This is a genomic window from Actinomadura nitritigenes (assembly GCF_017573545.1).
GTDB lineage: Bacteria > Actinomycetota > Actinomycetes > Streptosporangiales > Streptosporangiaceae > Spirillospora > Spirillospora nitritigenes.
Map to the genome: position 1 here is coordinate 226392 of NZ_JAGEOK010000013.1, position 53870 is coordinate 280261.

The window sequence follows — 53870 nt, forward strand, 5'->3', positions numbered from 1 at the left end:
GGGCTGAGACCGGTACGACCATCGGCGTACCCCTCGCATGGCCGAACGGCCATGTGCCAGAGCGCGCGCGGCGGGCTTTTCGGGGGCGTCAGCGGTAGGAGCCGAACGTCATGGAGCCGGCGAACGTCCCGTCGGGCGCCGTCGCGGACAGCCCGATCGTCGCCGGACGGTCCTGCTTGCCCGACCACAGGTCGAGCGAGACGCCGACGTCGTCCGGGACGACCTTGCGGACCTCGTCCGCGGACTCCTTCGGCAGCAGGCCGTACACGCTGCCCATCAGCGCCTGCGCGAGGTAGTGGGTGCGGCCGCCCGTGTCCGGGCCGGTCACCACGTTGCCGGGCACCCCGCGGATGATGTAGGTGAACTGCCGCGGGTCCGACCCCGTCCGCAGCTTCTCCAGCTGCGCGGCGCTGAGCTTGGACTTCGTCCACTTCTCGCCGTCGAACCCGGACAGCGTGCTCCCGCTCACGATCACCTTCTGCGTGATCTTGCTGAGCGTGCCGTCCTTCATCGTCTGCGTGACGCCGACCGCGTTCATCGAGAACGCGGGCCACAGGCTGATCGTCGCGGTCTCGGACGCCTGCTTGTAGTCGCCGCCCGTCCCGATCGTCAGCTTCACGCTCGTCTTGCGGACGAACGACCTCAGCTCGGGGCCCGGCTTCGGCGACGGGTTCGCCGCGGTGCCGCCCGGTCCGGCCGTCCGCCCGCCCGGCGCGCCGGCGCCCGCGCCGCCGCCGGTGCCCGGTGCGCCGGAGGCGGACGGCGCCACCGCGCCCGACGCGGCGTTGTTCGGGTCGGCCGGATCCGCCTGCGCCATCTGCGCGCTCGGCGGCAGGGCGCCCGAGTCCTTCGACGACATGACGCCGGTCTTCACCGCCATCAGGATCGCGGTGGGCACCACGGCCACGGCCGTGACGGCGGAGACGGCGATGATCCGGTCGGTTCGGCGCTTCACAGGGACGATTCAACACCAAACACACCAACCACAACAAAACAATCCGTCCAATAGGATTGTCCTGATCCGGCCCCGGAGCGCGGTATCCCGCAGGTCGGCGGCATGATCACGGCGCGGCGCCCCCCGACCCGGCCCCCTGCGCGACGGAGCCTCAGCCCTCGGCGAGGCGGTCGCGGAGCACCGACTTGCGGACCTTGCCGGTGCCGGTGCGCGGCAGCGCGTCGACGTACTCGATGCGGCGCGGCGTCTTGAACCCGGCGAGCCTCGCCCTGCACGCGCCGATCAGCTCCTCGTCCGCCGGCCGCGCGCCGTCGGCCACGATCACCGCGCACACCGACTGGCCCCAGCGCGGGTCCGGCAGCCCGACCACGGCGACCTCCCCGACGCCCGGGACCGTGCGCAGCACGTCCTCCACCTCCCGGGACGAGACGTTCTCGCCCCCGGTGACGATCACGTCCTTGAGGCGGTCGACCAGGTAGAGGTAGCCGTCCTCGTCGACGCGGCCGACGTCGCCGGTGCGGAACCAGCCCCCCGCGAACGCCTCCGCCGTCGCGTCCGGATCGTCCCAGTAGCCGGGCGTCACCTGCGCGCCCCGCACCACGACCTCGCCGAGCGCGCCCGGCGGGACGGGCGCCCCGTCCTCCCCCACCACCCGGATCTCGACGCCCTCGGCGGGACGTCCCGCCGACGCCGCCAGATCCGGCCGCGACGCGATGGCGGCCCGGTGGTCGTCCGGGGACAGGAACGTCGCGTTCCCGGACAGCTCCGTCATGCCGAAGCCCTGGTTGAGGTCGCAGCCGAGCACGCCGTGCACGCGGCGCAGCAGCGGGACCGGCATCGGCGCCGACCCGTACGAGACCACCCGCAGGCCGCCGCGCAGCACCTCCAGCGCCGCCGGGTCGTCGCCCAGGTGCGCGAGCAGGTCCTCCAGCATGGTCGGCGCCAGCGACACGTTCGTGACGCCGTGCCGGCGCACCGCCTCCACCAGGTCCGCCGGACGGAACCGCCGCATCACCACGGCATGCCTCCGGTACAGGTGATGCAGCATCACCTGGTAGCCCGCCACGTGGCAGAGCGGGAACGGCGTGCAGAACACGTCGCCCGGACGGACCGGCCGCCCCGACGCCGACACCCGCAGGCCCGCGAGCAGGCTCCCGTGCGTGAGCCGCACCCCCTTGGGACGGCCCGTCGTCCCGCTGGTGAACATCAGCCACGCGACGCCGTCCGGGCCCGTCTCCGTGCGGGCCAGACGTCCCGGCGCGTCCCGGGGCAGGTCGGTGACGAGCACGAGCGGAGGACGATCGTCGCCGAGCTCCCCCTCGGCGGCGAGCCGGTCGAGCAGGTCCGTCTCGCCGAGCACGAGCGACGCGCCGCTGCGCGCGATTTGGTCGGCCCACTCGCGCGGATGCAGCCGCTGGTTGAGCGGCACGAGGACGCGGCCGTCGCGCGGCACCCCGTAGTAGGCGGCCACGTACTCCGGCCGGTTGTGCGCGAGCAGCGCCACGCGCGCCCCCGGCGGACACCGCTCGCCGAGATAGGCGCTGAGGGTGTCCGTCCGCGCGCGCAACTCCCGGAACGTCCAGGTCGTCCCGTCCACCGACAGCGCCGGAGCGTCGGGGGCGGCGTCCGCCGCCGCGTCGAGCACGTCGTAGAGCCGGTGAAGGTCCCCGCGCGGCGATCCGCCCATCACGCCCCTCTCCTCGCGATCCGGCGACGCAATCTACCGGCCGGCCGGACCGCCGGACCCGCCGATGCCGCTCAGCGGAACGGGCCCCGCAGACGCAGGCAGGGCGCCTCCGGAATGGAGACGCCCTGCCGTTTCGCCCGTTTCACCCGCGGGCGGGGAAGCCCGTGATCAGGCCTCGTCGAGCTCCGCGGTGAGGTTGCGGACCGCGTTCGGGTCGACGGGGATGCTCGGCCCCATCGACGTCGTCAGCGCCGCCTTCTTCACGTACCGGCCCTTGGCCGCGGACGGCTTGAGCCGCTGGATCTCCTCGACCGCCGCCGCGTAGTTCTCCACCAGCTGGCGCTCGTTGAACGACGCCTTGCCGATGATGAAGTGCAGGTTCGCGTGCCGGTCCACCCGGAACTCGATCTTGCCGCCCTTGATGTCGCTGACGGCCTTGGCCACGTCCATCGTCACGGTGCCGGTCTTCGGGTTCGGCATCAGGCCGCGCGGACCGAGCACCCGGCCGAGGCGGCCGACCTTGCCCATCTGGTCCGGCGTCGCCACGACCGCGTCGAACTCCAGGAAACCGCCCTGGATCCGCTCGATCATGTCGTCCGACCCGACCAGGTCGGCGCCGGCCTCGCGGGCCTCCTCCGCCTTCGCGCCGCCCGCGAACACCAGCACGCGGGCGGTCTTGCCGGTGCCGTGCGGCAGGTTGACGGTGCCGCGGACCATCTGGTCGGCCTTGCGGGGGTCGACACCGAGCCGCAGCGCGACCTCGACGGTCGCGTCGAACTTGGTGACGGTGGTCTCCTTGGCCAGCTTGACGGCCTCGACCGGGCTGTACAGCCGCTCCCGGTCGATCTTCTCGGCCGCCGCGCGGTAGCCCTTGCTGCGCTTCATGCTCGTTCCTCCAAGGAACTCGTGGTACGGGCCGCGCCCGGCCCTGCCACTGGGTGGTGAACTACTTGACCTCGATGCCCATCGACCGCGCGGTGCCCGCGACGATCTTCTCCGCGGCCGCCAGGTCCTTGGCGTTGAGGTCGGGCATCTTGGTCGTGGCGATCTCGCGGATCTGGTCCGCGGTGACCGAGCCGACCTTGGTCTTGTGCGGCTCGCCGCTGCCCTTCTCCACACCGGCGGCCTTCAGGATGAGCTGCGCGGCCGGCGGGGTCTTGGTGACGAACGAGAACGACCGGTCCTCGTAGATGGTGATCTCTACGGGGATGACATTGCCGCGCTGGGACTCCGTGGCAGCGTTGTACTGCTTGCAGAAGTCCATGATGTTGACGCCGTGCGGGCCGAGCGCGGTACCCACCGGCGGCGCCGGGGTGGCCTGGCCCGCCTGGAGCTGGACCTTGACCAGCGCGGCGATCTTCTTCTTCGGAGGCATGCGAACCCCTATGTCCCATGTATCGGTGGTTCCGACTCCCGGTCACCCGGGCAACACGGCGCTGGGACGCGTCCGCCGTGTAGGAACCGCTGGAATCTCCCCGCGTGCGCGGGGCCGATCGGTGCCGCTCGTCCGACGATCGGGACGAGCACCGGGCCGTCCCGCCGAGGCGAGGACGGCCCGTCAAGAATACGTGCTGATCGGACCGCGCCGTCCGGGCGGCGGTCAGATCTTGGAGACCTGGTTGAAGCTCAGCTCGACCGGGGTCTCGCGGCCGAAGATCGACACCAGCACCTTGAGCTTCTGCTGCTCGGCGTTGATCTCGTTGACGGTGGCGGGGAGGGTGGCGAACGGGCCGTCCATGACGGTGACCGACTCGCCGACCTCGAAGTCGACGGTGGCGGCGACCTTGGCCTGCTCCTTGGCCTTGGCGACGCCCTCCTCCGGCTCGGGCGCCAGCAGGTTCGCGACCTCGTCCAGGCTCAGCGGGGACGGCTTGTTCAGCAGGCCGACGAACCCGGTCACGCCCGGCGTGTTGCGGACCGCGGCCCACGACTCGTCGGTCAGCTCCATCCGGACGAGGATGTAGCCCGGCAGGACCTTCTCGTTGACCTTCTGCCGCTTGCCGCCCTTGATCTCGGTCACCTCGTGCTGGGGGACCTCGATCTGGAAGATGTAGTCCTCCATGTTGAGGGTCTGGGTGCGGGTCTCGATGTTGGTCTTGACCCGGTTCTCGTACCCCGCGTAGGAGTGCACGACGTACCAGTCGCCCGGCTGGAGGCGCAGCTGCATCTTGAAGTCGGCGTACGGGTCGGCGGGCGGCTCGGCCTCGGCCTCTTCGGCCTCGCCTTCCTCGTCCTCGCCCTCCGCGCCGGCGGGCACGTCCGCGGCGTCCGCGCCCTCGACGGCCTCGGCGAGGTCGGCGGCGTCCGCGGCGGCGTCGGGCGCGACGCCCTCGCCCTCGAGCTTCTCGTCCGCGGGCTCGGCCTCGCCGGCGGCGACGGCGGCCTCGGCCGCGTCCTCGGCGGGCTCGGCCGCCTGGCCGGCCGCAGCAGCCGCGGCGGACTGGGCCTCGTCAACGGCCTCGTCGTAGGGCGGCTGTGAGGGCTCGGACACGGTGACTCTCTCTCCGGACGTCTGCGGTGATGGATTGGCGGTGCTTCTCGGCGGGTGGTGCGGCCGGGCGGCGGTGGCCGCTCCGCGACCGGCCTCAGCCGAAGATCTTGTAGATCCCCTGCTGCAGGCCGTAGTCGAAGCCGGACACGATCGCGACCATGATGAGCACGAACACCAGGGACACCGTCGTGTAGGTGACGAGCTCCCGGCGGGTCGGCCAGATGACCTTGCGCAGTTCGGCGATGACCTGGCGCACGAACAGCGCCGGAGTGGTCCGCGTGGGAGCGGACTTCCCCTTGCCCTCGTCCTTGGCCGCGGCCTCGCCGCGCGTCTCAGTCGCCATTGCCGCCGTTCACCTCATAGGTCGTGTTCCAACCACCGAGTGGTTGTCGCGCGGACCCGCGCCGCGGAACGCCACGGCGGGTGCCGTGGCGCGGCCGGCACCGGTGCGCGCACCGCACCTCGCAGGGCAGGAGGGACTCGAACCCCCAACCGCCGGTTTTGGAGACCGGAGCTCTACCAATTGAGCCACTGCCCTTCATTCTCCGGCTAAGGAGAACACCCCGGCCGCGGGACCGGGTCGGTGCCGTGCCCCAGCTTACGGCCTCTTGGGGATGCCCGTGTGCGGACAGGGTCGTATGCCGGTGACGCGTCACTAGGGAGAGGAGTCTACGTCGCCGAGGGCTCCGCGTCGAACCGGACGGCGCGGAAACCCGCGCGGCCGCCGCGAACGCCGCGCCACCGGCCCCGATATATCGCTCAGGTCATGGCCTCGCTTCTGTAACGATAGGGATATGAGCATCGACCGTCCTCGCATCTCCAAGCGCATCGCCGCGATATCCGAGTCCGCCACGCTGGCCGTGGACGCCAAGGCCAAGGCCCTGAAGGCGGCGGGCCGCCCGGTCATCGGCTTCGGCGCGGGCGAGCCCGACTTCCCGACGCCGGACTACATCGTCGAGGCGGCGGTCACCGCCTGCCGGGTGCCCCGCTTCCACAAGTACACGCCGGCGGGCGGGCTGCCCGAGCTGCGCGCCGCCATCGCCGAGAAGACCGAGCGGGACTCCGGCTACAAGGTGGACGCGTCGCAGGTCCTGGTGACCAACGGCGGCAAGCAGGCGGTGTACGAGGCGTTCGCGGCGCTGCTCGACCCGGGCGACGAGGTGCTCGTCCCGACCCCGTACTGGACGACCTACCCCGAGTCGATCAAGCTGGCGGGCGGCGTGCCGGTGGACGTGGTCGCCGACGAGACCACCGGCTACAAGGTGAGCGTCGAGCAGCTGGAGGCGGCCCGCACCGACCGGACGAAGGTGCTGCTGTTCGTCTCCCCGTCCAACCCGACGGGCGCGGTCTACTCGCGCGGCGAGATCGAGGCGATCGGCCGGTGGGCCGACGAGCACGGCCTCTGGGTGATCACGGACGAGATCTACGAGCACCTGGTGTACGGGGACGCCGAGTTCCACTCGATGCCCGTCGTGGTGCCGGAGCTGGCCGACCGCACCCTGGTGCTGAACGGGGTGGCGAAGACGTACGCGATGACCGGCTGGCGGGTGGGCTGGCTGATCGGCCCGGCGGACGTGGTGAAGGCCGCCGCGAACATGCAGTCGCACGCGACGTCCAACGTGGCGAACGTCTCGCAGGCCGCCGCGCTCGCCGCGGTGACCGGCGACCTGTCGGCGGTCGCGGAGATGCGCAAGGCGTTCGACCGGCGCCGCCAGACGATCGTGCGGATGCTGAACGAGATCCCCGGTGTGGTGTGCCCGGAGCCGGAGGGCGCGTTCTACGCGTACCCGTCGGTGAAGGCGCTGCTGGGCAAGGAGATCCGCGGCCGGCGCCCGGAGACGTCGGTGGAGCTGGCGTCGCTGATCCTGGAGGAGGCCGAGGTCGCGCTGGTGCCCGGCGAGGCGTTCGGCACCCCCGGCTACTTCCGCCTCTCCTACGCGCTGGGCGACGACGACCTCGTCGAGGGCGTCTCCCGCGTGGCGAAGCTCCTGAACGAGGCGAGCTAACCCGAGCAGGAACACACCGGCCCCGGACGCGGAAGCGTCCGGGGCCGGTGCTCTCTTGGACAGCGCCTCGCACAGCGACCCCGACCCGCACCCCAGCCACGCGACGACCTCGACCGTCGCGATCGCGAGCGAAGCCAAGTTCGAGCCTGCGAGAACTTGATCGCGCAGCGAGCCCCCAGGGCGAGTCGAAGCGATGCAGCGGTCGCACGCATCGCCCGCCGAAGGAAGGCCTCCAGGGCCTGACGCCAAGGGCGATGCAATGAACAGGGAAGGCTCCGGCGGGGTGTCCTGGCGGCCCCTCTCCGCCATTCGAGGACGCCCCCGCCGGAGCGTGGCCTAGGGGCGGACGCCTTCCGCGATGCGCATGAGCTGGTCCTTGACGGCGCCGCCGGCGGTGACGGTGACGCCGGTGCCGGGCTTGGCGATCCAGGAGACCTGGCGTCCGGACCCGGGGCGGTCGCCGGTGAGCGCCGGCATGCCGCGGACGGTGGTGCGGGTCGGGACGCCGCCGACGGGGGCGAGGTCGGTGAGGCCGACGCCGCTGCCCTTGACGAGGGCGATCTGCACCCAGCCGGCCGTCCCGTCCCATTTGCATGTGGTGGTGCGGCGCTTGGCGTCGCCGGTGGCCGTGCAGGGGCCGGTGGCGGCGAGCCCGCCCGGCAGGTAGGTGACCCACCCCGGGAGCTTCACCGCGGGTCCGGGCGCGCCGGGCCGCTCGCCTCCCCCGCCGGCGGTGCCGCCGGGCCGCGGGTGCGCGGACGGCTTCGGCGTCGACCCCGCCTCGGGCCTCCCCTCTGGCGACGGGGACGCGGGGAGGCCCGAGGCGGACGGCCGTTCCGGCTGCTCGAGGACCGCGGGCCCGCCCGTGGGGCGGGAGGTCGCGGAGTCCCCGGCAGGTGTGGCCCGGAACGACTGGTAGGTGGGCACCAGGGCGAGCGCGGCGACGGACGCGGCGGCGACGCCGACGGTGGCGCGGATCCGGTTCGTGCGGCGCCGGTGGCGGCGGCGCACGTCGGCCACGAGCGAGGGCGGCGCGGCCGTCCCCGCCACCTGCTCGGCCATGGCCGCGCGGAGTTCGCTCTCCAGGTCCATCGTTCAGCTCCCCAGTGGCGCCAGGTTCGCGCCGAGTCGCTCCCGGAGTCTGGCGAGCCCCCGGGATGCCTGGCTCTTCACGGTGCCGACGGAGCAGCCGAGCACGCGCGCGGTCTCCGCCTCCGAGAGGTCCTCCCAGAAGCGCAGCACGAGCACGGCCCGCTGGCGGGCGCCGAGTCTGCGCAGTTCGTCCATGAGCGTCCCCCTCAGCTCGACGGCGTGGGTGCCCGAGAGCGTCGGCGTCTCGGGCGGTTTCGCCATGTGGATCTCCCGCAGCACCTTCCACCGCCGGGACCGGCTGATCACCAGGTTGACCAGGATCCGGCGGACGTAGGGCTCGGGGTCGGTGTCGGCGTCCAGCCGCCCCCAGTGCCGGTACGCCTTCTCCAGCGCGGTCTGCAGGATGTCCTCGGCGTCCTGCCGGGCACCGCACATCAGCGAGGCGGTGCGCAGCAGGGCATCGCCGCGTTCCGCCACGAACTCAACGAACGACTCGTCGTCTCGACGCCCCACTGTGCTCCGTCCGGGTGGAGGGGATCCCGCGTCCTGGGCGGACGGCCCCGCGCCTGGCCGTCCGCCCGGGTCTTCCTGCTACTGCGCCTGCCGCAGCGCGGTGGCGATGTCCTTCGGCCCGCCGGTGAGGACGGGGCTGCCGTTGACGAACAGCGAGTAGCCGCTCGGGTCGAACACCAGGACCCCGCCGCCGCGCGGCCCCTGGTAGGCGGCGACGCCGTCGACGGTGATCGGGGTGCCTCCCTCGGGGAGCTTCAGGGCCTGCCGGAGCTGATTCTGCGTCATCCCGGCGGGGGTCTTCAGGGTTTCGACGGTGAGCCACTGGCCGGCCTTGCCGGTCCACTTCTGGGTGACGGCGCAGATGTTGAGCTTCTTGAGGTCGCCGGTGCCGGGGGTGGCGGACACGTACTTGAGGCCCTTGGCGAGCATGACGGTCCGCTCGACGGTGCCGCCGACCTTCACGGCGGGGGCGAGGGTGCGGCAGTCGAGGGCGGGCACGCCGGGCAGCGCGGGCTTGCCGGGGACGCTCGCGGACGGCTTGGCGGCCGGGGCGCCGGCCTTGCGCAGCGGCCTGGTGGACGGCGCGCAGGCCGGCAGGTCCGGCCGGCCGGACGGGAGCGAGGTCGGCTGGGCGCCGGGGGCGACGACGCCGGGGACGCCCGGGTTCGGGACGTTGACCGCGGGCTTGCCGGCCTCGGCCTTCTTCTTCAGGGCGTCGGTCTGCTTGCGCAGCTTCTCCGTCCCGGGCAGCTTGCTCGCCGGCACCTTGCCCGCGGGCAGCTCGCCGGTCTTCGGCAGGCCGGTCGCGGGCAGGTCGCCGGTCTTCGGCAGCTTGCCGTCCGCGGGGAGCTTGCCGGTCTTCGGCAGCTTGCCCGTCTTCGGGAGCGCGGGGAGGCAGGTCGGCGCGGTCTTCGGCGCGGCGTCGACGACCCGGTGCGCGGCCGGCAGCTTCGAGTCGCCGGACTGGAGGTCCGCGTTGTGGTGGGAGCCGGTCATGGCCCACGTGGCGCCGCCGCCCACGGCCACGGTCCCGATGGCGCCCGCCGCGATCAGTGCGGCCTTCAGCGTGATCATCTCTGAGTCCCTCTCTGCCCGTCCGGTGTTCTCCTCTTGCGCCCCTCGTATACGCGCGACCACGGAACGGGGTTGCACGCGGTTCCCAAGTTTTTTCGGTGATGTCCACGGGCGCGGATGGCCGCCGGGTGCCATGCGGGGTAGTCCGGTGTGATGATCCTGGTGGGGCGGGGGTTCAGCGGGTCGAACGATCCGGCAACATTGGTCCATGGAGGCCCGTACCGTGTCACCCCGCCCGCCGCAGGACCGTTCCCCGCGAGAGGATCCGGAGCCGTCCCGCATGGAGCCCGCCGCCGCGCGGCCCGGCTCCGGCCGCCCGGACGTGGCCCTGCTCCCCAAGGCGCACCTGCATCTGCACTTCACCGGGTCGATGCGGCATTCGACGCTGGTGGAGCTGGCCGCCGTGCACGGCGTCCACCTGCCGGACGCCCTGGTGGAGGACTGGCCGCCGAAGCTGCGCGCGACCGACGAGCGCGGCTGGTTCCGTTTCCAGCGGCTGTACGACATCGCCCGTTCCGTCCTGCGGACGCCCGACGACCTGCGGCGGCTGCTGCGGGAGACGGCGGAGGACGAGGCGGCGGAGGGGTCGGGCTGGCTGGAGATCCAGGTGGATCCGAGCGGGTACGCGGCGAAGTTCGGGGGGCTGACGCCGACCGTCGAGCTGGTGCTGGACGCGGCGCGGGAGGCGGGCGAGGCCGCGGGCGTCGGGATCGGCGTGGTGATCGCGGCGAACCGGACCCGGCACCCCCTCGACGCGAAGACGCTCGCGCGGCTGGCCGTCCGGTACACCGGGCGGGGCGTGGTGGGGTTCGGGCTGTCCAACGACGAGCGGCGCGGCCGGGCCTACGACTTCGAGGGGGCGTTCCGGATCGCCAAGCGGGGCGGGCTCCTGTCGGATCCGCACGGCGGCGAGCTGCTCGGCCCGGCGAGCGTCCGGGAGTGCCTGGAGACGCTGGACGCCGACCGGATCGGGCACGGCGTGCGGGCGGTGGAGGATCCGCGGCTGCTGTCGCGGATCGTGGACCGGGGCGTGACGCTGGAGGTGTGCCCGGCGTCGAACGTGAGCCTGGGGGTGGCGGCGACACCGGAGGACGTCCCGGTGCGGCGGCTGTTCGAGGCGGGCGCGTCGATCGCGCTGGGCGCCGACGACCCGCTGCTGTTCGGGTCGCGGCTGGCCCGCCAGTACGACCTCGTCCGCGACGTGCACGGCTTCTCCGACGCCGAGCTGGCGGAGCTGGCGCGGCAGTCGGTGCGGGCGTCGGCCGCCCCGGACGACGTCCGCAAGCGCCTCCTGACCGGCATCGACGCCTGGCTCGCCTGAGCGCCTCCGGCGCCGGCGTGCGGCGAGCCGTCGTCATCAGAGGGTGATGACGACGGCTCGCCGCACGGTGAGCGGGGTTCAGGCGGGCGTCTCGGCGGGCTCGGGGGCCTGGACCGGGACCTGCTCGGCGTGCCCCGGGACCTGCTCGGCGTGCCCGGGGAGTGCGGGGATGAGCAGCGCGGTGACGGTTCCGGCGGCGAGGGCGGCGACGGCGAGCCAGAGGGCGGGCCGGAGGCCGTCGAGGAACGCCTGCGGGGTGGTGAAGTCGCCCCGGGCGGCGAAGACGGCACCGAGGACCGCGATGCCGAGGACGGTGCCGAGCTGGCGCAGCGAGTTGCTGACGCCGGACGCGACGCCGGCCAGTTCGGGCGGGGCGAAGCCGAGGACGGCGCGGGCGATGGGCGGGAAGAACAGCCCCATCCCGATGCCGGCGAGGACGAACGCGGGGACCATCTCGCCGTAGGAGATGGTCGGCGACAGGACGGCGGCGAGCCAGCCGAGGCCGGCGGTCTGGAACGCCAGCGCGAGGGCGAGCACGTTGCGGACGCCGATGCGGGCGATGAGCGGCGCGGTCAGCGGGGCGACGAGCAGCGGCATGCCGGTCCACGGGAGGGAGCGGACGCCGGCGTCGAGCGGGCTCATGCGCAGGACGCCCTGCATGTACTGGATGAGCAGGAACGTGGCGCCGAACATGGCGAACGACATGACCAGCGAGAGGACGTTGACGAGGCTGAACCCGCGGCTGCGGAACATCCGCATCGGCAGGACCGGCTCGGCGGCGCGCAGCTCGCGGGCGATGAAGGCGACCACCAGCACGGCTCCGGCGATCAGGGAGCCGAGGACCTGCGCGCTCGTCCAGCCGTGCTCGTTGGCGCGGACCAGGCCGAGGACGAGGCCGAGGACGCCGCCCGCGATGAGCACGGTCCCGGCGAGGTCGAGGCGCTTGGCGGCGCCGCGGCTCTCGGTGAGGAACCCGGGGGCGAGGGCGAGCAGCACGGCGCCGACGGGGACGTTGATCCAGAAGATCCACTGCCAGGTGGCGGCCTGGGTGACGGCGCCGCCGAGGACGGGGCCGAGCGCGACGCCGAGGCCGCTCATCATGCTCCAGGCGGCGAGCGCGACGCCGCGGCGGGCGGGCGGCACGGCGGCGGCGAGGAGGGTGAGGGTGAGCGGCAGGACGATCGCGCCGCCGGCGCCCTGGACGGCGCGCGCGGCGATGAGCGTGCCGATGTTCGGGGCGAGCGCGGCGGCGGCGGACGCGCCGGTGAAGACGGCGAGGCCGCCGATGAACATCCGGCGGCGCCCCCACCGGTCGGCGATCGCGGCGGCGGGCAGCAGCAGGACGGCGAACGTGAGCGTGTAGGCGTTGACCGTCCATTCGAGGCCCTCGAGGCCGGCGCCGAGGTCGGTCCGGATGTCGGGGAGGGCGTTGGTGACGATGAGGTTGTCGAGCGCCACCATGAACAGCGTGATGCCGGTGACGATGAAGGTGCGGAGGGGGTGCGGCCTGTTCATTAGTTATCACTCACTAACTTCAGTGGGCAAGAAAAAAGGGATGGGGACGGCGGGTCGCCGGTGCCGTCCCGCCTACGACTCCTCCTCCGGCACCGTGGCGGTCGTGTCGAGATCGGCTCCCCGCAGGCTCTCCGCCCAGTCGCGCAGCGATTCGGGGAGTTCCATCTCGCCGGGGACGTACGGGACCTTGAACGCGGTGAGCACGTTGATCAGCATCCCGATGGACATGAAGCGGGTGACCTCCGCCGGCTTCACGCCGGACACGTCGGCGATGAGCCGCCACAGCCGCGCCCACCGGGCGTGGCCGATCCGGCTGATCTCCTCGTCCTCCACGGCGGCGGCGTAGAGCTGCAGCTGGAAGCGCAGGATGTCCGGGTCCTCCCTGAGGGTCCGCCGGTAGGCATCGGCCATCGCGATGGTCGCGTCCTTGCCTCGGAGGCCGCCGGCCGCGTCGCGGAGCAGGTCCTCCAGGTCGGCGAAGCAGCGGTCCGCGGCGGCCAGGAACAGCGCGCGCTTGGTCGGGAACAGCCGGAACATGTACGGCTGCGAGACGCCGACGCGCTCGGCGATGGCCGCGGTGGACGTGCCCTCGTAGCCGCCGCGCGCGAACTCGGCCATCGCGGCCTTGATCGCCATCTCGCGGCGCTCGCCGGCGCTCATCCTCGGGCTCATGGAGAGAAAGTTAGTGTCCAATCACTAACTTCGTCAAGTGCCCGGCGACGTCTTCTCGCGTCCCCCGTCCGCGGCTCAGCCGGCGATGCCCTCGACCAGCAGCAGCACGCCGAAGATCGCGAACCCGGCCGCCGCGCCGTACCTGATGACCCGCTCGGGCAGCCGCTTGCCCAGCATCTGCCCGACCACGATGGCCAGCGCGTCCGCCGCGACCATCCCGACCGTCGAGCCGAGCCAGATGCCGGTGAGCCCGAGGACGCCGCCGTGGTCGGCGGCGAGGGTGATCGTCGCCAGCATCGTCTTGTCGCCCAGCTCGGCGAGGAAGAACGCGGTGCCGACGGCCAGGATCGCCGAGCCGCCCGCCTTGCGGGCCTTGTCGCGCTCCTCGTCGTCCAGCTCGTCGCCGCGCAGCGTCCACAGCGCGAAGCCGAGGAACGCCAGCCCCGCGAGGATCGAGATGGGGCGGGTCGGCAGCGCCGCGCCGAGCACCGCGCCGACCACCACGCTCGCCAGGTGCACCAGCGCGGTCGCGGCGGTGATGCCGATCAGCACGGGCATCGCGCGGAAGCGCGTCGCGAACGTCATGGCCATGAGCTGGCTCTTGTCGCCGAGCTCCGCGACGAAGATCACGGCCAGGCTGATGATGAATGCGGTGACCACCGGGTCCCTCTCGCTCGGATGCCGGGCGGAGGGCGGGGAGCCGTTTCGGGCGCACGACCTCGGCCCGGCACGACTGCCGGGCCGAGGGTCTCGTCCGCCTCCCGCGGAGGCCCGCGCGACCGGGCGCCACCCGCGGCGCCAGCATGTCGATCACGCGATTGGGACTACTCCCCCTCGACGCGTCGCAGGCTATCAAGTCCCGCGCCGAGAACGTCGGAGCGCCTGCCGTACCCCGGTCACCGCCGGGAGCTGCGAGGACGTCTAGCCGGGCGGCCTCCCGCCCTGCTCCTCGGCCTCGCGCCGGGCCTCGGCGAAGCCCTTGCGGACGCGGACGGTCGTCCGGTGATCGGGCCCGAGGACCCGTTCGGCCTCGCCGAGGACCCGCTCGTACAGCGGCAGGGCCTCGTCCAGCCGTCCCTCGTCGCGGTAGAGGGCCGCGAGGTTGTTGCGGACCGCCAGCGTGCGCGGGTGCGTCGCCCCCACCGCCTTCTCCAGGTCGGCGAGCGTCCCCTCCAGCACGGGGATCGCCTCGCCCGCCCGGCCCGCCTCCTGGTACGCCGAGGCGAGGGTCGCACGCAGATGCAACGTGACGCGATGAGTCTCGCCCAGCGCGCGGGTGCTCGCGGGGAGGTGCCGTCGAAGGAGCGCGATCGCGTCCGCGCTCCGATCCGCCTGCGCGTAGGCGGCGGCCAGGTTCGCGCAGGCGGTGAAGGTCTCGGGGTGCGCGCGGTCGAGCGCGGCGGTGCGTTCGGCGAGGGCCTGCTCGAAGAGCGCGACCGCCTCCTCCGTGCGCTCGGCGCGCAGGTAGGCGGCCGCGAGGTTGTTGCGGACGGTCAGCATCTCCGGATGCCTCTCCCCCCGCGTCCGTTCGAGGTCGGCGAGAGTGCGCTCCATCAGGGGAATCGCCTCTTCCGTCCGGTCCGCCTCCACGTACGCGGCGGCGAGGTCGTTGCGGGCCCGCAGCGTGTCCGGGTGCGCGTCGCCCAGCAGGCGTTCGCCGTCGGCGACGAGCCGCTCGCCCGTCTCCAGCGCCCGCACGGCCTCGCCGTTCTCCAGCAGGCGCTGGAACGCCCACCCCCGCAGCCCGAGCATGCTCTCGGCCAGGTCCCGGTCCCCATCACCGAGGTGAGGCGTCAGGTGGTCGTCGAGGGCGACCGCGTGCCGGGCGATGACCGCGGCCCGCGGGCCCTTGAGCAAGGGTTCGGCGAGGGTCGCGGCGGCGGCCCGCAGCAGGTCGCAGGTCGCGCCGCCGAGGGCGGTCATCCCGCCCTCGGCCGCGAGCCAGTGCCGGACGGCCCGCCGGACCACCGGGTGCGCGGTCACGACGGGAGCGTCGCGGTCGCAGGTCAGCAGGGCGGCGTCCGCCAGCCGGCGGATCGCGTCGTCGACCGCTCGCGGAGCGACGGTGTCCGTGGAGAACAAGCCCTCGGCCCCGGCGATGCGGAGGAGTTCACGGGAAACGCCCTCGCCGGACGCCAGCGCCAGCACGCCCATCACGCGGACGCACAGGTCCGTCACGCCCGCCGCTGCCGCCGCCTCCAGGGACAGCAGGATCGCCTGGCCGGCGCCGTCCAGGTAGAACTCCCGGTCCTCGTCGCCGCGGTCGTCCAGCCGGGCGAGGAAGGCACCGCCTTCGGTCCGCCACGCGTCGACGGCGAAGGCGCGCACGCGCTGCGCCATGATCGTGTCGCCGGCTCCGGCCAGCTCCGTCAGCAGCTCCGTGACGGCGTCGAACCGGCCGGCGCGTGCGGCGTCGCTGCACCAGTCCCGGAGATCCAGAACCCTGCCGCGGCCCATGAGGAACGCGGCCAGCGCGAGCAGATCGTTCATCTGGCCATGGGCGGCGGCCCGCCGCAAGAGCTCCTCGGCCTCGGCGGAGTCGCCCCGTGCCGCGCGGACGAGGCCGAGGTGGGCGATGGCGCTCAACGGGGCGCAGTCCTCCTCGAGATAGTCGCCCCTGATCCACGAGAGCCTCGTCTCGTACGGTCCGAGCTCGAAGCGGAGGGTGCGGGCGAGCAGCGTCCGCCTCGCTTCGATCGGCCCGCCGTCCGCCGCCCGCCGGTACCACCGTTCGGCTTCGCCGAGGTCGCCGCGCTGCTCGTGGAACTCGCCGAGGCGGACCATGGACTCGCCGTCCCCGAGCTCGGCTCCCCGCCGGGCCCAGCGTTCCGCCGCCTCCGCGTCCTCCAGCAGATCGAACATGATCGACAGGTTCCGCGCGGCGTCGGGGCGGCCGGCGCCGGCGGCGCGGACGAGCCAGGGCTCGGCATCGGCCGCGCGTTCGGGGAACCGGTCGCCGGGGCCGTCGAAGAGGAAGAACGAGCCGGTCAGCGCCCACACCGCCGGGTCGTCCGCGGACTCGGCCCAGCGCGCCTGCATCCGCCGGAAGACGTCCTCCCGGCCCGCTCTGCGCGCGGCCAGGGCGACCAGGTTCAGGTCGCCCGGATCGAGCTCCTCCAGCAGGGCGGTCCAGACGGCGTCCCGGACCGGTCCGAGGTCGTCGGCCCGGTCCCGGGAGTCGGTCAGGTAGTCGAACGCGCGGTAGCGGCCGCCCTCGTGGCCGACCAGGCAGGAGCTCGCGCCGCGGACGCTCTCGGTCGCCCAGGCCAGGCCGTCCTCGACGCTCGGCAGGCCCGGCCGGTGGGCGTCGCGGGGATCGAGGTGGTCCTTGTGGAGCCGCTCCAGGACCGCGAGGGGAAGCGGCGCTTGGCAGCCCGCCCGGCGGCAGTGCACCGCGGCCGACGTCAGCGCGGCGCCCACGAGCGCCGCGCCGCCCTCGGCGGCCCGCCCGAGGCGCCAGCGTTCCAGGATGGCCGGCCCGGCGCACAGGTACTCGCCGAACCCGCTCTCGCCGGCATGGTCGAGGGCTTCGGCGATGCGGGCGTCGTGCCGGAACGACTCGGCGCCGTCGCGTTCGGCGTCGCTGAGGCCCGTGTCCAGCGTCAGGACGGCGGCCGACGCCAGCAGCGCGCGGACGCTGCGGGCGAGCGTCTCCCCGGAGGGGGACGACGCGGTGGTCAGGTCCAGCAGGGCCTGCGAGCGCAGGGTCGCGATGATCACCACGTCGGAGCGTCCGCCGGGGCACAGCCTGGCGACCAGTTGCTGGTCCAGCTGCTGGCCGACCTCCCCCGCGCCGAGGAAGCGGTCCAGGTCGTCGAGCCAGACGACCGTGTCCCGCGGTTCCGCTCCGGACTCGGCGAGGGCGCGGAGCGCGGCCGCGTTGCGGGGCACCAGCAGGTCGTGGCCCGGGAACGCGCCGCGCACCGCCTCGAAGGCCGTCCTGGTCTTCCCCGCTCCGGACCGGCCGCGGATCACGACCAGGCCGCCCCGGCGCAGCAGCCCGTTCAATTCCGGGTCGAGGTCTCTCGGGACGTACGGCGGCTGCTCACCGGCCGGCTGCCGGGGGACCCGGATGGCCGGGTGCACCCCGAGGGCCTCCGGATCGGCCTCGTCGACGCGTGGGACGCGCTCGCCCGACGCCAGCAGGAAGCCGTTCCTCAGCGCCGCCTCGGCCGCCGCGCCACGGTCGTCGTCGTGCTGGAGTTCCGGGACGCGGGCAAGCGCGTCCAGGTCCTGTTCCAGGTCGGTGTAGCGCAGCCGCCAGCCGCCGCGATCGGCGAGGTCGGGCGGAAGCACCCGCCCCGCTCCCGCTTTCAGGCAGGCGTCCACGATCGCCTGCACACGCTCCCACTGCGGGAGTTTCCTGATGTTGCCGTTGAGGAGGTCCGACAGCGACTGCGGGCTCACATGCACCGCGCCCGCCAGGGCCTTCTTCTCCAGCCCGGACGCTTCTTGCAGCCGCCGCAGCCTCGCGCAGAAGCGGGCCAAAGGCTCCGGCGCGGTTCCCTTGGACGGCCCCACCGCCGAACCTCCTCCGGCGTCCCTCGCATCCGGTCCGCTCCGGAACGAGCGGCTGCCGGACACCGCCCGACCTGCGGGGATCCGCGGGACTCCGGAGTGCTCCGGAGCGGGAGCCGGCCGGGGCGCGCTCGCTTCAGGATCGTGCCATGAAGCCTAAGTCGCCGACGGCCGGCCGGGCCAGGGCCGCAGCCGCACTGGCCGTGCTCGCCGCGGTTCCGCATCTGGCCATCGTGATCGCCGCAGGGGCGGCGCTGCTGGCGCTGCTGGCGTACGCCGGCATCGCGCTGCCGGCCGTCTGGTCCTCCAGTCCCGCGCGGCGCAGGGCCGCGAGGGCGGTGCTCAGCGAGGTCCTGGGCGCGCCGGCGCGCCGGTTCAGAGGGTGACGCCGACCATGACGGGCTCGTTCACCAGCTCCACGCCGAACGCGTCGCGGACGCCCGCGCGGACCTCCCGCGCCAGCGCCAGCAGGTCCTCGGTGGACGCGCCGCCGGGGTTCGTCAGCGCGAGCGTGTGCTTGGTGGAGATCCGCACCGGCCCGCGCGCGTGGCCCTTCGCGAACCCCGTTTTGTCGATCAGCCATGCGGCGGACGTCTTGGTCCGCCCGTCCGGCTCCGGGTAGCGCGGGAACGCCGCGTCCGGGCCGAGGCGCTCGGCGACGCGGCGCTCCAGCGCGGCGAGCTGGTCCGGGGTGAGGATCGGGTTGGTGAAGAACGAGCCGGCGCTGCGCGAGTCGGGGTCGGCGGCGTCCAGGACCATGCCCTTGCCGCGCCGCAGCTCCAGGACGGCGTCGCGCGCCTCCTTCAGCGACACCCGCTCGCCGGGCCGCACGCCGAGGCGCCTCGCCAGCTCCGCGTACGCGATCGGCTGCGACTCCTCCGTCTCGCGGAGCGCGTACGTCACGTCCAGCACCACGTACCGGTCGCTGCCCTTGAACACGCTGTGCCGGTAGGTGAAGCGGCACGCGTCGCGGTCGAGCGTGACACACGCGCGCGCCTGACGGTCATACGCGCGGACCTCCACGATCGTCTCGCTGACGTCCTGCCCGTACGCGCCGACGTTCTGGATCGGGGTCGCCCCGACCCGCCCCGGGATTCCGGACAGGCACTCGACGCCGGCCAGCCCGTCCGCCACGCAGCGCGCGACGAACGGGTCCCAGTCCTCGCCGGCCCGCACCCGGACCAGGACGGTGTCGCCGTCGCCGGCGGCGCGCTCGACACCGCGCGCGCCGACGTGCACCACGGTCCCGGGGAACCCGGCGTCCGCCACCACGAGGTTGCTGCCGCCGCCGAGCACCAGCACCGGCTCGCCCTCGTCGTCGGCCTTGCGGACCGCCGCGACCAGCTCCGCCTCCGACGTCGCCTCGACGAAGCGCCGCGCCGGACCGCCCAGCCGCAGCGTGGTGTACCCGGCCAGGTTCACCTCTTCCGCGAACACCGCCACCGTGCTGTCCCCTCCCCGTACGTGCACGTCCGCACCGGCCGGACGCCCGGCCGGTGCGTGCCCCGGCGCGCCTCAGGCGAGCCGGACGACGGCCTTGGCGCGCGTGAGGACCTTCTGGTCGCCCGACCTGGCGGTGAGCGCCACGACGACCTTGTTGTCGTCGAGCTTCTCCTCCACCTTGCCGCTGATCTCCAGGGTCGCGCCGCCCTCGTCGGGCACCACGACCGGCGTGGAGAACCGTACCCCGTAGTCCACCACGGCGCCCGGATCGCCGACCCAGTCGGTGACGAACCGGCCGCCCTGCGCCATCGTGAACATGCCGTGCGCGATCACGTCCGGCAGCCCGACGGCCTTGGCGAAGCTCTCCCGCCAGTGGATCGGGTTGAAGTCGCCGGACGCGCCCGCGTACATCACGAGGTTCGCGCGGTCGACCGGGTAGGTCTGCGCGGGGATCTCGGTGCCGACCTCGACGTCTGCGTAGTTCACCTTCGCGGTCATCAGGCCCCCCGCTCCACGATCGTGTTGTAGGACTTGCAGATCAGCTCGCCCTCGACGGTCTTCACGTCCGTCTCGACGACCATCTTCTCGTTGTTGCCGATCGACCTGATCTCGGTGATCGTCGAGGTGCAGGTCACCACGTCCCCGGCGCGCATCGGGCGGGTGTACTCGAAGCGCTGCTCGCCGTGCACGACCATCGCGTAGTTGAGGTTGAGGTCCGGGTCCGCGAGGCCGGCGTTGCCGAGCGACACCACGATCGGGAACGTCGGCGGGGCGATGACGTCGGGGTGGCCCGCCGCCTTCGCGGCCTCGCGGTCGCGGTAGATCGGGTTGTGGTCGCCGATGGCGTCCGCGAACTCGCGGATCTTCACGCGGGAGACCTCGTAGGGCTCGGTGGGTGGGAAGCTTCGCCCGATGAAGTCGCGATTGAGTGCCATGCAGTCCGTCCCTCCAGGTCCCGGCGGGGTCGCGCGGCGGCGTCGCCCTCGTCCGAGCACATTTGCAACGTCTCGACGGACCGTAACAGAACGACGTTCAGCCCGCCCCCGCGGGTCTCACTGCGAGGAACGGGCTGATCGATGTCAGGGCAAGCGTGCCGAGAAGTCCGTCGCGGTCCGGTCGCCGGAGCGCCGTGATCGCCGGTTCTGCTGTTGTGCCGGGGACGGTGCGGGCCGAGCCGCGTGCCGTCCGGACCCTGGTCAGCGGGTCTTCCGGTGCGGACGGTGGGTCCTGGCCGCGTGCGGGAGCGCAGCGGGCAGTACTTCGCCGTCCGGACCCTGGTTAGCGGGTCTCCCGGTGCGGACGGTGGGTCCGGCAGTTGGGGCAGTACTTCTTGATCTCGAGGCGGTCCGGGTCGTTGCGCCGGTTCTTCCGCGTGATGTAGTTGCGGTGCTTGCACTCCTGGCAGGCCAGCGTGATCTTCGGCCGTACGTCGGTGGCAGCCACGATGGAGTGCCTTTCTGAGCTAGGAACATGGACTACGCATCCCGGCCGCCCGTGAAAGGGCGGCCGGAGATTCGACCCAGCCCTGCTCACCCCCGCGGGGGTGAGAGAGATGGGTAGTAGCGAGGGCCGGACTTGAACCGGCGACACAGCGATTATGAGCCGCTTGCTCTGCCTGACTGAGCTACCCCGCCGCGCTGGTCGGTGTGGACCGGTTATCAAGGATACCGGATGCTCACCTGACCTCGGAAACGCGAATTCCCGGACCGTGATCGGGGAATCGGTGTTCCGCGGGCCCCGCGGGCCGTCCCCCAGAGTACCCGGTGGATGTGGGTGATCCGGCGAACGCCCTGCTGGAACCGATGGGACGGTATCACAGGGCCCGGTTTGGAGCGAATCGGTCCACGCCCGCCCGTCCCGGCGCGCGCGGAGGTTCTTCCCCGCGCGACGGACGGCGGCCCGGAACGACGAAGGCCGCCGTCCGAGCGTTCCGGATGGCGGCCATGGTGCCGTTGAGCCCCTTTACGGAATCGAACCGTAGACCTTCTCCTTACCATGGAGACGCTCTGCCGACTGAGCTAAAGGGGCTTGCGTCGTTCGCGCAGGGAAAACGATACACGGACTCGGGACCGCGCGCGAACTGGATTGCCCGGGACTCCGCCGGCAGGCGTCTCCGCAGGTCAGCGCAGCAGGCTCCGGGCGATGACGAGCTGCTGGATCTGGCTGGTGCCCTCATAGATGCGGAACAGGCGCACGTCGCGGAAGAAGCGTTCGACGGAGACGCCGCGCATGTAGCCCATGCCGCCGAAGACCTGGACGCCGCGGTCGGCGACGCGTCCGACCATCTCGGAGCAGAAGTACTTGGCGCAGGACGGGCCGAGCTTGGTGTCCTCGCCGGCGTCGTAGGCGCGGGCGGCCTCCAGCACCATGGACCGTCCGGCGTACAGCTCGGCCTGGGAGTCGGCGATGAGGCCCTGGACGAGCTGGTACTCGCCGATGGCGCTGCCTCCCTGGCTGCGGTTCTTGGCGTACTCGACGGTGTCGTCGAGGATGCGCTGGGCGAGGCCGACGCAGAGGGCGGCGATGCTGAGGCGCCCGTGGGCGAGGGACGCCATGGCGGTGCGGAACCCGGTGCCCTCGGGCCCGACCATCGCGGTCGCGGGGACGCGGACGCCGTCGAGGAACACCTCGGCGGTGTGGGCGCCGCGCTGGCCCATCTTCTGGTCGGCGGGACCGACGGCGAGGCCCGGCGTGCCGCTCTCGACGAGGAAGGTGGAGATGCCGCGTGAGCCGGCGCCGCCGGTCCGGGCGAACACCATGAAGACGTCGGCCTCGGGGGCGTTGGTGATGAACCGCTTGGCGCCGTCGATCACGTAGTCGTCGCCGTCGCGGACGGCGGACGTGGACAGCGTGCTCGGGTCGGAGCCGGCCTCGGCCTCGGTGAGCGCGAACGCGCCGACGATCTCGCCGGACGCGAGGCGGGGCAGCCAGGCGGCCTTCTGCTCCTCGGTGCCGGAGTTCACCAGGACCTGCCCGGCGATGCCGTTGCTGGTGCCGAACATGGAGCGGAACGCGGGGCTGGTGTAGCCGAGCTCGAAGACGAGCCGGACCTCCTCGCTCAGCGACAGGCCGAGCCCGCCGTACTCCTCGGGGAGGGCGTATCCGAACAGGCCCATGTCCCGGGACGTCCGCCGCAGCGGCTCCGGGATCTCGTCGGTCTCCTCGATCTCCTCCTCGCGGGGGACGACCTCGTCGCGGACGAAGCTGCGGACGGCCTTGAGCACGTCGGCGAAATCCTGTGGCTCCATGGCGACATTCTAGAATCAGATTCCAAGATGTTCGCGCGGCGCCCCGGCTGTGCCAGGGTGATCTTCATGAGTGCGGCTCTTCATCAGCTCGTCGACGAGATCGTCCGTGCGGCCCTCGTCGAGGACCGGTCCTTCGGCGATCTCCTCCCCCGGTTGATGGGGGAGGCGCAGGCGGCGTCCGCCGCCGCGAAGACGGCGGCGCTGCCCCGGCTGGCGGAGGGCATCGCCGAGGCGCCGGTGAACCTCGGCGGGTGGCTCGCGGTCGTGTCCGGCGCCTGGATCGAGGACGGCGCCGACCCCGACCCGGTCGGCCTCGCCGTCGTCCGCCGGCTCACCGACGCGACCGCGGCGGCGCTCGCGTTCGGCAACGCCTGGACGGAGGCGACGGGCGGCAAGCCGCCCGACATGGAGGAGGAGCAGCCCTCCCAGCAGGTCTTCGACACCGTCCGGCCGGTGCTCGGCGACGGCACCGTGACCGCGATGATGTCGTGGTTCGCGCTGCCGCAGTTCGCGATGGCGTCCAGCACCGTCCTGCAGGCGTCCCCGGCCACCCGGGCCGGCCTGGACGACCGCGACTTCCGCGCGTTCGTCGCCGGCAAGGCCGCCGAGCACCTCCCGCACATGGACCACGTCCAGGCGCTGCTGCGGGTGCTGGACGGCGAGCGGATCCTCGTCCTGGACCGCGCCACCCGGCGCGGCTGGACGGTCGCCATCGGCGGCATCGGCGACAACTTCCAGCTGCACATGCTGCTCGCCGGCGCCCTCATCGGACGTCCCGGCTGCATGCCGGGCACCCCGCCGCCGCCCGAGATCGTCGCGTCCTTCCTGGACGCGGACGTCCCGCCGGGCCCGCCGATCGCGTCCAGCCCGTGGAACCTCGTCGACGCCCACGGCGAGTGGATCTACAACGAGGGCGTGCCCGCCGACGTCCCGGCCGTCAACGGCACCCGCGTCGTCGTCCTCGACCCGCCGTCCTACGAGCGCACCTTCCCGGCCGGGCGCCGGTTCCCGCGCATGCCCGCGACCCTGCGCGTCGACGGCATGCACCTGCCGGACGACCTCGCGGCCTGGTGGTCGCACATCGCCCCAGCGACCCGCTGACCCGCCGGGCCGCTGACCGCGTCCTAGAACCGCACCAGGACGGCGGTGGCGTCGTCGTGGCGCTTGCCCCGCGCGACCGCCTCCGCCTCCTCCTCCGCGGCCCGGGTCCGCCGGACCAGCTCGCGCGGGCCCTCGTCGTCCAGCACGCGCAGCAGGCCGTCCCAGTCCAGCAGGCCGAACCGCTCGACCAGCCGGGACGCGCCGTCGCTCAGCACCGCCGCCCGCCGCAGCCCCGCGGCGGGCACCTCCCCGGTCAGCCCCTCGTACGCCGCCTCCGGCTTGGTGCTCGCCACCCAGAACCCGCCCGGGCTGTTGCGCGCCTTGCGGACCGCGTCCAGCGTGTAGCTCGGCAGCCGGTCGACCCGGTCGTCCCGGACGACCCGGATCTCCCCGACGTCCAGCACGATCGGCGAGTCCGCCAGCACGAACCACTCCACCGCGCCGCCGCGCCGCCGCAGCAGCGACACCGTCGCGGACGGGCTGTCCGGGTTCTCCAGGTCGCAGGTCCCGGTGTGCGCCTCCCCCGCCACCTTGATCGCCTCGGCGACCAGGTCCGGCAGCGGCTTGCCGTCCTCCAGCGCCATCCGCGCCGCGATCTGCCCGCCGAGCCGCCGCACCAGCCACGCGGGGTCGTGGACGCAGCCGCTGTCCACCCCCGGCGGCGCCGTCGCCCCGTCCAGCAGCACGACCCACCCCGGCCCCGCCGCGACGAAGTCCTCGTTCGGCCGCCCCGGCGTCGCCTCGCTCGCATAACTCACCTGCACGAAGCCAGGTCTACCCGTTCGAACCCGACATGCCCGAAACGTCCACGAAACCCTCACCCTCCGTCCCGTGAACCTTGCCCTGAGCAGGGATCACTCCTCGACGGCGACGCCGAATCCGCGCGCCGGCAGTCGTCACCTCGCAGGCGGCTGGGGCTTAGGAACCGATCGGTGCCTGGCTAGGGCAGAGTATGCGGCTATGGGTCGTATCTCTGTTGTCACGGGGGCCAACCAGGGACTCGGGTTCGCTCTCGCCGAGGGGCTGGCGCAAGGTCTCACCGCCGCCGACGTCGTCTACCTGACGGGCCGCGACGCCGCCAGGATCGAGGCGGCCGCGGGACGCATCGCCTCGCCGGTCGCCGAAGTCCGCACCCGCGTGCTGGACGTGACCGAGGACGCGGCGGTGGCCGCGTTCGCCGACGAGTTGCGGCAGCGGCACGGCGGGGTGGACATCGTGTTCTCCAACGCCGCGGCGCGGCTGACTCCCGACACTCCATGGGCGGAGTTGGTGGGGCCGTTCGTGGACACCAACAATCTGGGCACCACGCGCATGCTGCGGTCGTTCTCCCCCATCCTGCGGCCAGGCGGCCGGCTGCTGGTGGTCGCCAGCGACTTCGGCACCCTGCGCAGCCTCCCAGCGAGCCTGCACGGAAGGTTCGACACCGAGACGATGTCGCTCGACGACGTCGACGCCGCCATGCTGGCCTGGCGGGACGCGGTGATCGCCGGCACGGCCGCCGCCGAGGGCTGGCCCGAGTGGATCAACATCCCGTCCAAGGTCGGTCAGGTCGCCGCCGTGCGGGTGCTGGCCCGCGAGCGCCGCGAGCGGGACAAGGCGGACGCCACGCTCGTCGCGGCGGTGTGCCCGGGGCTGGTGGACACCGCGGCGTCACGGCCTTGGTTCGAGAACATGTCCGAGGCCCAGACGCCCGAGGCGGCCGCCGCCGCTCTGCTCCGGCTGGCTCTCGGCCCGGTCCGTCCGGAAACCTACGGTGAGCTCGTGCAGTTCGGCGAGGTCCGCCCCTGGCGGTGATGTCCCGCCCCACGGGCCGAGCTCCCATTCGTCCAAGACTCGGGTGGGCCACGGTGGTTACCGTCCGGGCATGACGACGAACTCGGACGGGCGGCCTCCCGTTCACCGTGCGCCCGGCGAGGGGCGCCACTACGACATGGGACGCATCAGCGCGGTGTTCAAGGCGGACGGCGCGGAGACCTCCGACCGCTACTCGATCTCGGAGTGGTGGCTCGAGCCGCACACCACGGGGCCGGGCGCGCACCACCATCCGGAGGACGACGTCTTCTACGTCCTCGAAGGCACGATGAGCTTCCTCATGGGCGATCGCTGGATCGACGCCCCGAAGGGCTCGTTCGTGCTGGCCCCCGGGGGCACGCCGCACGACTTCCAGAACCGCACCGGCGAGCGGGCCGGGGCGCTCAACATCTCCGTCCCCGGGGCCTTCGAGCCGCGGATGCCGGGCATCGTGGAGTGGTTCCTCCAGAACCCGCCCGGCGATCCGGCGGACGCCTAGGGTCAGTTCTCGCGGGTCCAGGCGGGCCTGATCCGCACCTCGCTGAGGCGCCAGCCCGCGTCGGTCCGCACCGCGGTGCAGTTCTGCCGCAGGCCGCCCGTGAAGTGGGGCGCCTGGCCGTCGCGGTAGTAGTACACGATCGAGTTGGACGAGGCGGCCGCCTCGTCGCCGTCGAGGTCCACCAGCAGGTCGGTGGTCGTGTGCTGGGTTCGCTGGCCTTCGACCTCCCCGTTCCGCATGAAGTCGACGACCTTGTCGAGGCCGCGGAGTTCGCCGCCGCGCGGCGAGTGCACCGCCACGTCGTCGGTGAAGACGGTGGCGGCGTCGTCCCAGCGCGCCTCGTCGAGCAGGCGGGCGAAGCGGGTGAACAGGTCGGCGATCTCGATGCGGTCGGCGGTCGGCGCATCCGTGGGCATGACGTCTCCTCACTTCATTGGCATGGCCAATATTGGTTGCGCCAACTATATGCCCATTCGTTGGCCGTGCCAACAGTGCGGAGCCGCGCGAGGGCGCTCAGGCGACGTCCGCGCGGGCGTGCGCGCGGACCTCGCCGAGGTAGTCGGCGATCGCGTCCCGGTTGCGGGCGAGGCACTCGATCCGCCGGCTCATGCGGTCGAGCTCGCCCTCCAGGGTCGCGAGCATCTCCGGCGTGGCGTCGGAGAAGACGATGTTCCGCGGCTTGTCGAGGCACGGCAGGATCTGCTTGATGATGCGGGTCGGCAGTCCCGCGTCCAGCAGCCCGCGGACCTGCAGGACGCGGTCCACGCTCTGCTCGTCGTAGTCGCGGTAGCCGTTCGCGCAGCGCTGCGAGACGATGAGGCCCTGCTCCTCGTAGTAGCGCAGGAGCCGCCGGGAGACGCCGGTCAGTTCGGAGAGCCGCCCGATGCGCATATGTCCCACCTCACGCGATGCCGGGTTGACCTTCACATGGATGTGAAGGTTCGACGATACCCGGCATGTCCACCGAGAGCATCGACCGGCCCGCCGGTGCGCGGGTGCCGGTCCGCGAAGAGAAGCTGCCGATGGCCGCGCTGGCGGCCCTGGCCACCGCCGTCTTCATCACCAGCCTGACCGAGACGCTTCCCGCCGGGGTCCTTCCCGCCATGAGCGACGGCCTCCATGTGAGCGAGTCCGCGGCGGGCCAGGCGGTGACGGTCTACGCCGCCGGAACCGCCCTCACCGCCATCCCGCTGACCGCCGCCACCGCGGGATGGCGGCGCAAGCGGCTGCTCCTGACGTCCATGGCCGGGTTCGCCGCGGCCAACACCGTCACCGCCGTCTCGTCCGACTACCCGCTGACCCTGGTCGCCCGGTTCGTCGCCGGGGTGGCCGCCGGGCTCGCCTGGGCCCTGCTCGCCGGCTACGCCCGCCGCCTGGCGCCGGTTCGCCTCCAGGGCAAGGCGGTGGCCGTCGCCATGTCCGGCATCCCCGTCGCCCTCTCCCTGGGCGTCCCCGCGGGCACCTTCGTCGGCGGGGCGCTCGGCTGGCGGTCGCCCTTCCTGATCATGACGGGCCTCACCGTCGTCCTGCTCGGCTGGATCGCGGCGATCGTCCCGGACCATCCGGGGCACCCGTCCCAGGAGCGGCCCGGGATGCTGCGGGCGCTGACCGTCCCGGGCGTCGCGCCGGTCCTGTTCGTGACGCTCGTCTTCGTCCTGGCCCACACCATCCTCTACGCCTACATCGCCGCCTTCCTGAAGCATGCCGGCATGGGCGGGTCGACCGACCTGGTCCTGCTGGCCTTCGGGATCGCCTCGCTGGTGAGCATCTGGTTCACCGGGGCCCGCATCGACCGGCGCCTGCGCGCGCTCGCCATCGTCAGCGTCCTGCTGGTCGGCGCCGCGGCGGGCGTCCTCGCCGTCCCCGTCCACGACGAGGCCCTCGTCTACCTGGCGGCGCTGCTGTGGGGCCTCGGCTGGGGAGGCGTCCCCACCCTGCTCCAGACGGCCGCCGCCGACGCCGGAGGCAGCGCCGCCGACGCCGCCCAGGCCATGCTGGTCACCCTGTGGAACGTCGCGATGGCCGCGGGCGGGATCATCGGCGGGGTCCTGCTCGACGCGCTCGGCGCGGCGTCCCTCCCCTGGAGCGTTCTGCTGCTCCTGGTCCCGGCCTTCGCCGCCGTCGCGGGCGCCCGCGTCCACGGCTTCCCGGCCGTCAGGCCGCGCCCGTCCGAGTGAGGACGCCACAAGGCGCGGGCGCCCCCCGCCCGCGCCTTTGCGGGCCGGTGCTCAGGACTTGCCGTCGAAGGCGTCCTGCAGCGCCTGGACGTCCAGCTTCTTCATGGTGAACATCGCCTTGGTCGCCCTGGCCGCGGCCTCCTGGTCCGGCGAGACGATCATCTCGTGCAGCGCCCGCGAGTCGATCTGCCAGGACAGCCCGTACTTGTCCTTCAGCCACCCGCAGGGGCCCTCCTCGCCGCCGTCCGCGGTGAGCGCGGTCCACAGCTCGTCGATCTCCTCCTGCGAGTCGCAGGTGACGTGGACGGACACCGCCTCGTCGAAGGTGAACTGCGGGCCCCCGTTGAGGCCGACGAACTGCTGCCCGTCCAGCTCGAACATCACGATCATGACCGAGCCCGGCTCGCCCGGACCGGCCTCGCCGTACGGCACGACGCCGGTGACCCGCGAGTTCTTCACGACGGAGGTGTAGAACCGCGCCGCCTCCTCGGCCTGGCCGTCGAACCACAGGCACGTGCTGACTTTCCCCATGTCCCGCTCCTGACGGTCGTGAGTGGTCACTACCCAGGCAGACCACCCCCACCCCCGGAACTCATCGCCGCCCCGCCCGCCCGCGTCACCAGTCCCGCCATCGGTCGGTGAGAGCGGCCGGGTCGATGCCCTGGCGGCGGGCCAGTGCCTCGACGTCGACGCCCGCGTCCGTGACCGCGTGGTCGATGTAGTCGCAGAGTTCTTCGCGGTCGACGGTGTCGAAGCCGCCGCCGTCGGTGCCGTCGACCTCGTTCAGCGCGACGACCACGTGCTCGACGGCGGCCATGACGGCCTGGTCGGAGGCGACGTCCAGGGCGGCCAGCTCGGTCTCGAACGCGTGCAGCGCCTGGTCGACGCGCTTCAGGAACGCGTCGGAATGGATACCGAGCGGCCGCCAGTTCTCGGTGGGACGGGGGATCATGCCGGAACGGTAGCGGTCACGTCCGACGGCGCGCCCGCCCGAGCCGGGCCGCGCGGGCGTCAGGCCGGGGAGCCGTAGGGGCTGCTCATCAGGGCGATGACGGCGGCGAGGAGCGCCACGGAGACGACGGCGACGATCCAGACGACCGCCGGCCGGTCCGGCTTCTCCTCGGCGCCGGGGTGCTCCCGCTGCGCGAGGTACGCCCCGAGCAACCGGCCGCGCACGGGGAGGACCGCGATCGGGATGGAGGCGAACGCGACGCTGTAGAGGAACAGGATCGGCGACGACGCCCCGGGGCGGAGCAGGCTCGTCCCCAGGACGATCGCGGCGAACAGCGGCGTCAGCAGGTAGAACGCCCACTTGCCGCGGCCGTTCGGCTCGGCCCGTTCGCCGCGCGCGTCGTCCGGGACGTCCAGCCCGACCGGCAGGGCGCGGATGCCCAGCATGAAGAACGCCGTCGCGGCGATCGCGATCGTCCGCCAGCCGGACTCGGGGATCGAGAACAGCATGTCGCCTCGTCTTCTGCCGTCGCCGAGTATCCCTTGTCGATCACGAGGCGGTAAGGCCGCGCGGCGGTCACGGGATGGCTTCGAGTTCGAGCTGTTCGGCGACGGGGGCCGGGGCGGGCGGGGGCGGCGGGACGGGACGGCCCCGGCCGGGCCACCACCAGTTGGCGTGGCCGAGCAGGCTCATGAGCGCGGGGACGAGGACGAGCCGGACGATCGTGGCGTCCACGGCGACGGCGACGGCGAGGCCGAGCGCCATCATCTTGACGGTCGGGTCCGGCTGCGGGACGAACCCGGCGAACACGAAGATCATGATGAGCGCGGCGGAGGTGATCAGCCGGGCGGTGGCGCCGATGCCGATCACGACGCTCTCGTGCGGGTCGCCGGACCGCTCGTACTCCTCCTTGATCCGGGACAGCAGGAACACCTCGTAGTCCATGGACAGCCCGAAGATCAGCGCGAACATGAACAGCGGCACGAACGACATGATCGGGATGGCCTGGTCGACGCCGAGGAGGTGGACGCCCCACCCCCACTGGAACACGGCGGTGACGACGCCGAACGACGCGCCGATCGACAGCAGGTTCATCAGCGCGGCCTTGATCGGCACGACGATCGAGCGGAACGCGATCACCAGTAGCAGCAGCGCGACCCCGACGACGGCGATGACGACGGTCCGCATCCGGGACCCGACGGTGTCGGCGAGGTCGATGATCGCGGGGTTCTCGCCGCCGAGGTAGACCTTCGCGCCGGGGTGCGCGTCGCGGACGGCGGGGATCGCGGTGTCGCGGAGCCGGTGGACGAGGTCGGTGGTCGACTGCTCGTGCGGGGCGTCGCGGGGAATGACCAGCAGGGTCGCGGTGGTGCCGATGACGACGGGTTCGCCGACGGACACCACGCCCGGCACCGCGGAGATGCGCTGCTGGAGCTCCTGCGCGATGAGCGTGGCCTGCTTGTCGGGCTTCTTGCTGAGGTCGGGGGCGCCCTTCACGGCCGGCGCGGGAGGCGCGGAGGACGCGGCCGGGGCCGGGGCCGGGCCGGTGAGGCCGCCGAGGCCCTGGGGGCCCTTCACGACGGGCGGCTTGCGCTTGGCGGTCCGTTCCGGGCCGGGCGCCTCCGCGACCACGACGAACGGGCTGTAGTGGCCGGCACCGAACTCCCGCGCGACGATGTCGTAGGCCTGCCGCGCCTCCAGCTTCTTCGACGACATGCTGTCGGCCATCACGCCGAACCGCAGGCTGAGGGTCGGCACGGCGAGGGCGAGCAGGACGAGCGTCGCGACGATCGCGTACGGCCAGGCGTGCCGGTCGACGTGCCGGCCCCAGGACGTCCAGCGGGCGGACGAGCGGTCGGGCCGGACGCGCGGCAGCCGGTACCGGTCGATGCGGGGGCCGAGCGCGCCGAGCACGGCGGGCAGCAGGGTCAGCGAGGCCGCCACCATGATCGCCACGGCGACGGCGGTGGCGAGCCCGATCCGGCCGATGAACGCGACGCCGGACAGGAACAGCCCGCAGATCGCGAACACGACCGTCCCGCCGGCGAACACGACGGCGTGGCCGGAGTGCGCCATGGCGCGCCCGACGGCGGTCTCGGTGTCGTCGCCCTCGGCGAGCTGCTGCCGGTAGCGGGTGACGATGAACAGCGCGTAGTCGATGCCGGCGCCGATGCCGAGCATCGCGGCGACCTCCGGCGCGGTCGGCGCGACCTGGAAGAGCGACGCGGAGAAGTGGATCAGCGAGTAGGCGACGGCGAGCCCGCACAGCGACACGATGATCGGGATGCCGGCGGCGAGGAACGACCCGAACGCGAGGAGCAGCACCAGCATCGCCAGGAAGAGCCCGGCGCCCTCCTGCGGGCCGGTCTTCGGCTGGTTGAGGAGCATCGCGGCGATGCCGCCGAACTTGACGTCCAGCCCGGTCATCCGGGCGGGCTCGACGGCCTCGCGGAGGCGGTCGAGGTCGGCGGCGGTCAGGTCGCTCATCGTGCCCTTGAAGTTGAGCTGGATGGCGACGGCCTTGTCGTCCTTGAGCCCGCCCATGCCGGTGGCGTAGGGGTTCTGAACGAACGCGACCCGGTCGAGTTTCCCGATGTTCTCGATCGACTGGCCGATGGTGAGGGCGACGCGCCAGTCCGCGGGGCTCGCCTCCGGCGTCTGGGCGAACACGACCGTCGCGGTGGGCCCGGTCTGCGCCGGGAAGTCCCGGGCGAGGGTGTCGATCGCCTGCTGCGTCTCGGTGCCGGGCAGGCTGCTCTGCTGGACGAACATGCCGCCGTGCACGAGGCCGAGGACGCCGGCGCCGAGCATCAGCGCGAACCAGAGCTCGAAGACGGTGCGCCGCCGGCGCACGCACAAACGCCCCAGAGCGTCCAGGAAACGGGCCATGCTCGCAGAACAGCACGACTCCATGCATCTTTGCAATAGATGCAACTTTGCAGTCGTGGTAACGTCCGTCACATGGACGAGCGGACCGGCCTGCGCGAGCGCAAGAAGCGCCGCACCCGGCACGCCATCGCGTCCGCCGCGCTGCGGCTGTTCGCCGAGCGCGGCTACGAGGAGACGACGATCGCCGACATCGCCGCCGCCGCCGACATCGCGCCCCGCACGTTCTTCGGCTACTTCCCGAGCAAGGAGGACGTCGTCTTCGCCGAGGTCGACGACCGGCTGGCGGAGGTCGCCGAACGCCTCGCCGACCGCGTCCCCGGCGAGTCCCCCATCCAGACGATCCGGCGCGGCGTCGTCGACGTCCTGGAGGCGATCGTCAGCGAGCACGGCGAGTACGGCGCCGTCCAGATATCGCTGATCCTGGAACGCCCCGGCCTCCAGGCGCGCGCGCTGCAGCGCCTCACCGACACCCAGGAGAAGATCGAGGGCCTCCTCCACGACCTGTGCCCCGGCATAGACGAGATCGACGCCGCCGCCGCGGCGGGCATCGCCGTCGGGGGGATGCAGGCCGTCGTGGTGCACTGCCGCCGCCACGGCTACGACCCGCTCTCGATGCGGACGGCCCTGGACCGCGCCGTCACCATCGTCGAGAACGGCCTGGTCACCGTCGAGGCGCTGAACCGGCCCTGGGACGAACCGTCCCCCTAGAACGTCGGGCACCGGGAGCGGAGGCGCCCGCTCCCGGTGCCCGACCCGTCCTCGGTACCCGTCAGTCCTCGATCCTGATGCGCAGGCGGCGGAATCCGCGCCCCTTGTTCTCCACCTTCGCCACCGCGATCCGGCCGATCTGCCGGGTCGAGCCCACGTGCGTGCCGCCGTCCGCCTGCGTGTCGAGCCCGACGATGTCGACGATCCGGACGTCCTGGACCTCCGGCGGGACCAGGTTCGTCGCCGTCCGGATGATGTCGGGGATCGCGAACGCCTCGTCGCGCGGCAGCGTCCGGACGTCGATACGCCGGTCCGCCTCGATCTCCTTGTTGCAGGCGTCCTCGACGGTCTGCTTGAACCCCGGCGGCACCTCGCGCAGATCGAAGTCCATCCGCGCGGTCAGCGGCTCCATGTTGCCGCCCGTCACGAGGCAGCCGTAGTCGCGGAACACCACCCCGCACAGCAGGTGCAGCCCCGAATGGGTACGCATGAGCGCGGTGCGGCGCGCGTCCTCGACCGCGCCGCGCACCACCGTGCCGACCGGCGGGACCGGGTCGTCCTCCACCGGGATCAGCACCAGGTCGTCGCCCTTGCGGACGCCCGCGATCCGCGTCTGCACGCCCTGCCACAGCAGGACGCCGTGGTCCGGCGGCTGACCGCCGCCGCCCGGATAGAACGCCGAGCGGTCCAGGACGATCGCGTCCGGGGCCGCGTCCAGGACGACGGCCTCCCACTCGCGCAGTGCCTGGTCGTCCAGTTCCAGCCGGGTCGTCCGCCCCAGGGTCTCCGTGCTCATGCGATCACCCTAGAACGCCCGGCGCCGCCCGCGGGGCCGGTTCACCAGGGGCCGTACGGGCCCATGTTCGTGCTGCCGCGCCCGCCGCCGCGCTTCTTGAACGGGGCGACGGCCGGCCGGACGTCGGCCAGGTAGACGGCCCCCGCGATGAACGCGGCGACCGGCAGGATGTTCAGCAGCAGCGCGATCGGGTGCACGCCGAGCGCGTAGGGCACGGCCGCGTACGCGCCGCCCACCACCGCCGCGACGATCAGGATGATCATCCACAGCTTCTTGCTCTGCTTGCTCGCCGCCGCGTACGCGCCCTGCGGCACGGTCAGCGCGTCGATCAGCGCCCAGGCCTCCATCACGAACGCGATGATCAGCAGCAGCCAGAAGAAGTAGTCCAGCACACTGAAGTCCGCCATCGGTGATCAGCACTCCCGCTCGTCTCGGACGGCGACCCTCGCGTCGCGCACCTTGCGTCCCAACCCTATGCGGCCCGTCCAGCCCCGGCCCGGAACCGCGGTGGACGGGCCCGGATCCGCGGCGGCGGGCCCCGATCCGCGAGCCCGCGACCGGGCCCGGCGGGCCTCCTGGGCCGGGCCCCGTTCACAGAGAAAGACGTCAGGGCCCGCCCGGGTGTTCCCGGACGGGCCCTGAAACCGCTGCTCAGGCGGGTGCGCCTCAGGCGTCGCTCTTCTTGGCGGAGCGGGCCTGCGGGGCCTTCTTCGGCTGCGCGGTGCGCGCCTTCGGCGCGGCCTCGGCGTCCGCCTCGGCGATCGCGGCGACCTCGGCGGCCTCGCGGTGCACGACGCGCTTGCCGCGCTCGGTCAGCTCGTCGATGAACTCGACGGTGCGGGTGCCGACGTGGGTCACGTACGCGACCGCGGCGCCCGGCAGGTCCTTCGCGTCGACGCGCTCCTGCACGCGGCCGACCTCGTCGCGGTAGCGGTCCACGGTCTTGCGGACCTCACCGCGGTAGCGCTCGACGGTCTCGCGGACCTCGCCCTGGTACTTGGACGCCGCCTCGCGGGCCCTGCCCTGGTACCGGGTCACCTGCTCGGGGACCTCGCGGAGCTTCTCCACCGCGAAGTCGCCGGCGCCGGCCACGGCGTAGACGGCCTTGTTCTCGCGGAGACTGCTGGCCAGCGTCATCCGACCTCTTCCTTTCCATCCTGCTCTGGGGTGTCGTGCCCGGCTTCTCCGAACACTCCGGCGGCTTCGTTCTCCTTGCGGAACGACTCGTAGATGTCGAGCAGCACCTGCTTCTGGCGCTCCGTGAGGAGGAGGTCGGCCCGGACGGCGGCCTGCACGTCGGTGTCGGCCTCGCGCTCCTCCAGGATTCCGGCCTGCACGTAAAGCGCCTCGGCGGAGATCCGCAGCCCCTTGGCGATCTGCTGCAGGATCTCGGCGCTCGGCTTGCGCAGCCCGCGCTCGATCTGGCTCAGGTACGGGTTCGAGATGCCCGAGACGTCCGCGAGCTGGCGCAGCGAGATCTTCGCCCGCGTCCGCTGCTCCCGGATGTACTCCCCGATCGAGCCGACCTTCGAACTTGCCATGTCTCCACCCTGCGTCATCGTGCTTGCTATTGCAAGCACCTCAGCTAGCACTCGGCCGTGAGTCCCCTCACAGTCACGCACACCAGGATCGGGGGTCGCGCACGCGGGGGCGCACGCGCGAGCGACGGCCGCGCGAGGAGGGCCGCGTTAGGAGGACGGCGGCGAGAGGAGGGCCGCGTTAGGAGGACGGCCGCGCGAGAACCCGGCGAACCCGCCCGCCCGGCGGGCCCTCGGACCGCGAACGCGACGAGCCCCCGCGACCCTGCGGATCGTGGGGGCTCGTCGCGGCTCCGCGCGCCGCGCGGAGGCCGGATCCGGCCACGCGGCCCGGCGGGCGCCGGGTCACGCGGACGGGGTGGCGAAGGGGTCGTGCTCGGCGAGCAGCTTGTCGAGCCGCGCCTGGTCGACGCGGCTGGTGACCGCCTGGCTCTCCTGGCGGTCCCGGACGCACTTGGCCAGCGTGAACGTCGAGGTGATCACGTAGAGCAGGCCGAGCGCCAGGAACGCCCGGACCCACGCGCTCACCGGCAGGTAGAGCACGCCGGCGGCGACGGCGACGCTGGAGACCACGAACGAGATGGCGGCCTGGACGAAGAACGCGGTGCTACCCGCCTGCGCGGGCGGTGTGGAGTTCGTCATGGCCCGAGTCTGCGACGGCGCGGCGCGGCGGGCATGAGTACCGAGGCTCAACCACCCATGAGTAGCCCGGATCAGCTGACGTCGGAGGGCGGGACCGTCCAGGTGTTGCAGACCGACAGGTCACGGCCCTTGAAGCCGGCGATCACCCAGCCCGCGTAGTGCCGTCCGGACCCGTGGTCGCGCTGGTCGGGCGGCAGCCGCTCGTCGCCGCGCCCCCGCACGTCGATGATCATCGCGGTGTACTGGGCCTGCGTCATCGGCAGCGTCGCCCGCTCCGAGCTGAGGAACGTTCCGGCGAAGCACTGCGCCTGCAGCTCGATGCGGCGGCTCGCCTCCGTCCGGGTCGCGGTGTCGCCCTTCTCCATCTCGGCGTCGCCGTACAGCAGGATGCCCGCCCGGTCCTGGACGTGGTGGCCGTACTCGTGCGCGATGACCCGCGCGAACACCGCGTAGTGCGACAGCGGCTCGCCGCCGGACGTCGCCACCACGTTCGTCAGTCCCACGTACATCGTGTTGTTCGCCGGGCAGTAGAACGCGGACGCGCCCGGCGCCGGGTAGCTGCCGCACGGGCTCGACCCCGGCGTCTGCCAGAAGACCCGGTTCGGGGTGTCGAACCGCATCCCGGCCTTCTTGAACTGCCTGCTCCACGACGCGTCCAGGCAGTCGCTCAGGACGTTCATGAACCGGCGCATCGACACCGGGCCCGGCACGAGCCGGGGCAGGACGCACCGCACCGGCGTCAGCGCACCCGTCGCGTACAGCTTGTTGCCGGTCGCCGTGCTGCGCGACGCCGTCCGCGGCTCCGCGGAACGGACGTGGGTGCCGATGCCGCCCTCGCCGCCGAACAGCGAGAAGCCGAGGATGCCGAGGACGACCACCGCTGTCAGCCCGCCGAAGATCCCCGCGATCGTCCCGCCGGCGCTGCGGCGCGGCGGCCTGCGCGCCGGGACGTACCGGTACTGCGGCGGCGGACCGTAGGCAGGCGGACCGTACGGAGGCGCCGGCCGAGGCGGGGGGTAGTGACCTGCCATAGCGAAGAATCATCGCACGCATAGCCGATACCATTTGCGGCCATGTCTGCTCTTGCGGCGTTGTGTCGTTTGCGACCGGTGGTGCTCGCGCTGGCGGCCGGTTCCCTCCTCCCCCTGGCGACCGGCGCGCCCGCGGCGGCGGACGAGCGTTCCGCGGCCGCGCCCGGGCGGGCCGCCGGCGCCGAGCGGGTGCTGAAGGACGACGTGGCTCTGGCCCCCGGCAAGGGCGGCGTGATCCGGGTCAAGGAGACGATCGTCTACCAGTTCGCGGGCGGGTCCCGGCTGCAGCGGACGTTCCCGACGCGCAGCCACGAGAGCATCACCCAGGACCGCGTCTACGAGCTCGGCTCCCTGCGCGCCACCAGTCCGGACGGCGGCCCCACCCGCGTCTCCACGTCCGCCGGCGACACCGACACCACCGTCAAGGTGACCGGAGGCGGCAAGCTGACCGGCGCGCACACCGTCGTCCTCGAGTACGACCTGCGCGGCGCCATCGACCAGCTCGGCTCCGCCGAGGAGCTGCGCTGGCCCGCCGCGGGCGGCTGGAGGGTCCCCGTCGACGAGGCCACCGCGACCGTCGACGCCACCGCGATGATCCGCAGCGTCAACTGCTTCGCGGGACCGCTGAAGAGCACCATCGGCTGCACGCAGTACTACACCAACCACGCCCACACGCAGGGCGTCTACAGCCAGCGCGAGATGCTGCCCGGCGAGTACCTCACCGTCGTCGCCGGGCTCCCGCCCGGCACCACCGGCGGCCACGCGATCTACGAGCGGCGGCACACCGTCGCGACCGCGTTCTCCGTCAACGCGGTCACCGGCGGCGTCCTGCTCGGCCTGCTGGCGCTGCTCGGCGGCGGCGTCGCCGTGCTGTACCTGCTGCGGGGCCGTGACGCCCGCGTCGTCGGCAAGCACGCCGCCGCGGGCGACCAGGCGCCCGTCGTCGGCGCCCAGTTCGAGCCGCCGAACGGGGTGCGGCCCGGCCAGATCGGCACGCTGATCGACGAGCAGGCCGACGTGATCGACGTGACCGCGACGATCGTGGACCTCGCCGTCCGCGGCTACCTGCTCATCGAGGAGGAGGACCGGGCCCAGACCGGCCGCCTCGACTGGACGCTCCGCCGCCTCGACCGGCCCGTCGTCGACCTGCTCCCCTACGAGCGGATCCTGCTGGACGCGCTGATGACCGGCCGGGACGGGGCGCCCCGCGACGCGGTGAAGCTGTCCGAGCTCGGCGGCACGTTCGCCACGAAGCTCGCGCAGGTGCGCGCCGCGATGTACGACGACGTGGTCAAGCAGGGCTGGTTCGCGCGCCGGCCCGACACCGTCCGGTCCCGGTGGACCGTGTTCGGCATCGCGCTGACCGTCCTCGGCATCGCCGCGACCGTCGCGCTCGCCCTCACCACCGAGTGGGCGCTCGCCGGCCTCGCACTGATCATCGCGGGCGCCGCCCTCGCCTACGGCGGCCAGTACATGCCCGCCAAGACCGCGCGCGGCTCCACCGTCCTCGCGCACACGATCGGGTTCCGCGCGTTCCTGGAGCGCGGCGCGATCCCGGACGGCGAGGCCGTCGCGTCCCAGCAGCGCATCGCGCTGTTCTCCCGCTTCCTGCCGTACGCGGTCGTCTTCGACGTCGTCGGCAAGTGGGCCGAGACGGTCAAGGACGCCGGCGAGCGCGCCGAGGGCGCCGACAACCTCTACTGGTACGAGGGCCCCGCCGAGTGGGACCTGTCCAACTTCGCCGAGTCGATGCGCACGTTCACCCTCGCCACGTCCGGCTCGATCTCCCAGTCCCGGGGCCTCTGACCTGGGGCGGCCGCGCCCGGGCGGATCGGACCCGCGACGGGCGCCGGGAGAGGTCCCGGCGGCCGCCGCGGGCTCGGACGGCGCCTGCCGATCCGGGGGGTGGGTGGGTGGCCGTTCCGGCAGGCGCCGCGTCGGGGGGGTCCGCGGCCTCGGGGCGCGTCACCTGATCTGGCGGATGTTCCCCGCGTGCCTCCTGTGGATCCAGCGGAGCGGGCCGAACTTGCGCCACGTCGCGGCGGCGCGCGCGTTCGCGGCGCGCTCCCGCTCGGCGGCGTCGCGCGCGGCGGCCTCCCGGCGCGCCGCCTCCTCGCGCTCGGCCTCGAGCCGCGCCAGTTCCCGCTCGGCCGGGGTGAGCGCCGGGTCGCGGCGGTTGCGCTGCGACGGGCTGCCGCGCAGGACGCCGCCGGTCACCTCGCCGCGGTGCGGCATCTGCGGGTCCCGGCCCGACGACCGCCGGGGGTCCTTGGACGCGAAGATCGTGAGGAAGAGCCAGCCCGCGATCGCCAGGAAGATCACCGCGGGGGCGATCGTGTACAGGTAGATGTCCCCGATGTGAACGGAACTGCCCAGCATGTGGCGACACCTCCTCGCCACGAGTGGGTACCCGGTGTCCGCGTTTCAACCATCCGGCCGCGCGCGCCCCGCCTCGCGCCGCCCCCGCCCTCGAAGGCGTGCAAGGGCATTTCGTAAGATGTCTGACATCTTACAGAGGGAGGTCATGGTGGCGCTGAGTCCCGTCCCGAGCGGCTCGACCGTCGACGCCGTGCTCGACCAGCTCCAGCGGCAGGTCAGCGGCGGCTCCTGGCCGGTGGGCGAGCGCATCCCCGGCGAGCTGGACCTCGCCGCGCAGCTCGGCGTGAGCCGGCCCGCCGTCCGCGAGGCGATCCGCGCACTGTCGCACTGCGGCGTCCTGGAGGTACGGCGCGGCGACGGCACCTACGTGCGCAGCAGCGCGGACCCCCGCCCGCTGCTCGGCGGGGTCGCACACGCGACGGCCCGGGACGTCTTCGAGGTGCAGCTCGCCTACGACGTCCAGGCGGCGCGGCTGGCCGCGCGGCGGCGCACCCCCGCCGACCTGGAGCGGCTCGAGGACCTGCTGCGCGCCCGCGACGAGGCCACCGGCGCGGACGAGCACGGCGCCGCCGAGTTCGGCGCCGCGGACGCGCGCTTCCACCTCGGCGTCGCCGAGGCCGGCGGCAACCCGGTGCTCATCGAGGCGATGCGGTTCTTCATCGTCCGGCTCGGCGAGGCGATGCGCGCCGTCCGGCTCGACCGCGAGATCCCGGAGGCCGGTCCGGCCAGGCACCGGGCCGTGCTGGACGCGATCGCCGCGTCCGACCCGGACGCCGCCGCGCGGGCCGCCGCCGCGGTCGTGGAGCCGACCCTCGCCGTCCTGGACGCCCTGCTCGCCCGCGGGGAGGACCGGTGACGGCGCGGCGGACCGGACTGCTCGGATCCGTACTGCTGATCGTCCTGGTCGCGGCCAACCTGCGCCCGGCGATCTCCGCGGTCGGGCCGGTGCTGACCGAGATCCAGGACTCCTTCCACCTGTCCGGGACGGCCGCGGGCGCGCTCACCACGCTGCCGCTGGTGTTCTTCGGCTCCTACGGCCTGGTCGCCCCCTTCCTGCGGCGGCCCCCGCGCAGCGAGACGCTGCTGGTCATCGCGATGGGCCTGCTGATCGCCGGGCTGCTGCTGCGGCTCGTGGACGCCCCCTTCCCGCTGTTCGCCGGCTCGCTGGTCGCGGGCGTCGCGATCAGCGTCGGCAACATCGCGATGCCCGCCATCATCAAGCGCGACCACCCGGACTCGATCACCACCGTCACCGCGGTGTACACGCTCGCCGTCAGCGGCGGCGCGTCGATCTCGTCCGGGCTGGCCGTGCCGGTCGAGGACGCCTTCGGCTCCTCGTGGCGGCTGCCGCTCGGGCTGCTGGCGGTGCCCGCGGCGATCGCGGGCCTGATCTGGCTGCCGAAGGCGGTGCGGGCCTCCCGGGCCGCGCGCTCGGCGCCGCCCGCGCGCCCCTCGCGCGCCGCCGCGGCGCTGGTGTGGCGCACGGGCCTGGCCTGGCAGGTCACGGTCTTCATGGGCCTCCAGTCGCTGCTGGCCTACGTGGTGCTCGGCTGGCTGCCGACGATCTGCCAGGACCGCGGGATGAGCGACACCGCCGCCGGCTACGTGCTGGCCCTGACCGCGGCGATCCAGGCGGTCGGCTCGCTGGGCGTGCCGCTGCTGGAGCGCCGGATGCGCGATCAGCGCCCGCTGGTGACGCTGACCTGCACGCTGTGCGTGGTCGGGTTCGCCGGGATCGCCTGGGCGCCGATCGCCACGGTGTGGCTGTGGGCGATCGTCCTCGGCATCGGCCAGGGCCTCGGGTTCGCCACCGCGCTGTCGTTCATCGGCCTGCGCGCGCACGATGCCGGGGTCGCGGCGCAGCTGTCCGGCATGGCGCAGGGCGTCGGCTACGTGATCGCGGCCCTCGGCCCCCTCGTCATCGGCGCGCTGCACGACGCCACCGGCGGCTGGACCGTTCCAATGATCGTCGTGCTGGCGGTCTGCGGGGCGCTCGCCGTCCCCGGCCTGCCCGCCGGACGGAACCGGACGCTCGGATCACCACCCCCGATACCGGCGCCTGAGGTTAATGCGGCGAATGAGCGGACACACCTTTAGGCGTCGCAACGGCCGACCATCGGGAGGTGGACGGGATGCTCGCCATGGCCTACGCCAACACCGATCCCATCGGACCGGTCTTCTGGGCCTGGATCATTCCACTGATCGGCACGGTGGCGCTGCTGGCCTGGCTCTACGTCACGGTCACCGCCTCGTCCCGGAAGGTCCATCCGGAGCGCCGCAACGACCAGACGAACCACCGCGGCATGGAGCAGGGCGGGCTGTACTACTACCGGCCCGGCATGTTCTCGCACAGCTACCCGCCGACCTCCGAGCAGGACGAGGAGTTCCTGTACGAGAACCCGCAGCCGGGCCGCGAGCCCCGCGTCCAGACCGGCCCCGGCCTGGCCAACAAGACCCTCAAGGAGCGGGCCAAGATCGTCAAGGACCGGCAGGCCCTGAAGAACGAGGTCGACTCCCTGAAGCGCCGCGGTCGCGACACCTGACCACACCACCAGCCCCATCCAGGCCCCGGCCCACCCGCCGGGGCCTCCCCCTGTCCACCCCGATCCCCTAAGCCCCCTGCCGAGCCCTCCCCTGTCTCCCCCGCTCCACTGACCCGCGAACCAGCCCCGGCCCAGAAGCACAACCCGCCATCGCGAGCCCGGCAACAGCCGAACGCGGCTCGACGAAACGGCAGTGACCACAGAGCGAACCGCTGGCCAGCGAACCCTCCCCACGCCGACGCCGCACAACCCCCGCCGATGGCACCGCACACACCGAAGGCAGGCCGCCGGAAGCACCGCGCACTCCCCGCTGTGGGCGCCGCACACCGCCCACCCAAAGCACCGCACACCGACCGCCGGAAGCACCGCGCACCGCCTGCCGAAGACGCCGTGCAGTGCCCGCCGGGGGCACCGCGCACCGACCGCCGGGGGCGGCGAGCACTGTCGCGGCGGCTGTTCAGCGGCGCTGTGTGGCGACGCTGGGCATTGCCACCGGCCGGCGGCGACGGTCTGAGGGGTGGTGGGCTCGGCGTCTGCCAGCGCCGCGTTGTAGGGGCCGTTGGCGAGGGCGCTGCCCGCTCGCCGCCCGGCCGTCGGCTGTGGTGCGGAGGACCGGCATCCCGCCTTCCCGGGAGGCGGGAGTTGCGCAGTCGTGCCTTGGTGCGCGCGCTGGTACCGAGCAGCGACGGTGCCCGGGCGCCAGCGTGCATGTGGGATGCGCCGGCGCGGCGTCGCTGCGGGGTCGTGGGACGGGTCGGCGGCGGGTCCGCGGTTATGTGGCGGGTGGGGTGAAGACGTCGGGGACCGGGCGGATGGCTCCCACCTGCGCTTCGCCTCCATGGAGAGGGACGGTCGCCAGGTCGTCCAGGGCGCTCGGGGCGTCCTGGTCGACGCCCAGGGCGCGGACCAGCGCGACGGTCACCGGTGTACGGGCCCGCATGGCGCCGTCGTCGATCTTGACGGCTCCGGCGCGGCCGTCGGTGAAGGCGAACGCGTCCACGCCCTCGGCGCCGCACTTGACGAGCAGGCCCGGGACGGCGTCCATGAGCAGGCGCTCCTCGCGGCGCGTCCCGGACGTCCACTGCGGGTGGGCGCGCATCGCGTCGGCGACGCGGCGCTCGGGGGTGCCGGGTCCGGCGAGGACGAGGGCGCGGAACGCGCGGGCGACGCCGGCCACGGAGACGGCGAACAGCGGCGCGCCGCACCCGTCCACGCCGACGGCGCCGACGGATTCCTCCGTGAGTTCCTCGACGACGGCGCGGACCGCGAGCTGGAGCGGGTGGCCGTGGTCGAGGTAGCCCTCGGCCGGCCATCCGGCGGCGACGCAGGTCGCGAGCATGGCGGCGTGCTTGCCGGAGCAGTTCATCCGCATCCGGGACGGGCCGCCGCCCGTCCGCGCCACCTCCTGCTGGGTCTCGGGGTCGAGCGGCCACTGCTCGGGGCAGCGCAGGTCCGCGGCGCCGAGGCCCGCTCCGGCGAGGATCTTCTCCACGCCCTCGACGTGGAAGTCCTCACCGGAGTGGCTGCCGGCGGCGAGGGCGAGCAGCTCGCCGTCGAGGTCGAGCCCGTTGCGGAGCATCGCGACGGCCTGCATCGGCTTGTTCGCCGAGCGCGGGAAGATCGGCTCCTCCGGCGCGCCCGCGCGCACCACCGGCTCGCCGCCGGTGTCGAGGCCGATCGCGGCGCCGCGGTGCCGCGACTCCACGAACCCGGACCGCTCGACCTCCACGAGTACAGGATTGATCTCCACTGCGCCCCCTGTCATCGGTGAACGCGGGCCGTCCGAGCCCGCGCGTCACCATGGTGGTTACCCACCGCACCAAAGTGAATCCGAACTGTGTTCTGTGGATAACCGTCCGGCCCCGCCCCAGCCGGAATTCGCCGGAACGGACGGTGTCTCCGCAGGTCAGCGGCGTTTGACGGCCAGGAGGGCGCGGGCGTCGGCGACGGGCATCGCGGGGCGCTGCGCCAGCGCGGCGGCGGACGCGGCGCGCTCCACGAGCTGCACGTTGGCGGTCACGGGCCGCCCCTTGGCGAAGGTGACGGTGTCCTCCATCCCGACCCGCAGGTGCCCGCCCGCCGACAGGGCGGCGAACATGACGGGCAGGGACGTCCGGCCGATGCCGGTGGCCGACCACGTCGCCCCTTCGGGCAGCGCCTCGACGGCCGCGACCAGCGAGCGCGCGTCCCCTGGTATCCCCCCGGGGACGCCCATGACGAGGTCGCAGTGCACATGGCCGCCGTACGGCAGCCCGTGCTTGTCCAGGAGGCGGTTCAGGGCCGCCACCTGTCCGAGGTCGAACAGCTCGAACTCGGGCACGACCTCCAGTTCCTGCGTGCGCTGGTACAGCTCCACCATGAACGGCCACGGGTTCATGAAGACGTCGTCGCCGAAGTTGACCGTGCCGCAGGTGAGCGAGCACATGTCCGGCTCCGCGTCCAGGACGCGCAGGCGGTCCTCGTAGGGGTCGGTGACGGCACCCCCCGTGGACAGTTGGACGATCAGCCCCGTGCTCTCCCGCAGCGCCGCGACCGTGTCCCGCAGCCGGGACGGGTCGAGGGTGGGCCGCGCGTCGTCGTCGCGGATGTGCACGTGGATGACGGCCGCGCCGGCCGCCTCGCATTCCTTGGCCGTCTGAACCAGTTCATCCAGGGTGACGGGCAGGGCGGGGACGTCCGCCTTGGCGGACTCCGCGCCCGTGGGCGCCACCGTGATGAGCGTCGTTGCTCCCATAGGCGGCAGAATGCATGGTCATGCGTGCCGTAGTCCAGAGGGTGAGTCAGGCGAGCGTGTCCGTGGAGGGGCGCGTCGTGGGCCAGATCGACGGGCCGGGCCTCATGGTCCTGGTGGGGGTGACGCACGACGACGACGAGGCGAAGGCGCGGAAACTGGCGGCCAAGCTGTGGGGCCTGCGCATCCTCAAGGACGAGAAGTCGTGCTCGGACGTGAACGCGCCGCTGCTCGTGGTGAGCCAGTTCACACTGTACGGGGACGCGCGGAAGGGCCGCCGCCCGACCTGGACGGCGGCAGCGCCCGGCCCGATCGCGGAGCCGCTCGTGGACGCGGTGGTCCAGGAGCTCCGGTCGCTGGGCGCCAAGGTGGAGACGGGCGTCTTCGGTGCCGACATGGCCGTCTCGCTGGTGAACGACGGCCCGATCACCCTCGTCGTCGACATCTGACCCGCGCCGCCGACACCACGAACCGGCGCACGGCGACCCGGACCGGTGCTGCCCGTCCCCCGGGTCAGCCGAACCCGTACACCATGCCGACCACGGTGACGACGGTTCCGGCGCCCGCGAGCAGGATCAGGGCCCGGTCCGCCGGGGCGAGGCGCCCACGCACGCCGGCCGAGTGCACGACCACGCCGGTGCCGCCGTCCGGCTCCTCCGGCTCGGGCTTCCTGCGGGACGGGTTGCGCATCCCGATGAGCTTCCACAGCGCGTCGTTCTTCATGCGCTGGTGGCCTGCCGAGCAGGCGAACAGCCGTCCGCGCGCGCGCTCGATGCAGGGGGCTCCCTGGCGCGTCAGCACCCGGCACAGCGTCGGGACGAGCAGGAACTCGTAGAGGCACCAGCCGAGGAGCCCGAGCAGCGCCACCCGCCACGAGTGCAGGTACCAGGCGGCGACGGCGACCACCGCGAACAGGGTCCACCACACCAGCGCGGACTCCCGGCGGGGACGGCGGCGGCGGGTTCCCCTGCGCGCGGCCGGCGGCTTCTCTCTCCCCAGGTTCGCGACCATCGGTAGGAATCCACCTTCCCCGGGCGGTGGCCGGTCAGAAATCGTCTATATCAGACGATTTTGCCCCGCGGGTCGCCGCTTTACCCGTGTTTTGCGGGCCGCCTCCGAAGATCGATCTGCGCGTTGGCCCCGGTGTCGGGCGACACCACGACCTCCTGCGCGGCGGCCACGCCGCCCGCCAGCAGCTCCGCGTCGACGGGCACGTTCCGCTTGACCAGCGCCAGCGCGATCGGTCCCAGCTCGTGGTGGCGCGCCGCGGATCCGACGAACCCGATCGTCCGCCCGCCGGGGACCTCCACCGGGTCGCCGTGCGCGGGCAGCCGGTCCACGCTGCCGTCCAGGTGCAGGAACACCAGGCGGCGGGGCGGCCGGCCCAGGTTGTGGACGCGCGCGACCGTCTCCTGGCCCCGGTAGCAGCCCTTGTTCAGGTGGACGGCCGTCTCGACGTACCCGACCTCGTGCGGGATCGTCCGGTGGTCGGTGTCGAGGCCGAACCGGGGACGCCGCTCGGCGATCCGCAGCGCCTCGTAGGCCCAGATGCCGGCCGGGCGCAGGCCGTCCGGGAAACCGTCCGACCTCGGGACGATCCGGGTGAACGTTCCGGCGACGTCCGGCCAGGCGAGACCGCCGCCCTCCGGCCCGGTGATCACCGCGTACTCCTCCGACACGTCCGCGACCTCGACGCGCAGCATGAACCGCATCCGGTCGAGGAACTCCGCGAGCGCGGGCGCCCCGCCCGGCTCGACGTGCGCCCACACGGCCTCGCCGTCGTCGATCAGGAACAGGTGGTGCTCGATGTGGCCCTGCGGGCTGAGCAGCAGCGCCTCGGTCGGCTCGAACGGCTTCAACCCGTCCAGATGCTGGCTGAGCAGGCTGTGCAGCCAGCTCAGCCGGTCCGGCCCGGAGATCCGCACCACGCCGCGGTTCCCGCGGTCCACGAACGCCGTGCCGCGTTCGAGCGCGCGTTGCTCCTGCGACGGCTCCCCGTAGTGCGCGGCGACTTCCTGGTCGGGCGCATCGGCGGCGACGGCTCCGGGCGACTGCAGCAGCGGGCTCTCCATGGAGCCAGACTATGTCGCGCGGCAGTCCTCGCACCGCCCGTACACCGTGAGGTGGTGCACGTCCGTCTCGAACCCGAAATCGCGCTCCAGCAGTTCCGCGAGGCCGGCGGCGGCCTTCGGGTCGACGTCCTGCACGGTGTGGCAGCCGCGGCACACCAGGTGGATGTGCTCGGCCTCGGCGGCGAGGTGGTAGTTCGGCGGCCCGTGGCCCAGGTGGGCGTGCTTGACGAGCCCCAGCTCCTCAAGCAGCTCCAGCGTCCGGTAGACGGTGGAGATGTTCACGCCGCGGGCGGTGCGCTGCACCTCGGTGCAGATGTCCTCGGGCGTCCCGTGTTCGAGGTTGGTGACCGCCTCGAGCACCAGCTGCCGCTGGGGAGTGACCCGGTACCCCTTGGCCCGCAGCTCCTCCTGCCACGACTCGACCATGCACCGAGTGTATGCCGGACGGGGTCGCCGAAAACTCGTTTGCCTCCATGCCCGGGGCTCGCATAGCGTGCGGGGTACGCGCGAAAGGAGGTGGTCCAAGAAATGGTTGATTCTGGGACTCGCGAGGTGGCTGTCCGCTAGTCGCCGTTCCGCCTCGGCGCCGCCGCCCCCGGCGGTGGCAACCGGTCGCGACGGTGACCGGCGAATACCAGGCAGTTACCCGATCCCCGGACCGATGGACCAGTCCTGTCCATCGCCCCGCTCCCGCGGGAAGGTCCGGGGATCGTTCCATGTCCGGCCCCCGCGTCTGCGGCCTCCGCGTCTGCGACACCGACCCCGGGGGGCTCGCCGTCCTGGGTCGTCAGCCGACGCGCTTCAGCTGCGCCGAGAGGTGCGACTGGAGCGGCTGCCCCATGGCGGCCATGTCGTAGGCCCAGCCGAGGTCCTCGCCGATGAGGCCGTACAGGCGCGAGCCCGCGGTGACCTCCTTGGCCGACTCGGTGCGCGCGACCACGTCCGTCTTCAGCTCGACGCGGTTGAAGGCGACGTTGCCCAGGTAGATCTCGACGATGCCCGTCGGGTGGGCGAGCGTGACCTCGACCTCGTGGTTCGGGCGGGGGCGCCAGTAGCCGGTCTCCACGGCCAGCGGGCGGCCGAGCGTGCCGTCCGGCTCGATCAGCCAGCTGCGGCTGGCGTAGACGAGGAACGGCTTGCCGATGTGGGTGAAGGAGATCTCCTGCCCGAAGTTGAAGCCCTCGATCGTGGGATAGCCGCCGACGCCGGCGCCCTCCCACGTGCCCAGGAGGAACTTCAGCGGTTCGAGGTCGGGGTGCAGCTCAAACTCCATGGGCACCGAGCGTAGCGGTCACTTCAGGCGCCCGAGCCGCAGCACCAGCAGGACGGCCGCCACCGCCACCAGCGCGAGAGCGAGGACCAGGACACCCGCGTTCACCATGCCGCCCACGCCGCACGATGCTACGCGTGCTCGCGGGGCTAGAGTGCGCCTATGGCGAGACCTCTGGTTATCAAGGTGACGGCGGGGGCGGACGCGCCGGAGCGCTGCAACCAGGCGTTCACGGTCGCGGCGGCCGCCGCGGCGAGCGGCGTGGCCATCTCGCTGTGGCTGACGGGCGAGTCCGCGTGGTTCGCCCTGCCCGGCCGCGCCGCGGGCTTCGAGCTCGAGCACGCGACGCCGCTGGACGACCTGCTCGCCGTGATCCTCGCCGCCGGACGCGTCACCCTGTGCACGCAGTGCGCGGCGCGCCGGAGCATCGGCCCGGACGACGTGCTGCCCGGCGTCCGGATCGCCGGCGCCCCGACGTTCGTCGAGGAGATCACCGCACCGGACGTGCAGGCGCTCGTCTACTGAGCGCGCCCCGTCCGGTCCGTCGGCGGAGGCCGAACGGGCGTTCACGCCTGCCCTGAAACGGCTCGACCCCCGAAGCGGCGCACGCGATCCCGCACGCGACGGCACGCACGCCGAACCAGCACGCGATTCAGCCAGCCTGGCCTGCTCAGCTCCATTTGTTCAGTTTCAACTGGACAGCTCAGCCTGATGAAACTACCGTGGAGGGCATGGACGAGACGGACGAAACGGAACGAGCACGGGAAGGGACCGCGCCGCGGGGACGGCGGGGCCGATGACCTCGGTCCTCACCCAGGTCGCGGGCTCCCTGCGGCGGCGCCGCCCCGGACGGGGCGGCCCGCCGGACGGGTTCGACCGGCGGCTCCTGGCGCCGATGATGCTCGGCAGCGTCCTGAACCCGGTGAACTCGTCGATCATCTCGGTCGCGCTGGTGCCGATCGGCGCCGCGTTCGGGGCGCCGCCGTCGCGCACCGCCTGGCTGATCTCCGCGTTGTACCTGGCGACGGCGATCGGGCAGCCGGTGGTCGGGCGGCTGATCGACCTGTTCGGGCCGCGCCGGCTGTTCCTCGCCGGGACGGCGCTGACCGGCCTCGCGGGAGTGGTCGGCGTGCTCGCGCCGGACCTGTGGGTGCTCATCGGGGCGCGGGTGCTGCTCGGGTTCGGGACGTGCGCGGGCTATCCGGCGGCGATGTCGCTGATCCGGAGCGAGGCGCGGCGGACCGGGCACGACAGCCCCGCCGGCGTCCTCACGGCGCTCGCGGTGACCACGCAGACCATCGCGGTCATCGGGCCGTCCCTCGGCGGGCTGCTGATCGGCCTCGGCGGATGGCGCACCACGCTCGCGCTCAACATCCCGCTGGCGCTGGCGGGGATCGCGCTGGGCCTCCTGCGGCTGCCCAGGACGCCACCGCCTGAACGCGCCGACGGCGAGCGGCGCCTGGCGAACCTGGACCTCACGGGCATGGGCCTCTTCGCCGTCATGCTCATCTCGCTGCTGGTGTTCCTGATGGAGCCCGCCATCGGGCACCTCTACCTGCTGGGTGTGGTGGCCGTGGCGGCGGCGGCCTTCACCGTCCGCGAACTGCGGGTGGAGGCGCCGTTCATCGACCTGCGCGTCCTCGGCGGCAACAAGCCGCTGCTCATCACCTACGGTCGCGCGCTCCTCGCCTACATCGTCACGTACGCGTTCCTCTACGGCTACACGCAATGGCTGGAGGAAGGACGCGGTCTGTCGGCGTCCCAGACGGGCCTCGCGCAGCTCCCGCTCTTCGGCACCGCGATCATCGTGTCCACCCTCACGGGACGGCGCGCGGAGATCCGCGGGAAGCTCCTCGCGGGCGCCGCCGGGCAGGTCGCCGCGTGCGCGCTGCTGCTGGTGCTGCACTCCGCCAGCCCGATCTGGTCGATCGTGGCCGTGGCCGTCGTCATCGGCGTCCCGCAGGGCCTGAACAGCCTCGCCCTCCAGAACGCCGTCTACCACCAGGCCGACCCGGAGCGGCTGGCGTCGTCCGCCGGGCTGCTGCGCACCTTCGGCTACCTCGGCGCGATCGTCGCGTCCGCGGCCGACGGCGCGTTCTTCGGGCAGCGCGCCGGCACCCCCGGGATGCACCACCTGGCCTGGTTCATGCTCGCCATCTCCGTCGCGTTCCTGCTGGTGACGGTGGTGGACCGCTCGCTGGGCCGCATCGGCCCCGCCACCCGAGAGATTGGACAGTCATGACGAACACCGCCCTGCTCGCGATGGACCTGCAGAACGCGATGGTCGGGCGCGTCGAGGACGACGCCTACCTGCCGCGCGTGGTCGGCGCCGTGGACGCCGCGCGCAAGGCCGGCGTGCCCGTGCTGCACGTCGTCGTCGGCTTCCGCGAGGGCCACCCCGACAAGCACCCCCGGAACAAGGCGTTCGGCGCGCTGCCGGACGGCGCCTTCACCCCGGCCGACCCGAGCGCCGCGATCCACCCCGACCTCGGCCCGCGGCCCGACGAGCCCGTGATCACCAAGAAGCGGGTGAGCGCGTTCGCGGGCAGCGACCTGGACCTCGTCCTGCGCTCGCGCGGGATCGACCACCTGGTGCTGGCGGGGATCGCGACGAGCGGCGTCGTCCTGTCCACCCTGCGGCAGGCCGCCGACCTCGACTTCCAGATCACCGTCCTCGCCGACGGCTGCGCCGACGCGGACCCCGAGGTCCACCGCGTCCTCACCGAGAAGGTCTTCCCGCGCCAGGCCGACGTCGTCACCGTGGACGCGTGGACGAGGACCCTGAGCGAAGCCTGAAAGAAGCCTGCGTGAAGGGGGAAGAGCGCGTTAACCCTGCGCTAACCTTCGCCCGCCCGCCTTCTGCCCCCGCCCCGAACCCGCCTATGGTGCGATGACCAGGGAAAACGCCGGTTCTCAGCACTCTCGGGTTCGGGGAGGCACGTCCCGGGCCCGGGGAAGGGGCGGGTCCATGGCAGCGAAGGTCATCCTGCACATCGGGCAGCAGAAGTCGGGCACCACCTACCTGCAGGACGTGCTCGGCCACATCGCGGAACCGCTCGCGCGGGAGGCGGGCGTCCTCTACCCGGACTCGATAAGGGAGGTCCTCCCCGACGCCATCGAGAACCACGAGCGCGCGACGCGCGGGCTGCTCGGCGACGAGTACCCGTGGGTCTCGGCGGACGACGCCGCCGGGGAGCGCGACAAGTGGCTTCGGCTGATGGAGAAGGTCCGCGCCTGGCCGGACACCGTGCTGATCTCCGCCGAGGCGCTGTCGGTGATCCGGTCGGCGGCGGTGGCGCGGCTGCTCGCGGAGTTCGACGGCGCGGACGTCGAGATCGTGATCACCACCAGGCGGCTGGACCGGTCGCTGCCGTCGCTGTGGCAGCAGCACGTCCGCAACGGACGGCACTCCACGATCGAGGAGTACTTCGACGCGCTGGTCGAGCAGCGCGAGCGCGGCCCGGAGGCGATCGAGGAGGACCTCGACCTGCACCTGTGGCGGGCCTTCGGGCTCGGCGGGCTGGTCCGGCGATGGGCCGCCGCGGTGGGCCCGGACCGGGTCCACGTCGTGATCAACCCCGGTTCGCCTGCGGACCTGCTGTGGCGCCGCTTCGCCACCGCCGTCGGCGCGCGCGGCTGCGCCGGCCGGCCGTCCGCCGAGGTGCGGGCCCGCCGCACCCACGGCGGGCTGACCAGCGAGGAGACCGAGCTGATGGTCGCGCTGAACCGGCGGCTGGAGGGCTCGGGCTGGAGCACGTTCGAGTGCCGGGCGCTGCGCGAGGAGATCCTGCTGGGCGGCCTGCTCGTGCGCGGCGAGCGCGGCGGGCCGGTCGCCGTCCCGGACTCGGCGCGGGACCTCGTGGCGGCGTGGGCCGAGGAGGACGTGGCCGTGCTCCGGCGGAGCGGGGTGGAGATCGTGGGACGCCCCCGCGAGCTGCGGCCCGTGCCGGAACCGCCGGACGGGCCCGCCCCGGCGTCGTCGGAGCGGGTCGCGGAGGCCGCCGCGGCGGCGATCATGGCGGTGGCGCCGCGCGGCCGGTACGGGCCGGAGCCGCGGCGCAAGTCGCTCCCGGCCTGGATCAGGACCCGCGTGCGGCCCGGGCAGGAGATCCCCGGGCCGCCGAGTCCGGACGCACCCGCGGCACGCGACGCCACCGCGGCATCCGAGGCGCCCGGCGCATCCGACGTGCCGGACGCCCCTGGCGCGCGGGACACGCAGGAGGCCCGGGACGCGGGATCGCCGCAGTAGGCGGTCCGTCAGGCGGCCCCGGGGTCCGCCGGGGGTTCGATCGGGAAGAGGATCGGGCTCAGCAGGTACTGGGCGCGGCCGGGCGCCGGGCCGTTCGCGAGTCGCGGAGCGATCGCGGCGCGCATCCCGGCGATCAGTTCGAGCAGCTCCTCCTCGCTGAGCCAGACGGCGTGCTGCCGGTATCCGACCAGGTCGGCGGCCGGGTCGCTGCCGTCGCGGTCGAGGTAGGCGCCGAACGCGGCGATGAGGGCGGCGGTCGCCGCCGCGAACCCCCGCCGGTGGTCCTCCCGGGACAGCGGCGCGGCCGGGTCGATCATCGCGCGGTCCTGGCGGAGCCGGTAGCGGCGCTCGACCGCGCCGCGCACCCGGCGCTCCTCGGCGACCTCCAGGACGCCGCCGCCGACCAGCAGCTCGACGTGCCGGTAGAGGGTCGCCTTCGAGACGTCCGGGATCCGCTCGCGCAGCTCGGACGTGGTGAGCAGCCGGCCGCCGCGCAGCGCGTGGACGACGCGCAGCCGGACGGGGTGGGCGAGCAGCTCCAGGGTGTCCATCGCCCTACGATCTCATCCGTGTTACCTTTCTCAAACTTGAGAGGGGTTGCCATGGGGGACGCGGAAGCCGTCGCCGCCGGGGTCGCCCGGTCGCTGCGGGACGGGCGGTTCGCCGAGGTCGAGGCGCTGTTCGCGGCCCCGCTGCGGGCCGTCGCGCCCGCCGGGGCGGTGGGCGCCGCGTGGGCGGCGGAGATCGCGCGGCACGGCCCGGTGACCTCCGTCGGGGACCCGGCGGCCGAGCCGCTCGGCGCGGACCTGACCCGGGTGAGCGTCCCGGTCGCCTGCGAGCGCGGGGCGCTGACCGTCGTCATGTCCGTGGACGGCGCGGGCCTGCTGAACGGCCTCCGGCTCGCGCCCGGCGGCGCCGCGGCGTGGAGCCCGCCGCCCTACGCCGACCCGTCCGCCTTCGAGGAACGGGAGGTCACCGTCGGATCGGGCCCGCTGGCCGTCCCGGGAACGCTGACCCTGCCCCGGGCGACCGGGCCGCGCCCCGGCGCCGTCCTGCTCGCCGGCGGCGGACCGTTCGACCGCGACGCGACGAGCGGCCCCAACAAGCCGCTCAAGGACCTCGCCTGGGGCCTCGCCACCAGCGGCGTCGCGGTCCTGCGCTTCGACAAGGCGACCTACGCCCACCCCGCCGAGGTCGCCGCCGACCCCGCCTTCACGATGGCGGACGAGTACGTCCCGCACGCCGTCGCGGCCGTCCGCCTGCTCCGCGGCGATCCGGCCGTGGACTCCGGACGGGTCTTCGTGATCGGCCACAGCATGGGCGGCAAGGCGGCCCCGCGCGTCGCCGCCGCCGAGCCGTCCGTCGCCGGCATGGTGATCATGGCGGGGGACGCTCAGCCGATGCACGAGGCCGCCGTCCGCGTGACGCGGCACCTCGCCTCCCTGGACCCCGGCCCGGACGCGGACGCCGCCGTCGCGGCGATCATCCGGCAGGCCGCCAGGGTCGCGGACCCGGCGCTGTCCCCGGCGCGGCCCGCGGCGGACCTGCCCTTCGGCCTCTCCGCCCCGTACTGGCTGGACATGCGGTCCTACGACCCCGTGGCGACCGCCCTCGCGTTCGGCAAGCCCATGCTGATCCTGCAAGGCGGGCGCGACTACCAGGTCACCGTCGAGGACGACCTGTCCCGCTGGCGGGCGGCCCTGGAGGGACGTCCCGGCGTGACCGTCCGCGTGCACGCCGCCGACGACCACCTGTTCTTCCCGGGCACCGAACCGTCGACGCCCGCCGGCTACGACCGCCCCCAGCACGTCGACCCGGCCGTGCTGGACGACATCGCCGCCTGGCTGAACGCCTAGGACCCGTCCGCGGCACGCGCCTCGTCGCGGGTCGCGGCGCCGACCTCGTCGTGGGCCGCGACACCCGGCTCGTCGCCGGCCGCGTCGCCGAGGCTGAGCAGCAGCGTGCGC

General features: G+C 73.2%; 58 protein-coding genes and 3 tRNA genes (1 of these 61 only partly in view). 18 read left to right on the top strand and 43 right to left on the bottom strand.

The genetic code is table 11. The features are described 5' to 3' along the window. Positions 1-88: 88 nt before the first annotated feature. The 7 genes from J4557_RS21780 to J4557_RS21810 all read right to left on the bottom strand — a co-directional run bounded on the left by J4557_RS21780 (position 89) and on the right by J4557_RS21810 (position 5671). Positions 89-955 (bottom strand): hypothetical protein, encoded by an 867-nt coding sequence (locus J4557_RS21780; RefSeq protein WP_208268531.1) that lies wholly within the window; start codon positions 953-955, stop codon positions 89-91. Positions 956-1106: 151 nt separating this feature from the next. After that, complete coding sequence (locus tag J4557_RS21785) at positions 1107-2642, bottom strand: class I adenylate-forming enzyme family protein (protein ID WP_208268532.1); 1536 nt, start codon at positions 2640-2642, stop codon at positions 1107-1109. Between the two features lie 168 nt (positions 2643-2810). Beyond that, positions 2811-3527, bottom strand: coding sequence for a 50S ribosomal protein L1 (gene rplA, locus J4557_RS21790; protein ID WP_208268533.1), 717 nt, complete (start codon positions 3525-3527; stop codon positions 2811-2813). 61 nt (positions 3528-3588) lie between these two features. Next, positions 3589-4017 (bottom strand): 50S ribosomal protein L11, encoded by a 429-nt coding sequence (gene rplK, locus J4557_RS21795; RefSeq protein WP_190863959.1) that lies wholly within the window; start codon positions 4015-4017, stop codon positions 3589-3591. A 225-nt stretch (positions 4018-4242) separates the two neighbouring features. Then, positions 4243-5133: a transcription termination/antitermination protein NusG gene (nusG, locus tag J4557_RS21800; protein WP_208268534.1), complete on the bottom strand. Its 891-nt coding sequence runs from the start codon at positions 5131-5133 to the stop codon at positions 4243-4245. Between the two features lie 94 nt (positions 5134-5227). Then, positions 5228-5476, bottom strand: a complete 249-nt coding sequence (secE, locus tag J4557_RS21805) for a preprotein translocase subunit SecE (protein ID WP_208268535.1) — start codon at positions 5474-5476, stop codon at positions 5228-5230. 122 nt (positions 5477-5598) lie between these two features. Further along, a tRNA-Trp gene (locus tag J4557_RS21810) sits at positions 5599-5671 on the bottom strand. A gap of 256 nt (positions 5672-5927) precedes the next feature. On the opposite strand from J4557_RS21810, the gene J4557_RS21815 reads away from it, so the two are divergent. Beyond that, the gene (locus J4557_RS21815) at positions 5928-7139 is read left to right on the top strand and encodes a pyridoxal phosphate-dependent aminotransferase (RefSeq protein ID WP_208268536.1); all 1212 of its coding nucleotides are present in this window, start codon (positions 5928-5930) and stop codon (positions 7137-7139) included. A 336-nt stretch (positions 7140-7475) separates the two neighbouring features. Here J4557_RS21815 and J4557_RS21820 read toward each other — a convergent pair whose 3' ends face one another. The 3 genes from J4557_RS21820 to J4557_RS21830 all read right to left on the bottom strand — a co-directional run bounded on the left by J4557_RS21820 (position 7476) and on the right by J4557_RS21830 (position 9818). Beyond that, positions 7476-8231, bottom strand: coding sequence for a hypothetical protein (locus J4557_RS21820; RefSeq protein WP_208268537.1), 756 nt, complete (start codon positions 8229-8231; stop codon positions 7476-7478). A 3-nt stretch (positions 8232-8234) separates the two neighbouring features. Continuing rightward, a complete protein-coding gene (locus J4557_RS21825; RefSeq protein ID WP_208268538.1) occupies positions 8235-8744 on the bottom strand; it encodes a SigE family RNA polymerase sigma factor in 510 nt (169 codons plus the stop codon). A gap of 78 nt (positions 8745-8822) precedes the next feature. Continuing rightward, positions 8823-9818, bottom strand: coding sequence for a hypothetical protein (locus tag J4557_RS21830; RefSeq protein WP_208268539.1), 996 nt, complete (start codon positions 9816-9818; stop codon positions 8823-8825). Positions 9819-10098: 280 nt separating this feature from the next. On the opposite strand from J4557_RS21830, the gene J4557_RS21835 reads away from it, so the two are divergent. Continuing rightward, positions 10099-11139, top strand: coding sequence for an adenosine deaminase (locus tag J4557_RS21835; protein ID WP_208268617.1), 1041 nt, complete (start codon positions 10099-10101; stop codon positions 11137-11139). 78 nt (positions 11140-11217) lie between these two features. Here the strand turns inward: J4557_RS21835 and J4557_RS21840 are convergent, their stop codons facing one another. From J4557_RS21840 to J4557_RS21855, 4 genes are all read right to left on the bottom strand, one after another. After that, the gene (locus J4557_RS21840) at positions 11218-12654 is read right to left on the bottom strand and encodes an MFS transporter (RefSeq protein WP_208268540.1); all 1437 of its coding nucleotides are present in this window, start codon (positions 12652-12654) and stop codon (positions 11218-11220) included. A 72-nt stretch (positions 12655-12726) separates the two neighbouring features. After that, positions 12727-13326, bottom strand: coding sequence for a TetR/AcrR family transcriptional regulator (locus J4557_RS21845; protein WP_208268541.1), 600 nt, complete (start codon positions 13324-13326; stop codon positions 12727-12729). Between the two features lie 75 nt (positions 13327-13401). Continuing rightward, complete coding sequence (locus tag J4557_RS21850; RefSeq protein ID WP_307800127.1) at positions 13402-13986, bottom strand: TMEM165/GDT1 family protein; 585 nt, start codon at positions 13984-13986, stop codon at positions 13402-13404. Positions 13987-14247: 261 nt separating this feature from the next. Beyond that, entirely contained in the window at positions 14248-17847 is a 3600-nt protein-coding gene (locus J4557_RS21855) for a tetratricopeptide repeat protein (RefSeq protein ID WP_208268542.1), read from the bottom strand. 146 nt (positions 17848-17993) lie between these two features. Here J4557_RS21855 and J4557_RS21860 point away from each other — a divergent pair, with 146 nt between their 5' ends. Then, positions 17994-18230 (top strand): hypothetical protein, encoded by a 237-nt coding sequence (locus J4557_RS21860; protein WP_208268543.1) that lies wholly within the window; start codon positions 17994-17996, stop codon positions 18228-18230. Here J4557_RS21860 and J4557_RS21865 read toward each other — a convergent pair. From J4557_RS21865 to J4557_RS21895, 7 genes are all read right to left on the bottom strand, one after another. Next, entirely contained in the window at positions 18220-19287 is a 1068-nt protein-coding gene (locus J4557_RS21865; protein WP_208268619.1) for a UDP-N-acetylmuramate dehydrogenase, read from the bottom strand. The genes J4557_RS21860 and J4557_RS21865 overlap by 11 nt on opposite strands. A 72-nt stretch (positions 19288-19359) precedes the next feature. Next, positions 19360-19785, bottom strand: coding sequence for a MaoC family dehydratase (locus J4557_RS21870; RefSeq protein WP_208268544.1), 426 nt, complete (start codon positions 19783-19785; stop codon positions 19360-19362). Continuing rightward, positions 19785-20222, bottom strand: a complete 438-nt coding sequence (locus J4557_RS21875; protein WP_208268545.1) for a MaoC family dehydratase N-terminal domain-containing protein — start codon at positions 20220-20222, stop codon at positions 19785-19787. Before J4557_RS21875 ends, J4557_RS21870 begins: the two co-directional genes overlap by 1 nt. 343 nt (positions 20223-20565) lie before the next feature. After that, positions 20566-20730 (bottom strand): 50S ribosomal protein L33, encoded by a 165-nt coding sequence (gene rpmG / locus J4557_RS21880; protein WP_026404241.1) that lies wholly within the window; start codon positions 20728-20730, stop codon positions 20566-20568. Between the two features lie 117 nt (positions 20731-20847). Further along, a tRNA-Met gene (locus tag J4557_RS21885) sits at positions 20848-20921 on the bottom strand. Positions 20922-21242: 321 nt separating this feature from the next. After that, a tRNA-Thr gene (locus J4557_RS21890) sits at positions 21243-21315 on the bottom strand. Positions 21316-21407: 92 nt separating this feature from the next. After that, the gene (locus tag J4557_RS21895; protein WP_208268546.1) at positions 21408-22535 is read right to left on the bottom strand and encodes an acyl-CoA dehydrogenase family protein; all 1128 of its coding nucleotides are present in this window, start codon (positions 22533-22535) and stop codon (positions 21408-21410) included. A gap of 66 nt (positions 22536-22601) precedes the next feature. Here J4557_RS21895 and J4557_RS21900 point away from each other — a divergent pair, with 66 nt between their 5' ends. Then, positions 22602-23636: a hypothetical protein gene (locus J4557_RS21900; protein ID WP_208268547.1), complete on the top strand. Its 1035-nt coding sequence runs from the start codon at positions 22602-22604 to the stop codon at positions 23634-23636. Between the two features lie 23 nt (positions 23637-23659). Here J4557_RS21900 and J4557_RS21905 read toward each other — a convergent pair whose 3' ends face one another. Beyond that, entirely contained in the window at positions 23660-24400 is a 741-nt protein-coding gene (locus J4557_RS21905) for a protein phosphatase 2C domain-containing protein (RefSeq protein WP_208268548.1), read from the bottom strand. Positions 24401-24596: 196 nt separating this feature from the next. Here J4557_RS21905 and J4557_RS21910 point away from each other — a divergent pair, with 196 nt between their 5' ends. Together J4557_RS21910 and J4557_RS21915 are read left to right on the top strand one after the other, a co-directional pair. Further along, the gene (locus tag J4557_RS21910) at positions 24597-25430 is read left to right on the top strand and encodes an SDR family NAD(P)-dependent oxidoreductase (protein WP_208268549.1); all 834 of its coding nucleotides are present in this window, start codon (positions 24597-24599) and stop codon (positions 25428-25430) included. Positions 25431-25500: 70 nt separating this feature from the next. Next, positions 25501-25926 (top strand): cupin domain-containing protein, encoded by a 426-nt coding sequence (locus J4557_RS21915; RefSeq protein ID WP_243776138.1) that lies wholly within the window; start codon positions 25501-25503, stop codon positions 25924-25926. Positions 25927-25928: 2 nt separating this feature from the next. Here the strand turns inward: J4557_RS21915 and J4557_RS21920 are convergent, their stop codons facing one another. Next, positions 25929-26342 carry a nuclear transport factor 2 family protein gene (locus tag J4557_RS21920; RefSeq protein WP_208268550.1) on the bottom strand — a complete coding sequence of 138 codons (414 nt, stop codon included), beginning with the start codon at positions 26340-26342 and terminating at the stop codon, positions 25929-25931. Between the two features lie 97 nt (positions 26343-26439). Further along, positions 26440-26817 (bottom strand): MerR family transcriptional regulator, encoded by a 378-nt coding sequence (locus J4557_RS21925; protein ID WP_208268551.1) that lies wholly within the window; start codon positions 26815-26817, stop codon positions 26440-26442. Between the two features lie 65 nt (positions 26818-26882). Between J4557_RS21925 and J4557_RS21930 the strand changes: the two genes are divergently transcribed. Continuing rightward, entirely contained in the window at positions 26883-28103 is a 1221-nt protein-coding gene (locus J4557_RS21930; RefSeq protein WP_208268552.1) for an MFS transporter, read from the top strand. A 51-nt stretch (positions 28104-28154) separates the two neighbouring features. Here the strand turns inward: J4557_RS21930 and J4557_RS21935 are convergent, their stop codons facing one another. The 4 genes from J4557_RS21935 to J4557_RS21950 form a co-directional block, all read right to left on the bottom strand. Continuing rightward, positions 28155-28634 carry a VOC family protein gene (locus tag J4557_RS21935; RefSeq protein WP_208268553.1) on the bottom strand — a complete coding sequence of 160 codons (480 nt, stop codon included), beginning with the start codon at positions 28632-28634 and terminating at the stop codon, positions 28155-28157. Between the two features lie 85 nt (positions 28635-28719). Next, complete coding sequence (locus J4557_RS21940; RefSeq protein ID WP_208268554.1) at positions 28720-29055, bottom strand: hypothetical protein; 336 nt, start codon at positions 29053-29055, stop codon at positions 28720-28722. Positions 29056-29114: 59 nt separating this feature from the next. Next, entirely contained in the window at positions 29115-29564 is a 450-nt protein-coding gene (locus J4557_RS21945; RefSeq protein ID WP_208268555.1) for a hypothetical protein, read from the bottom strand. Between the two features lie 67 nt (positions 29565-29631). Beyond that, positions 29632-31944 carry an MMPL family transporter gene (locus J4557_RS21950; RefSeq protein WP_208268556.1) on the bottom strand — a complete coding sequence of 771 codons (2313 nt, stop codon included), beginning with the start codon at positions 31942-31944 and terminating at the stop codon, positions 29632-29634. Positions 31945-32016: 72 nt separating this feature from the next. Here J4557_RS21950 and J4557_RS21955 point away from each other — a divergent pair, with 72 nt between their 5' ends. Continuing rightward, positions 32017-32652 (top strand): TetR family transcriptional regulator, encoded by a 636-nt coding sequence (locus tag J4557_RS21955; RefSeq protein WP_208268557.1) that lies wholly within the window; start codon positions 32017-32019, stop codon positions 32650-32652. 61 nt (positions 32653-32713) lie between these two features. Here J4557_RS21955 and J4557_RS21960 read toward each other — a convergent pair whose 3' ends face one another. From J4557_RS21960 to J4557_RS21985, 6 genes are all read right to left on the bottom strand, one after another. Beyond that, positions 32714-33448, bottom strand: a complete 735-nt coding sequence (locus J4557_RS21960) for an alanyl-tRNA editing protein (RefSeq protein WP_208268558.1) — start codon at positions 33446-33448, stop codon at positions 32714-32716. Between the two features lie 41 nt (positions 33449-33489). Further along, a complete protein-coding gene (locus tag J4557_RS21965) occupies positions 33490-33855 on the bottom strand; it encodes a DUF2516 family protein (protein ID WP_194737415.1) in 366 nt (121 codons plus the stop codon). A 259-nt stretch (positions 33856-34114) separates the two neighbouring features. Beyond that, positions 34115-34585, bottom strand: coding sequence for a hypothetical protein (locus J4557_RS21970; protein WP_208268559.1), 471 nt, complete (start codon positions 34583-34585; stop codon positions 34115-34117). Continuing rightward, the gene (locus tag J4557_RS21975; protein ID WP_151540435.1) at positions 34582-34989 is read right to left on the bottom strand and encodes a helix-turn-helix domain-containing protein; all 408 of its coding nucleotides are present in this window, start codon (positions 34987-34989) and stop codon (positions 34582-34584) included. The genes J4557_RS21970 and J4557_RS21975 overlap by 4 nt, the downstream gene beginning before the upstream one ends. Positions 34990-35331: 342 nt before the next feature. Then, positions 35332-35628 carry a YiaA/YiaB family inner membrane protein gene (locus J4557_RS21980; RefSeq protein WP_208268560.1) on the bottom strand — a complete coding sequence of 99 codons (297 nt, stop codon included), beginning with the start codon at positions 35626-35628 and terminating at the stop codon, positions 35332-35334. 71 nt (positions 35629-35699) lie between these two features. Beyond that, the gene (locus J4557_RS21985) at positions 35700-36659 is read right to left on the bottom strand and encodes a neutral zinc metallopeptidase (RefSeq protein ID WP_208268561.1); all 960 of its coding nucleotides are present in this window, start codon (positions 36657-36659) and stop codon (positions 35700-35702) included. Positions 36660-36701: 42 nt separating this feature from the next. Here J4557_RS21985 and J4557_RS21990 point away from each other — a divergent pair, with 42 nt between their 5' ends. Further along, a complete protein-coding gene (locus J4557_RS21990) occupies positions 36702-38465 on the top strand; it encodes a DUF2207 domain-containing protein (protein ID WP_208268562.1) in 1764 nt (587 codons plus the stop codon). A 159-nt stretch (positions 38466-38624) separates the two neighbouring features. Here the strand turns inward: J4557_RS21990 and J4557_RS21995 are convergent, their stop codons facing one another. Continuing rightward, entirely contained in the window at positions 38625-39038 is a 414-nt protein-coding gene (locus tag J4557_RS21995; protein ID WP_208268563.1) for a hypothetical protein, read from the bottom strand. A gap of 145 nt (positions 39039-39183) precedes the next feature. Between J4557_RS21995 and J4557_RS22000 the strand changes: the two genes are divergently transcribed. The 3 genes from J4557_RS22000 to J4557_RS22010 are packed head-to-tail and all read left to right on the top strand — an operon-like array spanning position 39184 to position 41581. After that, positions 39184-39894 (top strand): FadR/GntR family transcriptional regulator, encoded by a 711-nt coding sequence (locus tag J4557_RS22000; protein WP_208268564.1) that lies wholly within the window; start codon positions 39184-39186, stop codon positions 39892-39894. Further along, a complete protein-coding gene (locus tag J4557_RS22005; RefSeq protein WP_208268565.1) occupies positions 39891-41135 on the top strand; it encodes a CynX/NimT family MFS transporter in 1245 nt (414 codons plus the stop codon). Before J4557_RS22000 ends, J4557_RS22005 begins: the two co-directional genes overlap by 4 nt. Positions 41136-41161: 26 nt before the next feature. Further along, entirely contained in the window at positions 41162-41581 is a 420-nt protein-coding gene (locus J4557_RS22010; RefSeq protein ID WP_208268566.1) for a hypothetical protein, read from the top strand. A gap of 772 nt (positions 41582-42353) precedes the next feature. On the opposite strand, the gene J4557_RS22015 is transcribed toward J4557_RS22010, so the two are convergent. Continuing rightward, positions 42354-43331, bottom strand: a complete 978-nt coding sequence (locus tag J4557_RS22015; protein WP_307800128.1) for an asparaginase — start codon at positions 43329-43331, stop codon at positions 42354-42356. 156 nt (positions 43332-43487) lie between these two features. Further along, positions 43488-44315, bottom strand: coding sequence for a beta-keto acid cleavage family enzyme (locus J4557_RS22020; protein WP_208268568.1), 828 nt, complete (start codon positions 44313-44315; stop codon positions 43488-43490). A gap of 20 nt (positions 44316-44335) precedes the next feature. On the opposite strand from J4557_RS22020, the gene dtd reads away from it, so the two are divergent. Beyond that, positions 44336-44761 carry a D-aminoacyl-tRNA deacylase gene (dtd, locus tag J4557_RS22025; protein ID WP_208268569.1) on the top strand — a complete coding sequence of 142 codons (426 nt, stop codon included), beginning with the start codon at positions 44336-44338 and terminating at the stop codon, positions 44759-44761. A 64-nt stretch (positions 44762-44825) separates the two neighbouring features. Here the strand turns inward: dtd and J4557_RS22030 are convergent, their stop codons facing one another. The 4 genes from J4557_RS22030 to J4557_RS22045 all read right to left on the bottom strand — a co-directional run bounded on the left by J4557_RS22030 (position 44826) and on the right by J4557_RS22045 (position 47657). Next, positions 44826-45323 carry a hypothetical protein gene (locus J4557_RS22030; RefSeq protein ID WP_208268570.1) on the bottom strand — a complete coding sequence of 166 codons (498 nt, stop codon included), beginning with the start codon at positions 45321-45323 and terminating at the stop codon, positions 44826-44828. 80 nt (positions 45324-45403) lie between these two features. Next, positions 45404-46384, bottom strand: a complete 981-nt coding sequence (gene ygfZ / locus J4557_RS22035) for a CAF17-like 4Fe-4S cluster assembly/insertion protein YgfZ (protein WP_208268571.1) — start codon at positions 46382-46384, stop codon at positions 45404-45406. A 9-nt stretch (positions 46385-46393) separates the two neighbouring features. Next, positions 46394-46810: a Fur family transcriptional regulator gene (locus J4557_RS22040; protein WP_208268572.1), complete on the bottom strand. Its 417-nt coding sequence runs from the start codon at positions 46808-46810 to the stop codon at positions 46394-46396. 361 nt (positions 46811-47171) lie between these two features. Continuing rightward, complete coding sequence (locus J4557_RS22045) at positions 47172-47657, bottom strand: heme-binding beta-barrel domain-containing protein (RefSeq protein WP_208268573.1); 486 nt, start codon at positions 47655-47657, stop codon at positions 47172-47174. A gap of 159 nt (positions 47658-47816) precedes the next feature. Here J4557_RS22045 and J4557_RS22050 point away from each other — a divergent pair, with 159 nt between their 5' ends. From J4557_RS22050 to J4557_RS22065, 4 genes are all read left to right on the top strand, one after another. After that, entirely contained in the window at positions 47817-48179 is a 363-nt protein-coding gene (locus tag J4557_RS22050) for a DsrE family protein (protein ID WP_208268574.1), read from the top strand. 271 nt (positions 48180-48450) lie between these two features. Further along, the gene (locus tag J4557_RS22055) at positions 48451-49896 is read left to right on the top strand and encodes an MFS transporter (RefSeq protein WP_208268575.1); all 1446 of its coding nucleotides are present in this window, start codon (positions 48451-48453) and stop codon (positions 49894-49896) included. Next, a complete protein-coding gene (locus J4557_RS22060; protein WP_208268576.1) occupies positions 49893-50450 on the top strand; it encodes a cysteine hydrolase family protein in 558 nt (185 codons plus the stop codon). The genes J4557_RS22055 and J4557_RS22060 overlap by 4 nt, the downstream gene beginning before the upstream one ends. A 172-nt stretch (positions 50451-50622) precedes the next feature. Next, on the top strand, positions 50623-51903 hold the full coding sequence (locus J4557_RS22065) for a hypothetical protein (RefSeq protein WP_208268577.1): 1281 nt from the start codon (positions 50623-50625) through the stop codon (positions 51901-51903). 8 nt (positions 51904-51911) lie between these two features. Here J4557_RS22065 and J4557_RS22070 read toward each other — a convergent pair whose 3' ends face one another. Next, positions 51912-52454, bottom strand: a complete 543-nt coding sequence (locus tag J4557_RS22070; RefSeq protein WP_208268578.1) for a helix-turn-helix domain-containing protein — start codon at positions 52452-52454, stop codon at positions 51912-51914. Positions 52455-52505: 51 nt separating this feature from the next. Between J4557_RS22070 and J4557_RS22075 the strand changes: the two genes are divergently transcribed. Further along, positions 52506-53759, top strand: coding sequence for an alpha/beta hydrolase family protein (locus J4557_RS22075; RefSeq protein ID WP_208268579.1), 1254 nt, complete (start codon positions 52506-52508; stop codon positions 53757-53759). Here J4557_RS22075 and J4557_RS22080 read toward each other — a convergent pair. Further along, positions 53756-53870, bottom strand: partial view of a MarR family winged helix-turn-helix transcriptional regulator gene (locus tag J4557_RS22080; protein ID WP_307800129.1) — the final stretch only. It continues 461 nt past the right edge of the window; the window shows 115 of its 576 coding nt (coding positions 462-576); its start codon lies beyond the right edge, outside the window; the stop codon is at positions 53756-53758. The two genes, J4557_RS22075 and J4557_RS22080, sit on opposite strands and share 4 nt — an antisense overlap.

What these genes read in the sequence shown, in the direction of transcription:
- J4557_RS21835 (WP_208268617.1), top strand. Translation starts at nt 10,099, where the DNA reads ATGGAGCCCGCCGCCGCGCGGCCCGGCTCCGGCCGCCCGGACGTGGCC.
- J4557_RS21930 (WP_208268552.1), top strand. Translation starts at nt 26,883, where the DNA reads ATGTCCACCGAGAGCATCGACCGGCCCGCCGGTGCGCGGGTGCCGGTC.
- J4557_RS21965 (WP_194737415.1), bottom strand. Translation starts at nt 33,855, where the DNA reads ATGGCGGACTTCAGTGTGCTGGACTACTTCTTCTGGCTGCTGCTGATC.
- J4557_RS22020 (WP_208268568.1), bottom strand. Translation starts at nt 44,315, where the DNA reads ATGGGAGCAACGACGCTCATCACGGTGGCGCCCACGGGCGCGGAGTCC.
- J4557_RS21820 (WP_208268537.1), bottom strand. Translation starts at nt 8,231, where the DNA reads ATGGACCTGGAGAGCGAACTCCGCGCGGCCATGGCCGAGCAGGTGGCG.
- J4557_RS21870 (WP_208268544.1), bottom strand. Translation starts at nt 19,785, where the DNA reads ATGACCGCGAAGGTGAACTACGCAGACGTCGAGGTCGGCACCGAGATC.
- J4557_RS21970 (WP_208268559.1), bottom strand. Translation starts at nt 34,585, where the DNA reads ATGACGCTGGCCAGCAGTCTCCGCGAGAACAAGGCCGTCTACGCCGTG.
- J4557_RS21975 (WP_151540435.1), bottom strand. Translation starts at nt 34,989, where the DNA reads ATGGCAAGTTCGAAGGTCGGCTCGATCGGGGAGTACATCCGGGAGCAG.
- J4557_RS22050 (WP_208268574.1), top strand. Translation starts at nt 47,817, where the DNA reads ATGGCGAGACCTCTGGTTATCAAGGTGACGGCGGGGGCGGACGCGCCG.
- J4557_RS22000 (WP_208268564.1), top strand. Translation starts at nt 39,184, where the DNA reads ATGGTGGCGCTGAGTCCCGTCCCGAGCGGCTCGACCGTCGACGCCGTG.
- J4557_RS21815 (WP_208268536.1), top strand. Translation starts at nt 5,928, where the DNA reads ATGAGCATCGACCGTCCTCGCATCTCCAAGCGCATCGCCGCGATATCC.
- J4557_RS21925 (WP_208268551.1), bottom strand. Translation starts at nt 26,817, where the DNA reads ATGCGCATCGGGCGGCTCTCCGAACTGACCGGCGTCTCCCGGCGGCTC.
- J4557_RS21920 (WP_208268550.1), bottom strand. Translation starts at nt 26,342, where the DNA reads ATGCCCACGGATGCGCCGACCGCCGACCGCATCGAGATCGCCGACCTG.
- J4557_RS22075 (WP_208268579.1), top strand. Translation starts at nt 52,506, where the DNA reads ATGGGGGACGCGGAAGCCGTCGCCGCCGGGGTCGCCCGGTCGCTGCGG.
- J4557_RS21960 (WP_208268558.1), bottom strand. Translation starts at nt 33,448, where the DNA reads ATGAGCACGGAGACCCTGGGGCGGACGACCCGGCTGGAACTGGACGAC.
- J4557_RS21990 (WP_208268562.1), top strand. Translation starts at nt 36,702, where the DNA reads ATGTCTGCTCTTGCGGCGTTGTGTCGTTTGCGACCGGTGGTGCTCGCG.
- J4557_RS21915 (WP_243776138.1), top strand. Translation starts at nt 25,501, where the DNA reads ATGACGACGAACTCGGACGGGCGGCCTCCCGTTCACCGTGCGCCCGGC.
- ygfZ (WP_208268571.1), bottom strand. Translation starts at nt 46,384, where the DNA reads ATGGAGAGCCCGCTGCTGCAGTCGCCCGGAGCCGTCGCCGCCGATGCG.
- J4557_RS21900 (WP_208268547.1), top strand. Translation starts at nt 22,602, where the DNA reads ATGAGTGCGGCTCTTCATCAGCTCGTCGACGAGATCGTCCGTGCGGCC.
- J4557_RS21860 (WP_208268543.1), top strand. Translation starts at nt 17,994, where the DNA reads ATGAAGCCTAAGTCGCCGACGGCCGGCCGGGCCAGGGCCGCAGCCGCA.
- J4557_RS22065 (WP_208268577.1), top strand. Translation starts at nt 50,623, where the DNA reads ATGGCAGCGAAGGTCATCCTGCACATCGGGCAGCAGAAGTCGGGCACC.
- J4557_RS21785 (WP_208268532.1), bottom strand. Translation starts at nt 2,642, where the DNA reads ATGGGCGGATCGCCGCGCGGGGACCTTCACCGGCTCTACGACGTGCTC.
- J4557_RS22040 (WP_208268572.1), bottom strand. Translation starts at nt 46,810, where the DNA reads ATGGTCGAGTCGTGGCAGGAGGAGCTGCGGGCCAAGGGGTACCGGGTC.
- J4557_RS21935 (WP_208268553.1), bottom strand. Translation starts at nt 28,634, where the DNA reads ATGGGGAAAGTCAGCACGTGCCTGTGGTTCGACGGCCAGGCCGAGGAG.
- J4557_RS21950 (WP_208268556.1), bottom strand. Translation starts at nt 31,944, where the DNA reads ATGGCCCGTTTCCTGGACGCTCTGGGGCGTTTGTGCGTGCGCCGGCGG.
- J4557_RS21875 (WP_208268545.1), bottom strand. Translation starts at nt 20,222, where the DNA reads ATGGCACTCAATCGCGACTTCATCGGGCGAAGCTTCCCACCCACCGAG.
- J4557_RS21945 (WP_208268555.1), bottom strand. Translation starts at nt 29,564, where the DNA reads ATGCTGTTCTCGATCCCCGAGTCCGGCTGGCGGACGATCGCGATCGCC.
- J4557_RS21840 (WP_208268540.1), bottom strand. Translation starts at nt 12,654, where the DNA reads ATGAACAGGCCGCACCCCCTCCGCACCTTCATCGTCACCGGCATCACG.
- J4557_RS21910 (WP_208268549.1), top strand. Translation starts at nt 24,597, where the DNA reads ATGGGTCGTATCTCTGTTGTCACGGGGGCCAACCAGGGACTCGGGTTC.
- J4557_RS22060 (WP_208268576.1), top strand. Translation starts at nt 49,893, where the DNA reads ATGACGAACACCGCCCTGCTCGCGATGGACCTGCAGAACGCGATGGTC.
- rplA (WP_208268533.1), bottom strand. Translation starts at nt 3,527, where the DNA reads ATGAAGCGCAGCAAGGGCTACCGCGCGGCGGCCGAGAAGATCGACCGG.
- J4557_RS21980 (WP_208268560.1), bottom strand. Translation starts at nt 35,628, where the DNA reads ATGACGAACTCCACACCGCCCGCGCAGGCGGGTAGCACCGCGTTCTTC.
- J4557_RS22055 (WP_208268575.1), top strand. Translation starts at nt 48,451, where the DNA reads ATGACCTCGGTCCTCACCCAGGTCGCGGGCTCCCTGCGGCGGCGCCGC.
- J4557_RS21940 (WP_208268554.1), bottom strand. Translation starts at nt 29,055, where the DNA reads ATGATCCCCCGTCCCACCGAGAACTGGCGGCCGCTCGGTATCCATTCC.
- J4557_RS21995 (WP_208268563.1), bottom strand. Translation starts at nt 39,038, where the DNA reads ATGCTGGGCAGTTCCGTTCACATCGGGGACATCTACCTGTACACGATC.
- J4557_RS21955 (WP_208268557.1), top strand. Translation starts at nt 32,017, where the DNA reads ATGGACGAGCGGACCGGCCTGCGCGAGCGCAAGAAGCGCCGCACCCGG.
- J4557_RS22030 (WP_208268570.1), bottom strand. Translation starts at nt 45,323, where the DNA reads ATGGTCGCGAACCTGGGGAGAGAGAAGCCGCCGGCCGCGCGCAGGGGA.
- dtd (WP_208268569.1), top strand. Translation starts at nt 44,336, where the DNA reads ATGCGTGCCGTAGTCCAGAGGGTGAGTCAGGCGAGCGTGTCCGTGGAG.
- J4557_RS22045 (WP_208268573.1), bottom strand. Translation starts at nt 47,657, where the DNA reads ATGGAGTTTGAGCTGCACCCCGACCTCGAACCGCTGAAGTTCCTCCTG.
- J4557_RS21985 (WP_208268561.1), bottom strand. Translation starts at nt 36,659, where the DNA reads ATGGCAGGTCACTACCCCCCGCCTCGGCCGGCGCCTCCGTACGGTCCG.
- J4557_RS21845 (WP_208268541.1), bottom strand. Translation starts at nt 13,326, where the DNA reads ATGAGCCCGAGGATGAGCGCCGGCGAGCGCCGCGAGATGGCGATCAAG.
- J4557_RS22070 (WP_208268578.1), bottom strand. Translation starts at nt 52,454, where the DNA reads ATGGACACCCTGGAGCTGCTCGCCCACCCCGTCCGGCTGCGCGTCGTC.
- J4557_RS21895 (WP_208268546.1), bottom strand. Translation starts at nt 22,535, where the DNA reads ATGGAGCCACAGGATTTCGCCGACGTGCTCAAGGCCGTCCGCAGCTTC.
- J4557_RS21830 (WP_208268539.1), bottom strand. Translation starts at nt 9,818, where the DNA reads ATGATCACGCTGAAGGCCGCACTGATCGCGGCGGGCGCCATCGGGACC.
- secE (WP_208268535.1), bottom strand. Translation starts at nt 5,476, where the DNA reads ATGGCGACTGAGACGCGCGGCGAGGCCGCGGCCAAGGACGAGGGCAAG.
- rplK (WP_190863959.1), bottom strand. Translation starts at nt 4,017, where the DNA reads ATGCCTCCGAAGAAGAAGATCGCCGCGCTGGTCAAGGTCCAGCTCCAG.